53 protein-coding genes and 1 tRNA gene (1 of these 54 running past the window's edge) are annotated in these 56,528 nt (G+C 61.8%); 23 read left to right on the top strand and 31 right to left on the bottom strand.

Annotated elements, in window-relative coordinates; translation table 11 throughout:
* The 4 genes from OCV80_RS00735 to OCV80_RS00720 all read right to left on the bottom strand — a co-directional run.
* Positions 1–75, bottom strand: partial view of a hypothetical protein gene (locus OCV80_RS00735; protein ID WP_119311621.1) — the 5' portion only. It extends 267 nt beyond the left edge of the window; the window shows 75 of its 342 coding nt (coding positions 1–75); the start codon lies at positions 73–75; the stop codon falls past the left edge of the window.
* A gap of 3,173 nt (positions 76–3,248) precedes the next feature.
* A complete protein-coding gene (gene tnpB / locus OCV80_RS16495; protein WP_353866948.1) occupies positions 3,249–3,449 on the bottom strand; it encodes an IS66 family insertion sequence element accessory protein TnpB in 201 nt (66 codons plus the stop codon).
* 608 nt (positions 3,450–4,057) lie between these two features.
* On the bottom strand, positions 4,058–9,037 hold the full coding sequence (locus OCV80_RS00725) for an S-layer homology domain-containing protein (RefSeq protein ID WP_267288146.1): 4,980 nt from the start codon (positions 9,035–9,037) through the stop codon (positions 4,058–4,060).
* Positions 9,038–9,325: 288 nt separating this feature from the next.
* Complete coding sequence (locus OCV80_RS00720) at positions 9,326–10,171, bottom strand: tyrosine-type recombinase/integrase (RefSeq protein ID WP_025544085.1); 846 nt, start codon at positions 10,169–10,171, stop codon at positions 9,326–9,328.
* A 706-nt stretch (positions 10,172–10,877) separates the two neighbouring features.
* On the opposite strand from OCV80_RS00720, the gene OCV80_RS00715 reads away from it, so the two are divergent.
* The 7 genes from OCV80_RS00715 to OCV80_RS00685 all read left to right on the top strand — a co-directional run bounded on the left by OCV80_RS00715 (position 10,878) and on the right by OCV80_RS00685 (position 16,848).
* A complete protein-coding gene (locus OCV80_RS00715; RefSeq protein WP_136891063.1) occupies positions 10,878–11,255 on the top strand; it encodes a hypothetical protein in 378 nt (125 codons plus the stop codon).
* A gap of 208 nt (positions 11,256–11,463) precedes the next feature.
* Positions 11,464–12,510 (top strand): hypothetical protein, encoded by a 1,047-nt coding sequence (locus OCV80_RS00710; protein ID WP_267288145.1) that lies wholly within the window; start codon positions 11,464–11,466, stop codon positions 12,508–12,510.
* Positions 12,507–13,538: an FAD:protein FMN transferase gene (locus tag OCV80_RS00705; protein WP_136891064.1), complete on the top strand. Its 1,032-nt coding sequence runs from the start codon at positions 12,507–12,509 to the stop codon at positions 13,536–13,538. The genes OCV80_RS00710 and OCV80_RS00705 overlap by 4 nt, the downstream gene beginning before the upstream one ends.
* Before the next feature lie 27 nt (positions 13,539–13,565).
* A complete protein-coding gene (rsxC, locus tag OCV80_RS00700; protein ID WP_136891065.1) occupies positions 13,566–14,873 on the top strand; it encodes an electron transport complex subunit RsxC in 1,308 nt (435 codons plus the stop codon).
* 8 nt (positions 14,874–14,881) lie between these two features.
* A complete protein-coding gene (locus OCV80_RS00695) occupies positions 14,882–15,844 on the top strand; it encodes an RnfABCDGE type electron transport complex subunit D (protein WP_256264766.1) in 963 nt (320 codons plus the stop codon).
* Positions 15,841–16,380 (top strand): FMN-binding protein, encoded by a 540-nt coding sequence (locus tag OCV80_RS00690; protein WP_021751592.1) that lies wholly within the window; start codon positions 15,841–15,843, stop codon positions 16,378–16,380. Before OCV80_RS00695 ends, OCV80_RS00690 begins: the two co-directional genes overlap by 4 nt.
* A 6-nt stretch (positions 16,381–16,386) precedes the next feature.
* Positions 16,387–16,848, top strand: a complete 462-nt coding sequence (locus OCV80_RS00685) for a hypothetical protein (protein ID WP_025544081.1) — start codon at positions 16,387–16,389, stop codon at positions 16,846–16,848.
* Positions 16,849–17,314: 466 nt separating this feature from the next.
* Here OCV80_RS00685 and OCV80_RS00680 read toward each other — a convergent pair whose 3' ends face one another.
* Positions 17,315–18,196, bottom strand: a complete 882-nt coding sequence (locus OCV80_RS00680) for an SIR2 family NAD-dependent protein deacylase (protein WP_021747741.1) — start codon at positions 18,194–18,196, stop codon at positions 17,315–17,317.
* Positions 18,141–18,935 (bottom strand): protein-ADP-ribose hydrolase, encoded by a 795-nt coding sequence (locus OCV80_RS00675; protein WP_025544080.1) that lies wholly within the window; start codon positions 18,933–18,935, stop codon positions 18,141–18,143. The genes OCV80_RS00680 and OCV80_RS00675 overlap by 56 nt, the downstream gene beginning before the upstream one ends.
* 350 nt (positions 18,936–19,285) lie before the next feature.
* On the opposite strand from OCV80_RS00675, the gene OCV80_RS00670 reads away from it, so the two are divergent.
* Positions 19,286–19,618, top strand: a complete 333-nt coding sequence (locus tag OCV80_RS00670; protein ID WP_021747739.1) for a winged helix-turn-helix transcriptional regulator — start codon at positions 19,286–19,288, stop codon at positions 19,616–19,618.
* 151 nt (positions 19,619–19,769) lie between these two features.
* Here OCV80_RS00670 and OCV80_RS00665 read toward each other — a convergent pair whose 3' ends face one another.
* Positions 19,770–20,699 (bottom strand): AEC family transporter, encoded by a 930-nt coding sequence (locus tag OCV80_RS00665; RefSeq protein ID WP_021747738.1) that lies wholly within the window; start codon positions 20,697–20,699, stop codon positions 19,770–19,772.
* A 217-nt stretch (positions 20,700–20,916) separates the two neighbouring features.
* Between OCV80_RS00665 and OCV80_RS00660 the strand changes: the two genes are divergently transcribed.
* Complete coding sequence (locus OCV80_RS00660; RefSeq protein WP_394802903.1) at positions 20,917–21,240, top strand: rhodanese-like domain-containing protein; 324 nt, start codon at positions 20,917–20,919, stop codon at positions 21,238–21,240.
* A gap of 1 nt (position 21,241) precedes the next feature.
* Positions 21,242–22,933, top strand: a complete 1,692-nt coding sequence (locus OCV80_RS00655; RefSeq protein WP_025544077.1) for an FAD-dependent oxidoreductase — start codon at positions 21,242–21,244, stop codon at positions 22,931–22,933.
* Positions 22,934–23,119: 186 nt separating this feature from the next.
* Here the strand turns inward: OCV80_RS00655 and OCV80_RS00650 are convergent, their stop codons facing one another.
* The 7 genes from OCV80_RS00650 to OCV80_RS00620 form a co-directional block, all read right to left on the bottom strand.
* Positions 23,120–23,383: a hypothetical protein gene (locus OCV80_RS00650; RefSeq protein ID WP_119311631.1), complete on the bottom strand. Its 264-nt coding sequence runs from the start codon at positions 23,381–23,383 to the stop codon at positions 23,120–23,122.
* 395 nt (positions 23,384–23,778) lie between these two features.
* Positions 23,779–23,854, bottom strand: a tRNA-Gly gene (locus OCV80_RS00645).
* Positions 23,855–23,891: 37 nt separating this feature from the next.
* Positions 23,892–24,587: a hypothetical protein gene (locus tag OCV80_RS00640; RefSeq protein ID WP_021747733.1), complete on the bottom strand. Its 696-nt coding sequence runs from the start codon at positions 24,585–24,587 to the stop codon at positions 23,892–23,894.
* A 53-nt stretch (positions 24,588–24,640) separates the two neighbouring features.
* Complete coding sequence (locus OCV80_RS00635) at positions 24,641–25,237, bottom strand: LUD domain-containing protein (protein ID WP_025544076.1); 597 nt, start codon at positions 25,235–25,237, stop codon at positions 24,641–24,643.
* A 1-nt stretch (position 25,238) separates the two neighbouring features.
* Positions 25,239–26,093, bottom strand: a complete 855-nt coding sequence (locus OCV80_RS00630; RefSeq protein ID WP_021747731.1) for a YitT family protein — start codon at positions 26,091–26,093, stop codon at positions 25,239–25,241.
* Between the two features lie 24 nt (positions 26,094–26,117).
* Entirely contained in the window at positions 26,118–28,364 is a 2,247-nt protein-coding gene (locus OCV80_RS00625; RefSeq protein ID WP_267288144.1) for a DNA gyrase/topoisomerase IV subunit A, read from the bottom strand.
* A gap of 129 nt (positions 28,365–28,493) precedes the next feature.
* Positions 28,494–28,865 carry a transposase gene (locus OCV80_RS00620; RefSeq protein WP_249390836.1) on the bottom strand — a complete coding sequence of 124 codons (372 nt, stop codon included), beginning with the start codon at positions 28,863–28,865 and terminating at the stop codon, positions 28,494–28,496.
* A 185-nt stretch (positions 28,866–29,050) separates the two neighbouring features.
* On the opposite strand from OCV80_RS00620, the gene OCV80_RS00615 reads away from it, so the two are divergent.
* Positions 29,051–29,293, top strand: coding sequence for a hypothetical protein (locus OCV80_RS00615; protein WP_119311634.1), 243 nt, complete (start codon positions 29,051–29,053; stop codon positions 29,291–29,293).
* A 5-nt stretch (positions 29,294–29,298) separates the two neighbouring features.
* Here OCV80_RS00615 and OCV80_RS00610 read toward each other — a convergent pair whose 3' ends face one another.
* A complete protein-coding gene (locus OCV80_RS00610) occupies positions 29,299–31,293 on the bottom strand; it encodes a DNA gyrase/topoisomerase IV subunit B (protein ID WP_267288143.1) in 1,995 nt (664 codons plus the stop codon).
* A gap of 469 nt (positions 31,294–31,762) precedes the next feature.
* Between OCV80_RS00610 and OCV80_RS00605 the strand changes: the two genes are divergently transcribed.
* Entirely contained in the window at positions 31,763–32,137 is a 375-nt protein-coding gene (locus tag OCV80_RS00605; protein ID WP_119311636.1) for a desulfoferrodoxin family protein, read from the top strand.
* Between the two features lie 137 nt (positions 32,138–32,274).
* Here the strand turns inward: OCV80_RS00605 and spoVAC are convergent, their stop codons facing one another.
* Positions 32,275–32,712, bottom strand: coding sequence for a stage V sporulation protein AC (spoVAC, locus tag OCV80_RS00600; protein ID WP_021747567.1), 438 nt, complete (start codon positions 32,710–32,712; stop codon positions 32,275–32,277).
* 126 nt (positions 32,713–32,838) lie between these two features.
* On the opposite strand from spoVAC, the gene hemW reads away from it, so the two are divergent.
* Entirely contained in the window at positions 32,839–34,050 is a 1,212-nt protein-coding gene (gene hemW / locus OCV80_RS00595; RefSeq protein ID WP_119311637.1) for a radical SAM family heme chaperone HemW, read from the top strand.
* Between the two features lie 45 nt (positions 34,051–34,095).
* Here the strand turns inward: hemW and OCV80_RS00590 are convergent, their stop codons facing one another.
* On the bottom strand, positions 34,096–34,287 hold the full coding sequence (locus OCV80_RS00590) for a ferredoxin (RefSeq protein ID WP_021747569.1): 192 nt from the start codon (positions 34,285–34,287) through the stop codon (positions 34,096–34,098).
* A gap of 245 nt (positions 34,288–34,532) precedes the next feature.
* On the opposite strand from OCV80_RS00590, the gene OCV80_RS00585 reads away from it, so the two are divergent.
* From OCV80_RS00585 to OCV80_RS00565, 5 genes are all read left to right on the top strand, one after another.
* On the top strand, positions 34,533–37,619 hold the full coding sequence (locus OCV80_RS00585; protein ID WP_136891069.1) for a phosphodiester glycosidase family protein: 3,087 nt from the start codon (positions 34,533–34,535) through the stop codon (positions 37,617–37,619).
* A gap of 319 nt (positions 37,620–37,938) precedes the next feature.
* Positions 37,939–38,727, top strand: a complete 789-nt coding sequence (locus OCV80_RS00580) for a hydroxypyruvate isomerase family protein (protein ID WP_136891070.1) — start codon at positions 37,939–37,941, stop codon at positions 38,725–38,727.
* Positions 38,728–38,778: 51 nt separating this feature from the next.
* On the top strand, positions 38,779–39,438 hold the full coding sequence (locus OCV80_RS00575) for a YczE/YyaS/YitT family protein (RefSeq protein ID WP_249390837.1): 660 nt from the start codon (positions 38,779–38,781) through the stop codon (positions 39,436–39,438).
* A 228-nt stretch (positions 39,439–39,666) separates the two neighbouring features.
* A complete protein-coding gene (locus OCV80_RS00570) occupies positions 39,667–40,938 on the top strand; it encodes an HlyC/CorC family transporter (RefSeq protein ID WP_036629886.1) in 1,272 nt (423 codons plus the stop codon).
* A gap of 75 nt (positions 40,939–41,013) precedes the next feature.
* Complete coding sequence (locus OCV80_RS00565) at positions 41,014–42,066, top strand: putative ABC transporter permease (protein ID WP_119311639.1); 1,053 nt, start codon at positions 41,014–41,016, stop codon at positions 42,064–42,066.
* A gap of 165 nt (positions 42,067–42,231) precedes the next feature.
* On the opposite strand, the gene OCV80_RS00560 is transcribed toward OCV80_RS00565, so the two are convergent.
* The 9 genes from OCV80_RS00560 to mutY form a co-directional block, all read right to left on the bottom strand.
* A complete protein-coding gene (locus tag OCV80_RS00560; RefSeq protein ID WP_119311640.1) occupies positions 42,232–43,623 on the bottom strand; it encodes an MATE family efflux transporter in 1,392 nt (463 codons plus the stop codon).
* 75 nt (positions 43,624–43,698) lie between these two features.
* The gene (locus tag OCV80_RS00555; protein ID WP_119311641.1) at positions 43,699–44,184 is read right to left on the bottom strand and encodes a hypothetical protein; all 486 of its coding nucleotides are present in this window, start codon (positions 44,182–44,184) and stop codon (positions 43,699–43,701) included.
* Positions 44,185–44,409: 225 nt separating this feature from the next.
* Positions 44,410–45,282: a 4Fe-4S cluster-binding domain-containing protein gene (locus OCV80_RS00550; protein WP_119311642.1), complete on the bottom strand. Its 873-nt coding sequence runs from the start codon at positions 45,280–45,282 to the stop codon at positions 44,410–44,412.
* Entirely contained in the window at positions 45,279–45,869 is a 591-nt protein-coding gene (locus tag OCV80_RS00545; protein WP_021748266.1) for a thymidine kinase, read from the bottom strand. The genes OCV80_RS00550 and OCV80_RS00545 overlap by 4 nt, the downstream gene beginning before the upstream one ends.
* Positions 45,870–45,958: 89 nt before the next feature.
* Positions 45,959–46,450: a PF20097 family protein gene (locus OCV80_RS00540; protein ID WP_119311643.1), complete on the bottom strand. Its 492-nt coding sequence runs from the start codon at positions 46,448–46,450 to the stop codon at positions 45,959–45,961.
* 2 nt (positions 46,451–46,452) lie between these two features.
* Positions 46,453–46,920, bottom strand: a complete 468-nt coding sequence (locus OCV80_RS00535; protein WP_025545085.1) for a PF20097 family protein — start codon at positions 46,918–46,920, stop codon at positions 46,453–46,455.
* The gene (locus OCV80_RS00530) at positions 46,920–47,117 is read right to left on the bottom strand and encodes a hypothetical protein (RefSeq protein WP_021748263.1); all 198 of its coding nucleotides are present in this window, start codon (positions 47,115–47,117) and stop codon (positions 46,920–46,922) included. Before OCV80_RS00530 ends, OCV80_RS00535 begins: the two co-directional genes overlap by 1 nt.
* Complete coding sequence (locus OCV80_RS00525; RefSeq protein ID WP_021748262.1) at positions 47,118–47,375, bottom strand: hypothetical protein; 258 nt, start codon at positions 47,373–47,375, stop codon at positions 47,118–47,120.
* Between the two features lie 3 nt (positions 47,376–47,378).
* Positions 47,379–48,461 (bottom strand): A/G-specific adenine glycosylase, encoded by a 1,083-nt coding sequence (gene mutY, locus OCV80_RS00520; protein ID WP_051319938.1) that lies wholly within the window; start codon positions 48,459–48,461, stop codon positions 47,379–47,381.
* Between the two features lie 212 nt (positions 48,462–48,673).
* Here mutY and OCV80_RS00515 point away from each other — a divergent pair, with 212 nt between their 5' ends.
* From OCV80_RS00515 to OCV80_RS00495, 5 genes are read left to right on the top strand one after another with little or no spacing between them, the layout of a single operon-like run.
* Entirely contained in the window at positions 48,674–49,327 is a 654-nt protein-coding gene (locus tag OCV80_RS00515) for a MerR family transcriptional regulator (RefSeq protein ID WP_025545083.1), read from the top strand.
* Complete coding sequence (locus OCV80_RS00510) at positions 49,311–49,565, top strand: hypothetical protein (RefSeq protein ID WP_025545082.1); 255 nt, start codon at positions 49,311–49,313, stop codon at positions 49,563–49,565. Before OCV80_RS00515 ends, OCV80_RS00510 begins: the two co-directional genes overlap by 17 nt.
* Complete coding sequence (locus OCV80_RS00505; RefSeq protein WP_021748258.1) at positions 49,546–49,857, top strand: YbjQ family protein; 312 nt, start codon at positions 49,546–49,548, stop codon at positions 49,855–49,857. Before OCV80_RS00510 ends, OCV80_RS00505 begins: the two co-directional genes overlap by 20 nt.
* Positions 49,854–50,585, top strand: a complete 732-nt coding sequence (locus OCV80_RS00500; protein ID WP_051365655.1) for an MBL fold metallo-hydrolase — start codon at positions 49,854–49,856, stop codon at positions 50,583–50,585. The genes OCV80_RS00505 and OCV80_RS00500 overlap by 4 nt, the downstream gene beginning before the upstream one ends.
* Positions 50,582–50,881: a hypothetical protein gene (locus tag OCV80_RS00495; RefSeq protein WP_021748256.1), complete on the top strand. Its 300-nt coding sequence runs from the start codon at positions 50,582–50,584 to the stop codon at positions 50,879–50,881. Before OCV80_RS00500 ends, OCV80_RS00495 begins: the two co-directional genes overlap by 4 nt.
* Positions 50,882–50,940: 59 nt before the next feature.
* On the opposite strand, the gene OCV80_RS00490 is transcribed toward OCV80_RS00495, so the two are convergent.
* From OCV80_RS00490 to dnaK, 5 genes are all read right to left on the bottom strand, one after another.
* A complete protein-coding gene (locus OCV80_RS00490) occupies positions 50,941–51,984 on the bottom strand; it encodes a putative glycoside hydrolase (protein ID WP_136891073.1) in 1,044 nt (347 codons plus the stop codon).
* Between the two features lie 37 nt (positions 51,985–52,021).
* Positions 52,022–52,459 carry a ribose 5-phosphate isomerase B gene (rpiB, locus tag OCV80_RS00485; protein ID WP_021748254.1) on the bottom strand — a complete coding sequence of 146 codons (438 nt, stop codon included), beginning with the start codon at positions 52,457–52,459 and terminating at the stop codon, positions 52,022–52,024.
* A gap of 95 nt (positions 52,460–52,554) precedes the next feature.
* Complete coding sequence (locus OCV80_RS00480) at positions 52,555–53,364, bottom strand: histidinol-phosphatase HisJ family protein (protein WP_267288142.1); 810 nt, start codon at positions 53,362–53,364, stop codon at positions 52,555–52,557.
* 7 nt (positions 53,365–53,371) lie between these two features.
* A complete protein-coding gene (dnaJ, locus tag OCV80_RS00475) occupies positions 53,372–54,511 on the bottom strand; it encodes a molecular chaperone DnaJ (RefSeq protein ID WP_021748252.1) in 1,140 nt (379 codons plus the stop codon).
* Between the two features lie 197 nt (positions 54,512–54,708).
* Positions 54,709–56,528, bottom strand: a 1,820-nt coding sequence (gene dnaK / locus OCV80_RS00470) for a molecular chaperone DnaK (protein ID WP_267288141.1), incomplete at its 5' end; no start/stop codon positions are given.

Genomic DNA, 56,528 nt, shown 5'->3' with positions numbered 1-56,528 from the left:
CACAATAGACGTTCCTGTTACCGCAGGCTGGAGGGAAAAGCGGAGTGAAGTGGCCGAAGTGTTCTGCAAGGTCATGTTCAGCGCCTCCAGAGGAACCGTCAAGACACTTCCAGCAGAGGACAGATTTGCGTTGTAAACCTCCGGAACAGCTTTTAGATTGGGAGTCAGGAAATCTGTCTCCGCAGTTTTAAACCGAACCTTGTAGACAGTAGGTATATTTTGCTCCACTGTAATTTCAGGAGTCTGCCCAGGGATGCCCTGCGGTCCTTCGGGTCCAACTTCACCAGGTTCACCTTTCGGCCCCTCGGGGCCAACGGGAACCACAAAGTCCAGGGAGATCCCGGTGTCTGTCGGATTGGCGGTGACGGCTGCGGCAGTACCAGAGGAGACAGTTCCCACAGTGACGGTAGGTGTCGTGCCCGCGGGTCCCTGAGGGCCAAGTTCACCCTGAGGCCCGGTTTCGCCCCGCTCGCCCTGAGGCCCTTCCGGGCCCTGGGGACCTGTCGGGCCGGATTCTCCCTGAGGGCCTGCAGGACCGACGGGAACCACGAAGTCCAGGGAGATCCCGGTGTCCGTCGGATTGGCGGTGACGGCTGCGGTAGTACCGGAGGAGACAGTTCCTACAGTGACGGTAGGCGTTGTGCCCGCGGGTCCCTGAGGGCCAAGTTCACCCTGAGGCCCTTCCGGGCCCTGAGGACCTGTCGGGCCGGATTCTCCCTGAGGGCCTGCAGGACCGACGGGAACCACGAAGTCCAGGGAGATCCCGGTGTCCGTCGGATTGGCGGTGACGGCTGCGGTAGTACCGGAGGAGACAGTTCCTACAGTGACGGTAGGCGTTGTGCCCGCGGGTCCCTGAGGGCCAAGTTCACCCTGAGGGCCGGTTTCACCCCGCTCACCCTGGGGTCCTGCCGGACCTTGGGGACCTGTCAGGCCGGATTCTCCCTGAGGGCCTGCAGGGCCGACGGGAACCACGAAGTCCAGGGAGATCCCGGTGTCCGTCGGATTGGCGGTGACGGCTGCGGCAGTACCGGAGGAGACAGTTCCCACAGTGACGGTAGGTGTCGTGCCCGCAGGTCCCTGAGGGCCGGTTTCGCCCCGCTCGCCCTGAGGCCCTTCCGGGCCCTGGGGACCTGTCGGGCCGGATTCTCCCTGAGGGCCTGCAGGGCCGACGGGAACCACGAAGTCCAGGGAGATCCCGGTGTCCGTCGGATTGGCGGTGACGGTTGCGGCAGTACCGGAGGAGACAGTTCCCACAGTGACGGTAGGTGTCGTGCCCGCGGGTCCCTGAGGGCCAGGTTCACCCTGAGGGCCGGTTTCACCCCGCTCACCCTGGGGTCCTGCCGGACCTTGAGGGCCGCTTTCGCCACGCTCGCCTTGGGGCCCTGCCGGACCGATGGGGCCCTGTTCTCCCTGTGGTCCGGGACAGCCGCGATCTCCTTGGAGTCCTTGAGGGCCGGTCTCACCAGGAAGCCCTTGCTCACCCTGAGGTCCCTGTTCTCCTTGAGGGCCGCGGTCGCCCGGAATGCCTCTTTCCCCCCTGGGGCCGACTGGGCCAGCCGGTCCCGGATCACCCTTAGGCCCTACGGGGCCGCGGTCGCCTTTGGGGCCCATGGGGCCGGGATCCCCGCGGACACCCTGCGGTCCGATATCTCCTGTGTCTCCTTTTGGCCCCATATCGCCCCGAATACCCTGAGGCCCCGGGAGTCCCTGAGGGCCCACCATTCCTTTTGGGCCCATGGGACCGGGACAGCCCTGCTCACCCTTTGGCCCCTGGGGACCACGCTCTCCGCGGGGGCCGCGTTCACCCTGGGGCCCGCGTTCGCCCTGCGGCCCACGTTCACCTTGGGGGCCGCGTTCACCGGAGAGAATGGGGCAAAAACACTGACAGGAGGAGTCTCTGTCAGGTGCAGAGCCGCAATGACGTTCTTTATTTAAATTGTTGTTGGGAAAATAATTCATCTCATTGACCTCTCATCCAAAGTAAGGGAACTGTGGTTATAGCTAAAGTTGCTTCTTGTCTGTGTCCTTCTCGATCTTTTCATTCAGGCGCTGACTCTGTGTGCCGAAATAGAATGCGATGACAACTGAAAAAATTGTTAAAAAATCTTGGTTGGAAATTCGATCCAAAACAGCGAGATAGGCAAATACTACCGTCAAGACAAGCGTTACAATGCTTTTAACACACAGAAGGTTGCTGAATTTCTTCAAGAGAGCAGACATTACAATCGTTCCTTTCTCATAAGGCCTATGCTCATGGTATGCTATGCACATGGTGGGGCTGAAGTGTGTGGTTTTGCTTCAGGGAAATTCGTCTGCATATAGTCGTCCATCACTCTAAACGGCATTTCCATGGCAATCTAACTGCTGGAAAATTCGGCATTTCGGGGCAAAGAGAGACATCTGCCTGTCCAGGGCTGAAAAACGAGCCCGCTTTTCAGCAGGCTCGCTTAATGGAACCATTCTCCCTTCAATGTTCTGTGAGTATCCGGTGCACTCTCCGGCAGAAGTTTCTCCGCCTCTTCTTTGTCCTCCAGTTCGGCTGGTATTCATACAGCACGACAGGGTGTTCCACATCCCTGCGGTCCGGTACAGCCGCATATAGCATTTGCTCCGGATAGTCCGGCCCTCCAGCTTCAAAACTTGCGGAGCTGCCAGGGATTCGGGCAGTCTTCTTTTCAGCTTTCAAGATGGGCATTTCCGTTTCTGCCGTGTGCAATTTTGACAAGCGTATGTATGCCCGAATCCTCACCTGTGTGGGGATTATGACTCATGTCCGCCGGACTTTTCTGCCAATCCCCTCCATGGGCGATCCGGAGCATACACACCCAGATTCAAAAAGCCGGTGCTCCATCATCTCAATAGTGACATTTTCGGGCGGAAGCTCCTCCACTTGTAGGGACCGCTCCTGCCGGATATGGGGCTCTGCCGCGGTTCCCCTTATAGCAGCTCTGATAGACAACCATGCCTCCGTCTCATCAAGTATCGGGCTCAGTTGACCCGCCAATTCCTCTTTCATCTGTTCAGAGAATGCCCACAGGCTTTCTTTTGGCAAGACGCACCTGTTCCATCAGCCATTCCAGCTTCCGGTTTCGTTCCGTATACCCCGCGCTCTTTCGAAGCAGTTCATCCTATTCCGCACGGGAGAGCGTTACCATCTCCGTGCTGTTCATCTGTGTATTGGTCTTGTTTTTGCAAATTTGGTGGCTAAAAATTACCCGGAAAGTTGTCATTTTCAATGCTTTTGACAATTAAGGATACTGCTGGTAACTTAACCTCCGAGCCTCTGCGCTGTTCCGAGGCCACTGGAAGCTTCCAGCCTCCAACCGCTTCGTGACCAGCGCAAATCCATCCTCTTCCCAATAAAGCCTCTTGATCCAGTCCTGCCTATAACCACAGGGCAAAAACAGCGTACCGCTGAACGGAGCTAAACGGAACTTCTGCTGTACCAATGTCGCAAAGCCGCATACCCACAGGCAATATAAATCTGCCCTGCTCCCGCAAGGTCATTCAGCATCCCTCAGCCCCCAGCACAACGCTGCCTCGGCCGCGCTGTCTGCTCGGATGTAAATCCCCACTTCAACTGCTCCGGTTTTAATCCCGGCAATCACCCTGCCTCGGCTCCCACGCAATTCCGAGGCGGTAATTTCCGCGAATACCGGCGCTGCTTCCGGCATCCGCCCCTCTTTCTGCCTGTTTTGGTTTTCGCTGTTTATGCCGTACAGCTCCCGCTCTCACCGCTGGTATATCTTTGGGCCGACACCGTGTTCCAAGCACCATTCACTTACTCGTCTCCCCCTGTTTCGGCAACCTTCTATCTGCTTCTTCCACGTTTCAAGCCGCGCCTCATGTCAGGCTGCTCTCATTGCCATTTGATTCACCTACTTCTGTTTATCCGTCCTTCTTTATTATATTGCGCCTGGGCAATCCGCTTTTCTATTTGGCACTTGTTTTTATGGCGCTTAGAAGCCGTAGCGATATCCACTTTTCTATCGTAATACAGAAAGCCCGGGCGGAAAAAATCTGCCCGGGCTTTCTGTCAAATTGATTTTTGAGTTCCTTACTCGTACCGGCTCCAGTCGGGAGCACGGTTCAGGTCGGTCCAGCTCTCATAGACCCGGTCCTTGGTGACAAAGTCGTGGGAGTTGGTGGCCTCCTGGATGGCTAGGTAGAACCAGTCGCTCTCGTGGCAGTCGGTCCAGGTGTTCATGCCGGAGAGCAGATCGTCCGTGTCCTCCGGCAGGCGGCACAGCACCCGGTTGATCATGGTCACCGCCTGGGCGCGGGAGATGTACTGGTCGGGCCGGAAGGAGTCGTCGCTGTATCCCTGGATCCAGCCCAGCGCCGCGGCGCGGCTGATCTCGTCCTCCGCCCAGTGGTCGGCGGTGTCCGTAAAGGTGGTGACGCCGGCGACGCCGCTGTCGTCGAACCGGGCGCAGATGGCCGCGAATTCGGCGCGGGTGATGTTAGCGTCGGGGTCGAACAGGCCGGAGTTGCGGCCGTTGATGACGCCCAGCCGGGCCATGGTGGAGATGGCCGTGTTGGCCCAGTAGTCCTCGTTCACATCCGGGAAGGCGTTGGACGTGGTGAGATTGTCGTCCCGCACATTCTCGTCCAGCAGGCGGAAGAAGATGGTGGCCACCTGGGCCCGGGTGATATTGGCGTTGGGCCGCACAGAGCCGTCAGAATAGCCCTGGATGTAGGCGTAGTGGTCGTCGCCGTTCAGCATGCCGGGCACGGAGGTCTCCGTCCAGCCGGCGAACAGCGTCACGGAGGAGGTCACCCGCAGAGTCTCATCCTCGTCCACCCGTATGGTCAGGCGGCTGTCCTTGTACCAACCGGTAAAACGGTAGCCGGGCCGGGTGGGGATGTGGGCGCCGTACTCCTCATCATCGTACACATTGAGGGAGAAGCTCCTTCCGTCTTCATCGATGGGGTCGAAGCGGGTGCCGCCATTGGAGTCGAACCTCAGATAGGGATCGCTGTCATGGCCGCCACCGTCTCCGGAGCTATCGCGGGCAAAGGTTGCAGAAATGGTGTGGTTTGCATTAACATCCGTAAATGTATAGCTATCGACTGCTCCTACGCTCTTTTCATCCACTTTCACATTGGCGATGGTATAGCCGCCGTTCGGCGTGATGGTGAAAATCTTGTCCGCACCCTCGGCCACAGCAACGCTGCCGCGGGGGCTGATGGAGCCGCCGTCACCGGCGGAGGCGGTGATAGTGAAGGTCTGCGCGTTCTCCTGCCAGACAACAGCGAAAGGAGAGAATCCGGAACGGTCCACATCAAATTCGATACCATTGGCGTCAAATTCAGCGGTTATAACCTCCGGCTCACAGGCTTCAATGGCATCCGTCACCTCGGCCTGACCGGCAATGCCATATTCCCGGTGCAGGCCCGGAAAGTGGATGACCTGTACATCCAGGTCATTTGCGTTATCCATTGTCACACCGTCGGGATATGGCAAATAGATTGTGGTGCCATAGCTGGCAGAAACCCAGGCGTTGCCGTTGTAGGCGTCCACCAGATCCAGGTAGTGAAAGTCGTAGCGGTAGGTTTTGCCATCGGACAACTCATTCAGAAGATCAGAATCCTCTGCCTTTTGTTCCAGCAGAGCCTGGCGGTCCGTGCCGTCATCATCAATCAGCAGCGAGTCATCCAGGAGTTGGATACCGGCGATATCCTCGATCTCAAAGTCTTCGTTATCGTTGGTGTAGAAAGACGGCTGATACACGGTTCCCCATGAGCTGGTTTGTGTCTTTGCAATCGCCTCGGCGTGGATCACAGCCTTGGTGGGCTCTGCGGTCAACAACACATATGTATTGGCGCCGTCCTGCGCTTCCTCAATATCCTGCGTATGGCGGACGATTAGTGTACCCGCACCGTCAAGGTTTACATTGTTGCCATTCACCCGAACGTCCTCATTGGTAAGTCCGTTCTTCCATTTGAGGGTAACTGTGTACACGCCCGGCTTGGAATCATCTGTGGCGACAGTGCCGTCCTCATAGGTATAGACCGCCTCAATGTTTTCAAGGAGCTGATCGAGCATGGTCTTGTCGTCCGTTGCCGGGATAGTCACACCCTTGATTTCCAAACTTGTAATGTCGCCGGTGTATTTTACGTCAACACTGCCATTGATGGTGAGCTTGGGGAAACCGCCGTCGTCATAGTTCTCCTCGCCCTGACCGCCGCCGGTGTAGATGGTGATGTCATCGGGGGCCAGGGTATACTCCTTGTTGTTGAAGAGCATCACCGCATACGGAGCACCTGCCGTCAGATCCTTCAAAGCGATGGGCACCTTCTCCGCATTCTCCACCTCTTCGACCGCCACTTCAGCCCCATCAATGGGTGAACCGTCCGGATTGACCTGTACATAGGCCACATAGAGGTCGGTCTTCTTAGGGGAGGAAGTAGGATCGAGCTCGAAGCTGTACTCAGTCGCAGACGGCTGAACCCACAGGGCGCTGCTGCCCACGGGGGTCCAGTCGGCGTGCTCGTTAGCAACGCCAGCTTTCAGCGTGTTGACTGCCTCATTCGTGGCGCGGCCCAGGTTCACATCCGCATAGCCCTCAGGAAGTTCCACCTTCCCGGCGCTGACGTATATGGTACGGGGTTCCCCCATCACATCAGCGCTTACATGGGTGTACTCATATCCGGCGCCTTCCTCCGTTTCAGCAACAGCATAACCGCCGGAGGAGGAGATTTGTCTGCCACTCGATCCCTTATTGCCGGAAATGGTGCCGCCATTGATCTCGACGAGGGACTTCCCTGCAACGGTATGGTAGATACCATAGCTGCCGTTGTCGCAGATTTTGCCGCCGTTCATAATGAACCTGACACCCGTCCAGTCGGTCTTGCCGCTGATCTGGATACCGTAGCTCGAGTTGCGGGCAATCTCACCGCCGTTCATGGTGAGATTGGAGCTGTTGTTCACACGAACGGCAAGACCCTTGTTGTCCACAATATGGGCAGTCTCCTCAATCGTGGCGATGACACCGCCGCCACCCTGGTTGGCAAGATAAATCATGCCTTTAGAGGCGGTATTGTCGCGGATGGTGCCCGCAAATGTGTAGTGGGAGCCGTTATTGGAATAGATCAGGCCGCCCGCACTGCTGGAACTACAGTTTTCAATCACGCTGTTCGGGCCAAATGTGATCTGGCCGTACCAGGACCGCAAAAGACTCGCCGAACCCGAAGCACATTCTGAGATCGTACCGTTGAGGTACACCTCATGGCTGTAGTTGTTGTTGTCGAGGTCGTCAAAATAGAGCAGCTGGAAACCGTCCACATGAGAAATCTTAGATCCCGCTTTAGTGGTAAAGTTGCAAAATTGGGTCCAGATGGCGCAGTTATTGCCTGCGTTGGTGCCGGTCACATTGGTGATCTCTCCAGTGCTGGCAAGGGTAGCTTCACCGTGAGACCGCAGATGGACAGCAACACCGTTCTGCCCCTGCCAGGCCGCATCGGTACCATGAATATTTTGAATGGTGCCGCCGATGTTAGCGGTGCCGCCGTCTGCATAGAGTGCACGCCCATTCATCATGACACCTTTATCGCCGCCTATCGTGCCGCCGTTCATGGTCAAGATGCCGCCCTGGAGCCAGACCGCACCAGCGGGGCCAAAGCTGCCGGACGCACCTTTCTCACGTTCGTTTTCGGTTGTATCCAAAATGGCGCTGCCTTCTTCCATGATCAGCTCGCCACCGGACAGGCGCACGGCACTCATACCGCCGTAGTTGCGAAGTTCCGCACCATCCCCCAAAGTAATCGTACCCATACCGTTGTAAGTTGCGATTATGGCGTCTTGCACAATGCTTGTATTTGGGACCTCACTCCTGCTAACGGTGGTCTCTCCATCGCCTTCGGAATCGGCCTGCACAAAGTATTCACCTTCGTATTTGCCCATATCATCCAAAATGATGTGGGTCAAAATAAGAGACGAAACGGTCCCTTGTTCCGTTTCCCCGCCTACTTCGATCATCGCGGGGTTGTAGCGCTGTCTGGCGGGATCTGTGTTGGTATGAAAATTTTCTCCGCGGGAGAGCGTCACAGGATCAACACCATAGCTGGTGATGGTCAGCTCTTTCTCCCAGACCCATGCCATTTGGTTCATTTCCACATCTGACATGACATAAATCGTCGCACCATCCGGGGCTGCTTCCGCCGCCTTTGCCAAGGTGGCGTATGGAGCGTCTGCTGTGCCAGTGCCGTCCGCATCATCGCCTGCTGCCGACACATACACCGCGTTCTCAGCCACAGGCTCTTCTACCACTGTCCCCGGATCCTCAGCAGGCTCTATGGGATCCAGCTCTCCCGCAGGCTCCGTGGGGGCCGTGGGATCCGGCCCCTGAGGGGGATCTCCCGGAACCTCTGTCGGCTCATTTTCCTCTGGATCCCCTGAAGTCCCCGGCTCATTTGGCGCACTGGGGCCATCCGGTTCATCGGCGGTCCCACTTTCCACGGCCTCCTGTTTCCCGCCTTCCTCTGCGGGGTCTTTCCGCAAGTCCGATCCATCCTGATTGATCGCAGGATCCGACTCGCCAGTCCCCTCCTCTGCCGCCAGTGTCGAAACCGGCAGCAGTGTCAGCAGCAGGCACAGCACCATCAAAGCTGATAAGATCCGTTTCTTCATCTCTTCTCCTCCTTTACAACTCTCGGCGAGAAAATATCTATCGCAAACATCCTTTTGGATGGAATTGCTCTCATTCTCCGTCCATCCGGCAGCCAACTGCTCCGTATCCAGAATCTGCTCATAGGCTTGCTCCGCCGGGAGCCGCACGTTCCGCTCGATCTCCGACCGAGTGGCCAGATACAACTTCCGCAGGCACCAGGGGTTGCACTTGGCCTCCTCCCCCCGCTTGTCAGACGGCAGGTAGTGATAGAAGGCCCGCAGCTTGGCACCGTACATCTGCACCGTGTTCCGGCTCCTCCCCCGGCGGGAGAGTGTCTCCAGATAGGACCGGATCATCTCTGATGTGATGACAGCGCCAGTCTGCTCCCCAGTCTCTGGCAGCCTGGCTGCCTCCGCGCACCGCATATTCACACCCCCTGTCAACGGAATTCGCATTCCATCCCGCGCCCGACCAAGCTGGCGCAAGAAGCTCCGCAGAACAAGTGCGAAAAAAGCCCGTGCGGCTGGCACGGGCGTAAAAAATGGCGCAGGGACCAAGGCCGGACAAAATTTGACATTTTTCCGGCTTTTTTCTGCTGCCCAAAGCGGCAAAATCCCTTGCGGTTAGCTGTCCTTTGTGCTAAAATTTGTCTATTGATATGTAGGACGAACTATTTTTTCACGATCATTTGTGTCGGAATGCGAATTCCGTGATTAGGAGATCAGTCCCAGCCGGTCCAGCGTCCGCTGGTGTTCTGCGCCAGAGGTCACCAGGTAGATGCGGGTGGTCTCGATGCTGCTGTGGCCCAGCAGGTCCGCCAGCTTGACGATGTCCCGGCTGGTCCGGTAGAACACCATAGCAAACAGGTGCCGCAGATTGTGGGGGAACACCTTGCGCGGGTCCACCCCGGCGTGCCCGCACAACCGCTTCATCTCCGCCCAAATCTGCCGGCGGCCCAGCTCTTTTCCGCTTTTGGTGCGAAAGATTGCACCGGAGGCGGTTTTTTGTTTTTGGGCGTATTGGAGCAGCTTCCGGCAGAGCTTTCCCGGCAATAGGATGGTGCGGATCTTGCCCTTGAGGGAGATCTCGGCCTTGCCCTGCCGGGCGGCCTCCACCGTGAGATACCGCACCTCGCTGACCCGGATGCCCGTGGCCCCCATGGCTTCCACCAGCAGGCCCAGCCGCTCCTGTCCCAGCCGGTGCGCCGTGTCCAGCAGGCGCTGGTACTCCGCCTTCGTCAGTTCCCGGCCGGCGTCCCGGAACAGTCGCCGCTGGACCCTCAGGAATTTCACCCGGCAGCCGCCGAGGCCCAGGAACTCCAGCAGGCTGTTCAGTGCGGAGAGCTTGGCGTTGATGCTGGCGGGGGCGTAGCCCCGCTCCACCAGATGAGCCTTCCACGCCGCGCTCAACCCTTTGCTGATCTCCCGCCCGTCCAGCCAGCGTGCGAAGGCCCGGATGTCCCGGAGATACTTCTCCATAGTGGCTTCGCTCTTCTCCTCCAGCCGGAGGTGGCGGGCAAATGCCTGGATTTGCAGGGGAGTCAGTCTGTCTTCGGTCATAAGATGCCTCCTTTTGTGATTTCACAACGATATTTTACCGGATGCGCAAATATAACAAGGCCCACAGCGGCAGCTGCCGCTGTGGGCCTTGTTATTTTAGTGCCGTAATTGTAAGATTTCCTCCAGTTCCAAAAAGCTATACGCGGATCTGCCAGTTTTTCTATGAAGGGACGCGCCTCCTCCCGTTTTACGGCGAACATGATACCAGAGGCCGTACCGGAAGTCGGTATGTAGAAAAACGTATACGCAAGTTCTTGATTCCGCAAAGGTTCTATCTTTCAATACCATCTCAAACGGCTCAGATAGTGCATGTCTGTATTCCTTCCGGAACAGCGGCATGGAATTCCATACCGCTGTCGTTCTAAAAATACTTCTCTTTTTCTGTCAGGGTCTCATTTCCGATGATATTCTCTAAACTGTCCCATTTTTAGCTGATAGCTTCGATTCCCGCCCCTGGTCACGATGGCCCCCTGAAATCAGATCATTCAGATAATCTCTTGTACAGGACGGCTTCAGGCCAATAGACTCTGCAATTTCCGATGCTTTGCTTCGGAATGATCGGCCAGGTATGTCATGATGGTCTCTTCCACCCTTACACTTATCGCTGTTTTTCTTAAGGAAGAGCTCCAGCAGAGTCCCCTCCGGCTCAAACCGCTCTGTGATTACAGGCGCCATACGTGAAAGATATTGCGATGCCACTGCCGGCATGTTCGCCGACATCAATGAGGCTGCATATTTTCAGTATCGTCCCATTGCGGGAATCGAAGACGCCACCGCTCTTTGCCTCATTGATTTCCATGCGAACACTACTGGGGTTCGCCATGGTGATGGCGTCCCATTCTTTGATGACCACTCCGAGTCCCGGCAGCTCGCTTCGGGAGCCCTTGATTCCCCTGAGAAACATACTGTCAAGGCCCGGCGGATGTTGCGCCGCAAAGGCAATGGCAATATCATACCGCAGAAATTTGAATCGTTTTTCCCGGTTCTATTGCAGAAAATCGCCGCACCGGACAGCGACAAAGCCGGAAAAGCCCCCGAAAACGCGGAATGCTTTTTCCTTTTGAGTGGAGCGATTGTTTCTTGACGGTTTCTTTTGTGAAAGGCTTTCAATTTTCACAGCTTCTTTCCAAGAATTCGGATATCTTTTCCACTTTTTATAGAATTCGTTGAAAATACTTTACAGGATACACGCTTTTTTGATATGATAAAAAAGTAACAAATCAGAAGTACTATGCTCATTTCTGGGAGCTCATCTCTACGCCGCATCAATCCCAGGATCGGAGGAAAATCGGATGAAAAAATTTTTAACAGCGATTTTAGTCGCAGCAGCTCTTTTTACAACTGTCGGCTGCAGCGGCCGGCCCGCCACGACAGCGGATGTTCTCCAGAGTTCCGCGGATGCGGAGGAAGGTTCGTCCCATGACAGCCAGGGCAGCCTCCGCACCGGCCTCTATGCGGTGGGCTCCCTATCCTCCAGCGCCAGTGCGGGAGAGGAGGACGGTCTGATCCAAACGGATGTGACGATCGTCGCCGTCACCGTGGATGAGACGGGCGTCATCACTGACTGCGTGATCGACGCCGTACAGGCAAAGGCAAATTTTGACAGCCAGGGCCAGCTCCTCACGGATCTCACCGTCCCGGTGCCCAGCAAAAATGAACTGGGCGCTGATTACGGCATGGGCAGCATCAGCGGCATCGGAAAAGAGTGGAACGAGCAGGCCCAGGCTCTGGCGGACTATGTGGTGGGCAAGACGGCCGATGAGGTGCTGGGCATTGCCGTGGATGAGGCCACCAAGCCCGCAGAGGCGGACCTGGCCTCCAGCGTCACCATCTCCATCGGCGGCTTCCAGAACGCCATCGCGGAGGCGGTGGATCGCGCCCAGCCGCTGGGCGCTCAGGCCGGAGATGAGCTGCGGCTGGTGACCAGCAATTCCATGGCCGCCGGCAATGCACCAGAGGGCGCCGCCGGCATGGTGGAGACCAATGTGAACATCGCCGCCGTGACCATGAACGGAGATGCCATCACCTCCTGCGTGATCGACGCCGTGCAGGCCCAGGTCAGCTTTGACGGCCAAGGACAGCTCCTCACGGATCTCTCCGCCCCGGTGCCCAGCAAGAATGACCGGGGAGCGGACTACGGCATGGGCGCCGTCAGCAGCATCGGCAAGGAGTGGAATGAACAGGCGGCGGCCTTTGCCGCCTATGTCACCGGCAAGACCCTGGACGAGGTGGCGGGCATCGCGGTGGATGAGGCCACCAAGCCCGCAGAGGCGGACCTGGCCTCCAGGGTCACCATCTCCATCGGCGGCTTCCAGGCCCTGCTGGAAAAACTCCGGTGAGGCTCCGGCTGCTGTCCCTGCTGCTCCCCTGCCTCCTTCTGACCGCCTGCGCCGCTCCGGAGGAGGTGGAGACGAGGCCCAAGCAATATCAGGCGACCTTTCTGGACGTGTTCGATACAGTGACCACGGTCATGGGCTATGCGGAGAGCCAGGAGGTCTTTACAGAGACGGCGGAGATGGCTCACGATCTGCTGCTGGAATACCACCAGCTCTACGACATTTACAACGACTATGAGGGGATCCACAACCTCAAGACCGTCAATGACCAGGCGGGGATCGCCCCGGTGACGGTGGATGCGCGGATCCTGGACCTGCTGCTCCTGTGCCGGGACCTGTATGCGGACAGCGGCGGCAAGGTGAATGCCGCCATGGGGAGCGTCCTTCTGCTGTGGCACGAGGCCCGTGAGGCGTCCGTCAACGACCCGGAGCATGCCTATCTCCCAGAGGAGGATGCTATCCAGGCCGCGTTGGAGCATACCTCCTTTGACAATGTCGTGCTGGATGAAGCGGCCTCCACGGTGTATCTGACGGACCCGGCACAGCGCCTGGACGTGGGGGCTGTCGCCAAGGGGTACGCCGCCGGTGCCGTGGCCGCCGCACTGCCGACGGGCATGGTGCTGAGTTTGGGCGGCAACGTCTGCGTCACGGGCCCCAAACCCGACGGCAGCCCCTGGGTGATCGGCGTCCAGAACCCTGATGGGGACGACACGGAGTATGTCCAGCGCCTGGATATCACCAGCGGCGCGGTGGTCACCAGCGGGGACTATCAACGGTATTACACGGTGGACGGCGTCGCCTACCACCATATCATAGACCCGGATACCGGCTGGCCCGCCCGGCATTACCGGTCCGTGACGGTCATCTGCGCGGACTCGGGGCTGGCAGACGCCCTCTCCACGGCGGCATTCATCATGGATGAGGAGAGCGGCCGGATCCTGCTGGAGACGTATGGCGCAGAGGCGTTGTGGGTCTACGCAGACGGCTCCGCCTCCTGGACGGGGGGCTGTGACGCCTATTTTCATTCATAAACGGAACATGAGGAGAGGTGAGATCATATGCTGCGAAAGCAAACCTTCTGGGGTGGCGTCCACCCCGCGGGGCGCAAGGAGCTGTCCAGCGGAGCACCGCTGGAGGACTGCCCGCCGCCGCGGGAGGTGGTCATTCCGCTGCTCCAGCATATCGGAAAGCCCTGCACGCCCCTGGTAAAGGCCGGGGACCATGTGGACATGGGGCAGAAGATCGGTGACGGCGAGGGACTGTGCGTCCCTGTTCACGCCTCGGTGTCAGGCACCGTGAAGGCCGTGGAGCCCCGGAGCCACCCCAGCGGCCAGCCCCATCTGGCTGTGGTGATCGAGAACGACTTTCAGAACACCTACCACAGCGCGGTCCCGCCCTGCGCCGACACGGATGCCCTGGACGCCGACGCCTTGATCCGCCGCATTCGGGAGGCCGGGCTGGTGGGCATGGGCGGTGCCACGTTCCCCACCGATATCAAGGCGAACATCGGGAAGGTGGAGACCCTGATCGCCAACGCCTGTGAGTGTGAGCCCTATATCACGGCGGATGACGCCCTACTCTGCACGGATGCGGACCAGGCGATTCGCGGACTGCGGCTGCTGCGGCAGCTGCTGAAGCCCCGGCGGACAGTGATCGCCATTGAGGACAACAAGGAGCGGGCCGTTTCGATCCTGACGGACAAGCTGAAGCAGCAGGACGAGGTGGAACTGGTCGTGCTGCCCACCCGCTACCCCCAGGGGGCGGAGAAGCAGCTCATCCAGGCAGTCACCGGCCGCCAGGTCCCCTCCGGCGGATTTCCCAAGGATGTGGGGTGTGCGGTCTTCAACATCGCCACCTGCGCCAGCGTATGCCGGGCCGTGGCGGACGGGGAGCCCATCCTCCGCCGGATCGTCACGATCACCGGCCACGGGATCAAGGAGCCGAAAAACCTGATCGTCCCCATCGGGACGCCTTTCGCCCACGCCATCGAGGCGGCGGGCGGCCTGCAGGGGGATGTGTGGAAGGTCATCGCCGGAGGCCCCATGATGGGCCGTTCCCAGGCGGATCTCTCCACGCCGGTAATCAAGGGCACCAACGCCATTGTGGCGCTGACCAGCGCCGATGACCTGGAGTCTCCCCACCCCTCCTGCATCCGCTGCGGCAGGTGCGTGTCCGTCTGCCCGATGGGGCTCCAGCCGCTGTACCTCTATCGCTTCTCCCGCTGCCGGGATGTGGGAATGCTTCGGCAATACAGCATTCTGGACTGCGTGGAGTGCGGCTGCTGCGCCTACACTTGCCCGGGGAAGCTGCCCATCGTGGCGGCGATCCGGGAGGGAAAACAGCGGGTAAGGGAGGAACCATCATGAGGTTTGCCATGTCTTCATCCCCGCATATCCGCTGCAGCGACAACACCCGGCGGATCATGCTGGACGTTTTGATCGCGCTGCTGCCCACCCTCCTGGCGGGAACGATCTTCTTCGGGCTCCGCTGCCTGCTGCTTGCGGCGGTATCCATTGCGGCCGCAGGATTGGCCGAGGCGCTCTGGAACAAGCTTACCCGCCGGTACCAGACCGTGGAAGATCTCTCGGCCGCCGTCACGGGGCTGCTGCTGGTGCTGACGCTCCCGGCCACCGTGCCCTATTGGATGGCGGCGGTGGGCGCGGTGTTTGCCGTCATTGTAGTGAAGGCTGCCTTCGGTGGCCTGGGCCAGAACATTTTCAATCCCGCGCTGGCGGCCCGCGCCCTGCTGCTGTTGCTGTTTCCCGCGTCCATGACCCGCTTTGTGGCGCCAGGAACATCCATCCCTCTCGACCTGCGTTCCGCAGACGTGGTCACAGCCGCCACGCCCCTCCACAGCATGGTGATGCCCGCGCTGCCGGACGTCCCGCTTTCGGAGATGTTCCTGGGCAGCATCGGTGGGTGTATCGGTGAGGTCTCCGCGCTGGCGCTGCTGATCGGGGGCGGATATCTGGTGGTCCGCGGGGTCATCAAGCTGCGGATCCCCGTCAGCTATCTCGGAACGATGGCGGTCCTGAGCTTCGCCTTCGCACCGATGGAACCGCTTCGGTGGATGCTGTACAGTCTTCTGGGCGGCGGGGTCCTGCTGGGGGCCCTCTTCATGGCATCGGACTACGCCACCTCCCCCGCCACGCCCGGCGGGCAGGTGCTCTATGGGATCGGCTGCGGCGTGCTGACCGTGCTCTTCCGCTCCGTCGGTCTCTACCCGGAGGGCGTCACCTACGCGATTTTACTGATGAATGCCGCGTCCTGGCTGCTGGAGCGCTTCACGCCCACCCGCCTGTTCGGCGCGCCGCAACGGAAAGGAGGCCTTCGATGAAGGCAAAAGAGCTGCTTGTCAGTGCCGGTTCCCTGCTGCTTGCCGGCCTGATCCTGGTAGTGGCTGGGAATGCCGTGGCTCCCGCCGCGGCCGCAAACGCCGCAGCGGAGCAACAGGAGATGATGGAGACCCTGCTTCCCGGAAGCACGGTCTTCACCCCGGAAGAGGACACGGGGACCGATGCCAATATTACGGCCGTCTGGAAAGGGGAAGGCGGCTGGATCATAGAGACCACTGTGGACGGCTATGCCGGCCCCATCCGCCAGTGGACCGGTGTGGACAGCAATGGCCATGTAACAGGTCTGGTGGTCCGGGACATGGAGGAGACCTTCGGCCTGGGCCGGAACGCATTGACGGACATTGATTTTCTGGTGCAGTTCGTCGGCACCTCCGGAGAGGCGGAGGTGGGCGGTGGTGTGGACGCGATCACCGGCGCCACCGTCACCTCGCGGGCGGTTGCCCGTGGCGTCAGTTCCGCCTGCGCGTATGTCACCGGTGCAGATGTCAGCACGTCTGCGACAGAGTGGGGAGGTTGATGCTGCTTGAAAAAGATCATTGTATCGCCGCTGTGCACGGCGTCCATCTGCCTTTCCGTGACCTTGCTGGCAGCGGGTCTTGCCGCCCAGATTGCAGCGGCGCTGGTCCCCAACATCATCCTGCCCGCGCTGGACATTCCCACGCTGGCGGCCCTCTCTCTCCTCGCGCTGGTCCTGGAGGTGATCCTCTTTGGGGAGAACCACCGGTTTTGGGCAACCTCGCTGATCGTGGGCACTGTGGCGTTCGGCGTGCTCTCTCTGTGCGCCGGCAGTGTGCCGACGGTGCTGGACGCGCTGCGGGTCGGGATCCTGGGCGGCGCTGTGTTCCTGATCTGTGAGGTACTGCTCCACTCCATCCTGGACCGGATCTCCTCCGGTGCCGCGGGCAAGTACCCCAGGAGCATGGCTGTGGTGTCCGCGCTGCTGCTGTGGCTTGCTGCACAGATTCTGATGAGTATTGGGATTTAAAACTGCGGTCGGGGTTCCCATACGGCAGGGCAGCGAGCTGCGTGGATCGGTTCGCCGGTACAGTCCAGCTGTTCTGCAAGCCCGGACTATCCGTTCCGGTACCGGTTGTATGCGGAGCACCGGAAGGCCGAAGCCGCCTGAAAAACCCTCCATCGCTAAAAAACAAGGGCCTCCGGCAAGATGCCGGAGGCCTTTTTCATATCCCCGAGAACTGCCGTGAGCTGTGAAAACATCGGACCGCAGCGAAGGATTGGGCGGCAACGTGATCCCGCAAGCTGTGTGTTCTTGTCAATACCGTTGCAAACGCGGCTTTGACGCAAGCCGTTTCAGCTGCCGGCAGGCATTTGGGGATGGTAGTCCATTTTCCCGTGGAGACCCCACCGAGTCTTCCGCACCTCTGTCCCATTTACACAGGGATCACCGGCAAGCAGGGATTTCAATGCGCCTCCCCGGGTGGGGGAAGGTCTCAGTGCTCCAGCAGGGTGAGTCGTTTCAGAATATGTCCGATGTCCGCAGGGATGCAGACAGACCGCCCCCGAATCTCCGGGGGAATATAGGACTCCTTCTGATTGATACAGGCATAGGCAGCGCTCCGGTTCTCCAGGGTCATCTTCCAGAAGGGATACTTGATGATGCCCGGGGTGTTGCCGCCCACCCCCAGCTCCAGGAACAGCAGCCGCCGTCCCCTGTGCCGCCGTAGGAAGTCCTCGTACCGCCGGGCGGCGGCATACCAGCCCGCATCCTGGACGAAGGTATCGTCGCACCGCAGGTTCATGGCCATGGGACGGCCGCACCTGGGGCAGCGTGGCACCAGCTCCGTGGGGATCCGCATGTCCCTCTGTTCTGCAAACATTTTGCGGACGGTCTCCTCGTTGTCATAGGTCTCCTGATGGCAGGGCTTGGAGCACTGCCACAGGCCATAGTCCCCCTGGGTGTAGAACAGCCGCTGCTTGTCGAAGCCCGCCAGCTGGAACTGGTGGTCCACATTGGTGGTCAGGACAAAGTAGTCCTTGTCCTTTATCAGCTTCAGCAGATCGCCATATACAGGCTTCGGCGCCTTTTCATAGCGGTTTACCAGGATCTGCCGGCTCCACCAGGCCCAGTACTCCTCCAGGCTTTCAAAAGGATAGAATCCGCCGGAGTACATGTCCTGGATGTCGTACCTGGACTGAAAGTCGCTGAAATACCGCCGGAACCGTTCGCCGGAGTAGGTCATCCCCGCAGAGGCGGACAGACCCGCCCCCGCCCCGACCACCACTGCGTCCGCAGAGGCCAGGGCCCCCTTCAGCTGCTCAATCGGGTCCGAGGAGACGGCGGTAGATGGCTGCGTCCAGGTCTTTGAAAACATTGAAGATCACCCTTTCTACGGAAGTTGTCTGCTGCTCCAGAAATTCCCGGACCGTTCTCACGGCGATCTCGGCGGCCTCCTGGTTTGGAAAGTGGAACTCCCCGGTGGAGATGCAGCAGAAGGCCACACTGCGGAGACCATGCTCCGCGGCCAGCGCCAGGCAGGAGCGGTAGCAGGCGGCCAGCTCCCGCCGGTCCTTCCAGGTCACCCATCTGCCCACGATGGGCCCCACAGTGTGGAGCACATACCGGGCCGGCAGGTTATAGGCACGTGTCAGCTTGGCCCGGCCGGCGGGCTCAGGATGCCCCTGGGCCCGCATGATTTCTGCGCACGCGTCCCGGAGCTGGAGCCCCGCCGCCGAGTGGATGGCGTTGTCGATGCAGCCGTGGCAGGGGGCGAAGCAGCCCAGCAGAGCGGAATTATCTGCATCCACAATGGCGTCCGCCCGCAGCCGGGTGATGTCCCCCTGCCAGAGCACCAGGCGGGGATCTCCTGCAGTGGGAGGCAGGGCATCCCCGTTCACCACGCCCTTTTCCTCCCGCTCGGCGGAGAGCAGGGCATCCTGGACTTCCAGAAATTTGGGGGCCAGGGGCATGGGCGGCCGGACATTCATCAGGGAGCGGAGCAGCCGCCGCTGTGAGAATGCATCCACCGGAAATGCTTCCGCCTGCTCCCGGTACTGAGGCATTTCCGCCAGAAGGGTTTGATTCAAATATTGTACCTGTTCCCTGCGATCCATGGGTCTCCTCCAAAGGAAAGATTCATTGTACGGTCTGATACCGGAAATGCCAGAGCGGAGATCGGCACAGAGCCCGCTTCCCGGCACTTGCAGAGGGCGTCCCCTTCTGCGGGAAAGCGCAGGCTGCTTCACCCCTCGCTTTCTATTGTACGGCGGGATTCACCACTCGTAAAGTACGCACAATGCTGTGACATAGGCACCGGGAGGTAACCAAGGGGCTGCGGGGCTTTCCACGGGGCGAAATTTTTCATCGCCGCCCCATGGGAGCTTGACAATCGCTCTGCAGGTACCATAAAATATGGATGATATCAGAGGATTTGAAGTGATCGGTATACAGGAGGGACCTGCAGATGGCAGCCGCGGCAAAAGAACTTCCGGCCTGTCCGGTGGAAACCACGCTGACGCTGATCAGTGACAAGTGGAAGGTGCTCATTCTCCGGGATCTGATGCCGGGGACAAAGCGTTTTGGAGAATTGAAGAAGTCCATCGGCTCGGTCAGCCAGAAAGTGCTGACGGCCCAGCTCCGGGAGATGGAGCGGAGCGGCCTGCTGACCCGTACGGTCTATCCGGAGGTCCCGCCCCGCGTGGAATACACGCTGACCGACCTGGGGTACAGCCTGAAACCCATTCTGGACGCCATGAGGAACTGGGGCGAGGCGTATAAGGCCCAAAAACAGGGGTAGCCCTCCCTCAGCGTCAAGCCGCCTGCTTTGGCAGCCTTTGCGGGGCGGTCCCGAAAGAGCCCCGACCCAGCAAAAAACAGACTGCTCGTGCAGTCTGTTTTTTGGATCCCGCCGTCCCGCAGCGGCAGGGCCCGCAAGGGTGCAGGCTTCCTCAAAGGGGAAACGACTCCATTACCAGAGTCAGGAGCGGGATCGTCAGGATCGAACACAGGGTGGAGGCAAACGCGATCTGCGAGGCAAAGACGGCGTCGCAGTCATACTTGTCCGCCAGAATAGAGCCCGTGCTGCCGGCGGGCATCCCCGTCATCAGGATACAGACATTGGTCAGCGTCGTGTCCAGGTGGAGCGGTTTGAGCAGTACGCACAGCAGAAGCGGGTACAGGACCAGCCGCAGGCAGGTGTACCACAGAACAGGCTTTGAGAACATGGAGCGGATGGGGGCGTCCGCCAGGATTGTCCCGATGACGAACATGGAGACCGGGACGGTGCAGCTGCTGACCGAGGCGACGGCGCTGTCCAGGAAGCCCGGCAGGGACACCGGAGCGGCCATCAGGAGCAGCCCCGCGAAAACGGCGATGATGCAGGGGTGGCGGACCAGCTTGCGGAAGGCGTCCTTCCTGCTGACGCTGGTGAAGAGGGACAGCCCCGCCGTCCACATGGTGAAGCGGAGCGGGATCTGGAACATGGACGTGTAGATCACGCCCAGATCCCCAAACAGCAGGCGGGCCACCGGCAACCCCACAAAGCTGGAGTTGGAACAGATGATGCCGTAGGAGAGAACGCTCCTCTGCTCCCGAGGGTACTTTCGGAAGAGCAGCTTGCTGCCGTATATGGACATCAGCTGGATGACTGCGGAAAGTCCAACCGCCAGCAGGCAGTTCCGGGCGAAGCCGTCTGGGAACACCATCCCGCCTAAAAAGGACTCGACGATATTGCAGGGCAGGATCACATCGATCAGCAGGTCGGAGAGCATCTTCCGCCCCGCCGCGTCGATGATCTTCAGCTTTTTGATGAGTACGCCCGTCAGGATCAGAAGGAACATCGTCTCCTGCAGGGACAGCATCTCCCAGAAAAACTCCATCCGCACGCCTCCTGTCCGGTCCCCCGCAGGCCCCGGTCTGCATTGTTATTCATTATATACCACCCAGACGGGATTGCAAGCGCCGGACACTTCTGTGCTTTTGTCACAGAAATCCCGGTCGGCGTGTGGTATACTCTTTTTAAAAGAGCCGCCGGACGGCCCGGCTCCCGGTGCCGGGAGCCCCGCCGCAGCAGCGGCGCGGACAGAAAGGATGCGTATGATGGGATTCTTTGGATTTCTGCAGCGGCCGGACCTGGGACAGGGGCTGGAGCGGTTTGCCGCCACGCCGAACGCCCTGCTGCTGGACGTGCGCACACAGGAGGAATATGCGGACGGTCATATTCCGGAGAGCCGGAATCTGCCGCTGCAGACGTTGGGGCGGACAGAGCTTCTGCCCCCCGCCCGGGAGACGCCCCTCTTCGTCTACTGTCTCAGCGGCGTCAGGAGCCGTCAGGCGGCCGGCCTGCTGCGGCGCATGGGGTATACTGATGTGACGGATCTGGGCGGCATCTGCAACTATCGTGGAAAGGTGGTCAAGTGAGATGAAAGTCATCATTGTAGGCGGCGTGGCCGGAGGCGCCACCGCCGCGGCCCGGCTCCGCCGGCTGGACGAGACCGCGGAAATCGTGGTATTTGAGCGGTCCGGATATGTATCCTACGCCAACTGTGGTCTGCCCTATTACATCGGCGGCGTCATCACCGACAAAGAGGAGCTGACGCTTCAGACGCCGGAGAGCTTCTGGCAGCGTTTCCGGGTGGACATGCGGGTGCGCCACGAAGTCACAGCCATCCACCCGGCAGAGAAGACCGTGGACGTGCGGAATCTCGCTACCGGCGAGACCTTTACCGAATCCTATGACAAACTGGTCCTCTCCCCCGGTGCCCGGCCCACCCAGCCGGCGCTGCCCGGCGTAGGGATCGACCGCCTGTTCACCCTCCGCACGGTAGAGGACACCCTGAAGATCCGGGAATTCATCGAACAGCACCATCCCCGGTCCGCGGTGCTGGCCGGCGGCGGCTTCATCGGCGTGGAGCTGATGGAAAACCTGCGGGAGCTGGGCATCGACGTCACCGTGGTCCAGCGGCCCCGCCAGCTGCTGAATCCCCTGGACGCGGACATGGCCGCCTTCCTCCACGCCAAGCTGCGGCAAAAAGGGGTGCGGCTGCATCTGGGCTGCACTGTGGAGGGCTTTGCCGCCAACGGTGACCGGGTCAATGTGCTGCTGAAGGACGAGGCGCCCCTCACCGCCGACATGGTGGTGCTGGCCATCGGCGTCACGCCGGACACCGGCCTCGCCAAGGCGGCCGGGCTGGAGCTGGGGATCAAGGGCAGCATCCTGGTGAACGACCGGATGGAGACCTCCGCGCCGGACATCTACGCTGTGGGGGATGCGGTGCAGGTGAAGCACTTCGTCACCGGGCAGGACACCCTCCTCTCCCTGGCGGGCCCCGCCAACAAGCAGGGGCGCATCGCGGCGGACAACATCTGCGGCGGAGACAGCCGGTATCCCGGCTCCCAGGGCAGCTCCGTCATCAAGGTATTCGATATGACCATCGCCACCACCGGCGTCAATGAGAAGACGGCAAAACAGGCGGGCATCGACTGCGACAAGGTCTACCTCTCCCCCATGAGTCACGCCGGATACTATCCCGGCGGCAAAGTCATGACCTTGAAGGTGGTGTTCGAGAAGGGCACATACCGCCTGCTGGGTGCGCAGATCGTGGGTTACGAGGGTGTGGACAAGCGGATCGACGTGCTGGCCACGGCCATCCATGCGGGACTCTCCGCCCTCCAGCTGAAGGATCTGGATCTGGCCTACGCGCCGCCCTACTCCTCCGCCAAGGATCCGGTGAACATGGCAGGCTTTATGATCGAGAACCTGTCCCATGGGCTGGTGGAGCAGTTCTTCCCGGAGGATGTGGACGCCCTGCCCCGGGACGGCAGTGTGACGCTGCTGGACGTGCGGACCCCCGGCGAGTACGCCGACGGCCACGCGGAGGGCTTTGTTAACCTCCCGGTGGATGACCTGCGGGAGCGGCTGCGGGAAGTCCCGGTAGGCAAGCCGGTGTACGTTATCTGCCAGAGCGGCCTGCGGAGCTATATCGCGTGCCGTATTCTGGCCCAGCAGGGGTTCAAATGCTATAACCTCTCCGGCGGCTGGCGGCTGTATGAGACGGTGGTGCGGGACCGGACCGCCGCACAGGAGGCCTGGCCCTGCGGGATGGAGAAGTAAACAGGAAAACGCAAGCCACCCGCTGCCTTTGCAGCGGGTGGCTTCATCCGTTATTTGTCTCAGCAGTCGGACGCGTGTTGATCTGCGGCCTTCTGCGGGTCTGCGGGGTGCGCCGCCCTCTCCTGCCGCAGGGCCGCCAGAATGCCCAGGAACACCGTCCCGCACATATAGAGGTACTGAAACCCCTCATCGCCGCCGCTGGAGTTGAACAGGTGAATGGAAGAGGGGATCGTCATTCGGAAACACCAAGACGCCGCAGTACCGCAGCAGTCCATAGGCCATCCCCACAGCCAAAAGGGCCAGTCCGATCAAAAGGCATACTCTGACACCCCGCCGGAAACGCAGAGTCTTCCGCTGCAGGCCCCAGCGGGCTGCGGCAAAGCAGAGGATGCCGTAAGGTACAGACAGCGGCAGAAACATCAGGGCCATCACCAGAAACAGTTTCAGCATACGACCTCCCTCATCGGTTATGCTATCCTCTCCGGAGCGGGAAGTCAACGGCACGCCTTCAGCGGGGTATCGCGTTTGCCGTCTATCATCCCGGCCCAACAGACCGGCGGCGCCACTACGCCGTTCAAGTATTTTGCCGAAGACAAAACCTTGGCGGGACAAGTTCGCCTCCTACACAAAAAAACAGGACACCCAAAGCTGGGTGTCCTGTTTCACTCTGGAGCGGGCAACGAGGCTCGAGCTCGCTTCCCGGCATCCCGCGAATGGCTGACCGCCATTCGCAGGCCCCCTGCCTCACCTCTGATCCAATCGCGCCTTCGGCGCGGGGCGGAGGCAGCGAGTTCGCTTTCTGATGAAAAAACAGGACACCCAAAGCTGGGTGTCCTGTTTCACTCTGGAGCGGGCAACGAGGCTCGAACTCGCTACCTCCACCTTGGCAAGGTGGCGCTCTACCAGATGAGCTATGCCCGCGGAACAAGGGGTATTCTACCAGAGAAACACCCGCTTGTCAAGACTCTTCTGCAAGATTTTCCGAATTTTCTTCCGCAGCAGCCGCGGCGTCTCCGCCCATCACAAACTCGATCAGCCCCACCGGACCCTGTGCCGGATAATAGGAGATCGTCCAGGGCGGCGTCTCTGCCAGACCTCGCGCCTCCCGGAGCTGTGCCACCGTCTCCTCCACCCGGGCCTGGCCGTCCTCTCCCCAATAGCCGACCCGGACCGCCAGCTCCGTGCGGCCCTCGTCCAGCGCCGCCTCCAGCAGGGCGGACAGCGCCTCCGTACTGGTGGCGTTCACCACCGCCTGGATCTGCTCCGCCGTCCGGCGGTAGCTGACCTGGATGCTGATCTCATAGTACCCCCGCTGGGACCGGCTGGAGGCGGTGATATACTCCACGGCATAGGCGCCCATAGGCGTCTCCTGCTGGACCTCCGTAGTGGCCTGCTCCAGTGTGTCCGCCACCGTCAGATCGTCCTCGTAGTTGTAGAGGCGGACCGTGGCGCTCTCCGTGTGCTGGCCGATGAGGATCAGCAGGTCGTTCACGATGTCCTGGTAGTTCTCCGCCCGGAGAGTCCCGGCGGCCTCGCTCTCCCAGAACTTGCTGCTGTGGGGCTCCACGGTGGCATAGTTCCGCTCCAGCAGGGCGCTGCACCCCGTCAGGGACAGGCTGACGCACAGGAGCAGGGTGAGATGGCGCAGCTTCACGGCTCGGCGCCTCCTTTCCGGTCAGAATGGCCCAGGGACGGGCAGGGGCGCGCTTACAGCCCCAGGTCCTCGTCCACCAGCAGGACCTCCGTCTCCATGCCCAGCATAGGCCCCCAGAGAGTCACCAAGGCGCGGCAGACCCGCTCAGGACTCCGGCAGTCGTAGCAGCGGTCCGCCTTCACGGCGCAGGGCGTCTTCTTCCCCAGCTGCCGGGCGCGCTGGGGTGCAGCCACGTTCCGGGCCCGGTACACCGCCGCCTCGTAGGTGGGGGCCAGCTTGTTCCGGCCGATGACAAAGTACACCTTCTCATGGCCGAACAGCGTAGCGGACACCCGGTTGCCGGTGCCGTCGATGTTGACGATCTCCCCCGACTCCGCCAGGCCATTGGCAGAGGACAGGTACACCTGGGTCTGCATGGCCGCCTTCCGGGCGGCGTTCGCCTCCTGCTTCCAGTGCCAGATGACGGTGTTGTGGGCCGCCAGCTTGTCGTACACCCCCAGAGCGTCCAGGGTGGCGGAGCCGCCGAAGCCCACGGTCTTGCCGTCGATGGCGCCGTCCAGGTAGGCCGCGGCCTCCTCCGCCGCCGCAAAGGTGCGTACGGTGTAGCCCCGGCGCTCCAGGGCCTGCTGAACCTTCGTGAAATCTGTCATGTCAAATTTCCTCCTTCTGATAATCCCCAAATCCCTCGCCCAGGATCTCATGGGCGTCGCACACGATGAAAAAAGCCTTCGGGTCGATCTCCCGCAGCATCCGCTTGATGGGCACGATCTCCCGCTGCCTGAAGGCCACCAGCAGCACCTGCTTCTCCGCGCCGGTGTATGCGCCTTTTCCCTGAAGCAGCGTCACGCCCCGGTTCATATCCAGCAGTCCCTGGACCGTCTCCTCCCACCGGTCGGTGATGATGTAGGCCACACGAGAGGTATCCCACCCGTACAGGATCATATCCATGACCTTGGACAGCAGATACATCTGAATCAAGCCATAAAGTGCCGCGTTGACGGTGCCGAACACCACTGCAGCCAGGATCACCACCACCATGTCCGGGATCATCACCAGCTTACCGATGGGCAGCCAGGGGAATTTCAGCTTCAGCAGCTTGCCGATGATATCCGTGCCGCCCGTCGTGGCCCCCTGGGAGAATACCAATCCCAGCCCTACCCCCATCCCGGCGCCGCCGTACAGGGTCGCCAGGATCGGGTCCATCGGGGGGAAGGTATGCATCCATGCAATCACGTCAATGGCCAAGGAACTGACTGCCATGGCGTACAGGCTGCTCACCAGCAGGCGGCCTCCCAGCAGCCGCCAGCCCGCCAGAAACAGCGGCACATTGACAAGGATGGACAGCACTCCCACCGGCAGGACCGGCACCAGGGCGTTCACGATCTGGGCCAGACCCGTCACGCCGCCCATGGCGATCTGGTTGGGGGCTACGAACCAGTCAAATGCCAGGGCGTAGATCACCGCCCCCAGCGTGATGATACCGCAGCTCCTCACCTTCTGCGCCATAGATCTACTCCTTTTCTATCTGATTCAGTCCAGCAGATCCATCTGCCGCTCCTCGGAGTCCTCCTCCCGCAGCAGGGCGCCCGCCGCCGGGAGACTGCGCACCCGGTAGCGGCTCTGGTTGGTGATGGGCGTGTCCTCCAGCGCCTTCACCGTCTCCAGCTGGTACTTTGGCTTCAGGGTCATCACCGCCACCCCCTGGGTAGTGCGGGTGGTCTTGGGAGCCAGCAGAGCGGTGTGGAAAATCAGCGCCCGGGGCTCCGTGGAGTACACCGCCAGCTCGCAGTCTGCATCCAGCCTGCGGATACAGGCCAGGGACGCCTTGTCGGAGTAGGCCCCCGTCAGCTTGCGGCGGTTGGAGGTGGTCTTGTAGGCAGTCAGGTCCACCCGGGCCGCCTTGCCGTTTGCAAAGAAGAACAGCAGGGCCCCGGCGTAGTCCGGTCCCGGCAGGACGGCGCAGATCACATTCTCGCCGCTGTCCATGGAGAGTTTTGCGGGCAGATAGTCCCCCAGGGCGCTGGCCTTGGTGTCCTCAAACTCGCTGAGGCGGGTCTTGTACACCTGGCACCGGTCCGTGAAGAACATGATCTCCGCGCCGTTGGTGGTCTCAAAGGTCTGGGACAATCCGTCCCCGTCCTTGTACTTCTGGTCCGCCGCCATTCGCAAAGAGGCGGGGGTGATCTTCTTGAAGTACCCCTCCCTGGAGAGGAACACATGGACGGGATAGTCCTCCACCTGAGCCTCCTCCACATAGGTCTCGATCTCGTGGCTGTACACGATGGAGGTCCGGCGGGGCTCGCCGTATTTCCTGGCCGCCTCCGTCAGCTCGTCCACCAGGATCTGCTTCAGCCGCCGGGGGGAGTTCAGGGTGTCCTCCAGGTCGGCGATCTCGTCCTGGAGGGCGGCGGTCTCGTTGACACGCTTGAGGATATACTCCTTGTTGATGTTGCGGAGCTTGATCTCCGCCACATACTCCGCCTGGATCTGGTCGATGCCGAAGCCGATCATCAGGTTGGGGATGACCTCGGCCTCCTCCTCTGTCTCCCGGATGATTTGGATGGCCTTATCGATGTCCAGCAGGATCCGCTTGAGGCCCTTTAAGAGGTGCAGCTTGTCCTGTTTCTTCTTCATCACGAAGTAGACCCGCCGCCGGACGGACCCAGTCCGCCAGGCAGTCCACTCCTCCAGGATCTGCCGCACCCCCAGCACCTTGGGAGTACCGGCGATCAGCACGTTGAAGTTGCAGGCAAAGGCGTCCTCCAGGGGTGTCAGCTTGTAGAGCTTGGTCATCAGCTTGTCCGGGTCCACGCCCCGCTTCAGGTCGATGGCCAGTTTCAGGCCGGAGAGGTCCGTCTCGTCCCGCATGTCGGCGATCTCTTTCGCCCGGCCCGCCTTGATGAGCTCCGCCACCTTGTCCAGGATGGCCTCCACGGTGGTGGAGTAGGGGATCTCGTAGATCTCGATGAGATTCTCCTCTTTGACGTAGCGGTACTTGGCCCGGACCCGGACGCTGCCCCGGCCGGTCTCATAGATCTCCCGGATGGTGTTCCGGTCGAAGATCAGCTCTCCGCCGGTGGGGAAATCCGGCGCCAGCAGGGTCTCCATCAGGTCGCAGTCCGGGTTCTTCAGATAGGCGATGGTGGTGTCGCAGACCTCCTTCAGATTGAACCCACAGAACTGGGAGGCCATGCCCACGGCGATGCCGCTGTTGGCGGACACCAGAATGTTGGGGAAGGTGGTGGGCAGCAGGGCCGGCTCCTTCATGGTGTTGTCGTAGTTGTCCACAAAGTCCACGGTGTCGCTGTCGATATCCCGGAACAGCTCGGCGCAGATGGGCGTCAGCTTGGCCTCTGTGTACCGGGGGGCGGCCCAGGCCATGTCCCGGGAGTAGACCTTGCCGAAGTTGCCTTTGGAATCCACAAAAGGCGTCAGCAGGGCGCCGTAGCCCCGGGAGAGGCGCACCATGGTGTCGTAGATGGCGGCGTCGCCGTGGGGGTTGAGGCGCATGGTCTGGCCCACGATGTTGGCGGACTTGGTCCGGGCTCCCGTCAGCAGACCCATCTTGTACATGGTGTACAGCAGCTTGCGGTGGGAGGGCTTGAACCCGTCGATCTCCGGAATGGCCCGGGAGACAATGACGCTCATGGCGTAGGGCATGTAGTTGGTCTCCAGCGTGTCGGTGATGGGCTGTTCCACCACCGCCGCGTGAAGGCCGATGACGTTGGACGCGTCTACCTTATGCTTGTTGTCGTCGGTTTTTTTCTTTTTGGGCAAGTGTAATCAGTCCTTATCTTGTATCCATTTCAAGGGGTTGTTGCGGATGTACTGGCGAACATTGGCTAGGTCCTCGTCATTGCGGATCACATGGTCATAAAAGCCCTTCTGCCAAAGAGAAATGCCCGCTTACTTGCTGGTGATCCGCTTCATCTGCTGGATGACGTTCGACAGCGGCGTAGGGGCGGCAATCTGCCGCTCGTCCGGCCCGATGTGCCGGAGTGCCAAAATCAAATGCACATGGTCCGGCATGATGATATATTGATCTACCGATATGCCGGGGTAGTGATCCGGGATCGCTCGGATGGTTTCATCCACGATCCGCCCCAGAGGTGTCAGGGAGATTCGAGGCGGGCGATTGATAATCGCCCCTACGGCGGGTTCGATGGAACACAGGACCTCCTGATTCCGCTCCCTGGTGCAGATGGTGATGAAATAAGATCCCGGCTGGCTGTAATCATAGGACTCCAGCCGCAGGCGCTTCCGCTGGGGGCGTTCCATGGCATCCTCTCCGCTATCCGTTGATTGGGAGTGTATTTTCCGTTGTCGAAACAGAGGGTGCTTTCTGTCCCAACGGCTACGCATTTATTAACCCAAACAGCCAAAATACTTGAAATAATTCACGTATTGCGCATTTTCCGAAACTCTAGTATGCTGTATTCATAAAATTCAAAGGAGGCTGCTCCATGAATGAGACCTATAAATGGCTGTATGACTACTACGCCCTGCCGTTGATGAAAGTCGGCAAACAGGCGGATGCGCTCAAAGAGCGGATCGTCTCCCACGGCAGCCCTGCGGACGCGCTGTTCCTGTGGGACCGGCTGGAAGACCTGTGCCTGCTGTGGGGCACGGAGTCCTTTGCCATCGGGCTCCAACTGGGCCTGCGGCTCATGGCGGGCCAGCGGGCGGACGGGCTGCTGATCTCATAAAACTCTCACGAAATATCCGCCATCTCCAGGTACTTGTACCCGTTCTCCGCAATATGGTCCTTCCGGCCCTGGAGGTTGTCCCCCAGCAGCAGGTCGAACACCGCCGCCGTCTGCTCTACGTCCTCCGGCATCACCCGGATCAGCCGCCGGGTCTCCGGGTTCATGGTGGTCAGCCACATCATGTCCGGGTCGTTCTCGCCCAGGCCCTTGGACCGGTCGATCTTGTACTTCTTCCCCTCCAGGGATTTCACGATGTCGTTCTTCTCCTTGTCGGAGTAGGCGAACCACGTCTTGTCGCCGCTGTTGATCTCAAACAGGGGCGTCTCCGCGATATACACGTACCCCTCCCGGATCAGGGTGGGGGTCAGCCGGTACAGCATGGTGAGGATCAGCGTCCGGATCTGGAAGCCGTCCACGTCGCCGTCGGTGCAGATGACCACCTTGCTCCACCGCAGGTTGCTCAAGTCAAAGGGCGCCACGTTCTTCACGTGCTTGTTCTGGACCTCCACGCCGCAGCCCAGGACCTTGATGAGGTCCGTGATGATCTCGCTCTTGAAAATCCGGGCATAGTCCGCCTTCAGGCAGTTCAGGATCTTGCCCCGCACCGGCATGATGCCCTGATACTCGGAGTCCCGGGCCAGCTTCACGCTGCCCAGGGCGCTGTCGCCCTCCACGATGTAGATCTCCCGCTTGTCCACGTCCTTGGTGCGGCAGTCCACGAACTTCTGGACCCGGTTGGCGATGTCCACCGAGCCGGAGAGCTTCTTCTTCACGTTCAGGCGGGTCTCCTCCGCCTTCTCCCGGCTGCGCTTGTTCAGCAGCACCTGTTCGCCGATCTTCTCCGCGTCAAAGGGGTTTTCAATGAAGTAGATCTCCAGGTTGCTCCGCAAGAACTCCGTCATGGCCTCCTGGACGAATTTGTTGGTGATGGCCTTCTTGGTCTGGTTCTCGTAGCTGGTCTGGGTGGAGAAGTTGTTGCTGACCAGCACCAGGCAGTCCTCGATGTCCGCCCAGGTGATCTTGCTCTCGCTCTTCTGATACTTCCCCTGGTCCCGCAGGTACTTGTCGATGGCGGAGACAAAGGCGGACTTGGCCGCCTTCTCCGGGGAGCCGCCGTGCTCCAGCCAGGAGGAGTTGTGGTAGTGCTCGATGACGTTCACCTTGTTGGAGAAGCAGCAGGCCACACTGAGCTTCACCTTGTATTCCGGCTTGTCCGCCCGGTCCCGGCCCTTCTTCTCCGTCTGCCAGAACACCGGCGCCATCAGGCTCCCCTCTCCCGCAAGCTCCGTCACATAGTCCATGATGCCGTTTTCGTAGAGGAACTCCGCCTCTTCGAACCGACCCGGCTCTGTCTCGTTCCGGAACCGGAAGGTGACCCCGGCGTTCACCACCGCCTGGCGCTTCATCACGTCGGTGAAGTACTCCGCCGGGATGGCGATGTCCGTGAACACGTCCAAGTCGGGAAGCCAGCGGGTGCGGGTGCCGGTTTTTCTGGCCTGGCTCTTGAGCAGGGGCGCCTTCCCCAGCTCCCCCACGATCTCGCCCCGCTGAAAGTGCAGGGTGTATTCAAAGCCGTCCCGCCAGACGGTGACGTCCATGTACCGGGAGGCGTACTGGGTGGCGCAGGCACCCAATCCGTTGAGCCCTAAGGAATATTCGTAGTTGTCGCCGGAGACGTTGTCGTACTTGCCGCCGGCGTACAGCTCGCAGTACACCAGCTCCCAGTTGTACCGCTGCTCCTTCTCATTCCAGTCCACCGGGCAGCCCCGGCCCGCGTCCTCCACCTGGATGGACCGGTCTGCAAACCGGGTGACAGTGATGGTCCGGCCGTGGCCCTCCCGGGCCTCATCGATGGAGTTGGAGAGAATCTCGAACACCGCGTGCTCGCAGCCCTCCAGTCCGTCAGAGCCGAAAATGACGCCGGGCCGCTTCCGGACCCGGTCTGCGCCCTTTAATGCCGAAATGCTGTCGTTGCCATAGTCCTGCTTCTTGGTTGCCATTAAGTTCCTCCAAAGGCAGTGTCTGCCGTAAAATTCATAAATTTATTGTAGCACACCCGGCGCTGTCCTTCAAGTGCTCCCCCAAAAGACGCCGTGATCCCGCCCGCTTCCCGACGCTTCACACAAATTTTACAAAAATGTTATTGCGTAAAATTTCTCATAACCTGGCCGTCACCCAGCTCAATGCCCTTTTCATCGGGGTTTTGCACATTCTCCACAGAGTTTTCCACACCGTTATGTCAACTTTTGAAATACGAAAAAAATACCGCGCCGCGCACACCCCGGCCGGACGCTCCGTTTTTCGGATCAGATGCTTTTACAGAGCGCCTTTTCAGCCAGCCGGATACCCGGAATTTTTTTGTAGTTGCAAATGCAATATATGCGCACATTTGGATATGCTAATATATTGCCAGAAGAAATCCCTCTCCCCTTGAAAGTATTTCAAAAAACGGAAAAAGGAGAATTCTATATGAAGTTCTATATCTGCAAACATTGCGGCAATGTCATCACCAAGCTCACCTCCGCCCAGGTGCCCGTGAAGTGCTGCGGCGAGGAGATGCATGTGCTGGAGGCCGGTGTCACCGACGCCGCCCAGGAGAAGCACGTGCCTGCCGTCACGGTGGAGGGCAGTCTGGTGAAGGTGGACGTGGGCTCTGTCACCCATCCCATGACCGCCGAGCACTTTATCCAGTGGGTGGTGGTGGAGACTGAGCGGGACGCCCTGATCCACTGGTTCCACCCGGAGGAGACGCCGGAGGTCGTGTTCGCCCTGGCGGAGGGCCAGACTGCCAAGGCCGTTTATGCCTACTGCAACCTCCACGGTCTTTGGAAGAAGGACCTGTAAGCTGCGAGACACCAGACCGCCCCGGCGCTGCACAGCGCCGGGGCGGTCTTCTGACTTTTGAGATCGGATATATTTAGGATATAGGAAGCCTCTGTGGGTGCAGCATCCCCAAAGCGGGACGGCATGGCATTCCCGCTTCAGCCGAGCAGCACCAGGACCACGCCGTAAATCACCGAGGCCAGGGTGCCGAACACGATCACCGGCCCGGCGATCAGGAACATCTTGGCCGCCATGCCGGTGACGAATCCCTCGCTGCGGAAGTCGATGGCCGGTGAGACCACCGCGTTGGCAAAGCCGGTGATGGGCACCAGCGTCCCGGCGCCGCCAAAGCGGGCCAGCTTGTTGTACAGGTTCAGCCCCGTCAGCAGGGCGGAGAGAAACACCAGCGTGCAGGAGGTGGCGGTGCCCGCCGTCTTTTCCTCCAGGCCGGCGGCAGTCCAGCCGTTCAGGATCAGCTGGCCCACCACGCAGATGGCCCCGCCCACTACAAAGGCCAGGACCGTATCCTTCAGCAGCGGCGACTTGGGGGCCTTCTGCTTCACATACTGCTGGTATTCCTGCGGCGTCATATTCATTGAAAATCCCCTCCAGGCCATTTTCCCATAGGGTCTCCTGCTTGTTCGGAAACTATACGCACTTGCAAACCTGCGCGGAAGGGAGTACACTGTTGCCCGAAGATTTGTGTGTTTGGAGGAATCCCCATGAGACCCATGCCCGCCCCGCTGGGCCTGTATATCCACATTCCCTTCTGCAAGAGCAAGTGCGTCTACTGCGACTTCTACTCCCTGCCCCGGTCCGAGAGCCGGATGGACGACTACACGGATGCCCTGTGCGCCCATCTGGCGGAGACCGCCCCCTTCGCGGCGGGCCATCTGGTCGACACCGTGTACTTCGGCGGCGGCACCCCCAGCTATCTGGGGACCAAGCGGCTGGTGAAGATCCTGAAGACCATTCTGAAAAAATACAAGGTGGACAAGCAGGCGGAGATCACCCTGGAGGCCAATCCCGACTCCGCCGGGGACTGGAAAGAGCTGCGCACCCTGCGCCGGTGCGGGTTCAACCGCCTCTCCCTGGGAATGCAGTCCGCCGATGACGAAGAGCTCTCGGAGATCGGCCGGGTGCACACCATGGCTCAGACGGAAGCCGCCGTGGAGGCCGCCCGGAAGGCCAAGTTCCAGAATCTCTCCCTGGATTTGATTTACGGCCTGCCCCATCAGACGCTGGAGGGGTGGCAGAAAAACCTTTCCGCTGCCTTGGACCTGACGCCGGAGCATCTCTCCTGCTATGGGTTGAAGGTAGAGGAGGGTACGCCCCTTTTTGCCCGGCGGGGGACCGCGGGTCTGCCGGGGGACGACGCCCAGGCGGACATGTATCTCTACACGGTGGAGTTCCTGAAGGCCCAGGGCTATGAGCAGTATGAGATCTCCAACTTCGCAAAGCCGGGCTGCGCCTCCCGGCACAATCTGAAATACTGGACCCTGGGGGAGTACGCCGGCTTCGGCCCCGGCGCCCACTCGGACTTCGGCGGCGTGCGGTACGCCTACACAAAGGATCTGGAGGGCTATATCCGGGGCGTGCGGGACCACGCCCCCATGCTGTCGGAGAGCGACCGCATCCCACCCCTGGACCGGGACACCGAATGGGTAATGCTGGGCCTGCGGACCACGGCGGGTTTGGACCCCAAGGCATTTGAGCGCCGCTTCCGCCGCCGGTTCACCTGCTTTCTGCCCTTCCTGGACCAGTGCGCCAGGGCCGGCTATGCGGTGGAGGAGGACGGCCGCTGGCACCTGACGCCCCGGGGCTTTCTGGTGTCCAACCAGATCATCGGTGGGATGCTGGATGCCCTGGCCGCGGACAAACAGCGGCGGGCCGATGCCGCCGCCCGGGGAGATTTCCGGGTGAACCTGGATTGAATGAAAAAAGCCGCCCGCTGGAATGCTCCGGCGGGCGGTTCTTTCTCATGCCTTCCGGGCCCGGATGGCATTGACCGGGCAGCCGTTGGCCGCGTCGAAGGCCCCCGCCTCCTCCGCCGGGGTCCGGGGCTGGGCCTGCACCACGGACACCCGCCCCTGGATCTGAAACACGGCCGGCACCGCCGCCGCGCACATCCCGCAGCCGATACACCGGGAGGCGTCCACATTGACTGTCATGCGCTTCCTCCTTTTCCGCGGGCTGCGCCCGCTGTTCCCTTTTATTGTAATACACCGCGCCGGTTTCTCCAAGTCTTTTCTGCGGCGGGCGGAACTTTTTTCCCGCAGACGCCGTCTTGTATTTGGGAGACTCTGTGCAATCTGGTGGATTTTGTTGCCCCATTCCCATTTACTTTTCCGCCTGTTTATGCTATTCTGAAGAGGATTATGTAGACCATCTCAGCTGCAGCTTATGGAGGTATGACATGAAAAACACCCTGCGCAAAACCCTGTCCCTGTTTTTGGCGTTCACGCTTCTTTGCTCCCTGGGCCTCACCGCCGCCGCGTCCGAGGCCATGGGCGAGGACCTGACCTCCAAGGGCACTCTTTTGAACCAGAAGACCCAGCTCTCCACCAATGTGTTTTGGAGTACTGCGTACTCCGACCTGCGGACGGAGAACGTCGTCACATACGAGCCCAATGCAGATGTGACGCCCATCGTCACCTTCGGGGACTCCCTGACCACCCGCACCACGGTCACCTCTGCGGCCCGGGCACTGGAGAGCCAGGGCTACCGGGTGGCGGCGGGCATCAACGGCGACTTCTTCAACACCTCCAACGGCCTGCCCATCGGCATCCTGGTGTCGGAGGGAGAGGTCCTCAGCAGCGACGGCGGCTACTACGCCATGGGTTTCCGGGAGGATGGCTCTGCTGTCATCGGCAAGCCCGGACTCTCCATCTCCGCCAACCTGGGCTATCAGGGTTCGGACAGCAGCGGGTACTTCACGGACATCATCCGCACGGTGGCCGGCATCAACAAGGCCCGGGTCTCCACCGGCGGCATCTACCTCTATACATACGACTTCAACAACCGGCACACCACCGGCAATACCGAGGCCGGCGTGGACGTGCTGTGCACCATCGTGGACGGCTCCCTCTCCATCGGCGGCACCATGACGCTGGTGGTGGACCAGGTGATCGAGGCCACCTCCGCAACGGCCATCGGGCCGGACCAGATTGTCCTCTCCGCCAACGCCCTCTCCAACACCTACTACACCGACGCCCTGCGGAACATCCCTGTGGGCGCCACGGTGACCGTCACCGTCTCCGCCGCCAATGAGGCGTGGAACGATGTGCAGTACGCCGTGGGTGCCTTATACTCCCTGGTGCAGGACGGCGCCGTGGTCTCCGGTCTGCCCTCCGGGGTGAACCCCCGCACGGCGGTGGGTGTGACAGCTGACGGCACCGTGGTGTTCTATACCATCGACGGCCGCCGGTCCGGCCACTCCATCGGCGCCAGCCTGAGCCAGGTGGCCCAGCGGATGATCGAGCTGGGCTGCGTGGCCGCCATCGGCCTGGACGGCGGCGGCTCCACCACCATCACCGTGACGCAGCCCGACGACACCACCGCCGCTACCATCAACCGTCCCTCCGACGGCAGTGAGCGGGCGGTGGCCAACCACCTGTTCCTGGTGGCCACCAATGAGCCCACCGGCGAACTGGGCCACTTCTACGTCCAGGCGGACAACGCCTACGTTCTGGCGGGCAGCAAGGTAGAGATCTCCGCCGCCGCCGTAGACACCAACTACATCCCCATGGACGAGGACTATGACTACGACCTGGAGGCCTCCGACGGGGAGCTGGACGGCAATATCCTCACCACCCCGAAACGGGGCGGTGAGATCACCGTCACCGCCTCCAGCGGCCGCAGAGAAGGCTCTACCACCGTCTACGCCATCGAGGATCCCACGGACGTGGTGATCCGGGACAGCAGCGGCACCGCGCTCACCACGCTGAATGCCGCCACCGGCACCACCACCCAGCTGGCCGCCACCGCCGCCTACAACCACATCTCCCTGAAGGCGGATCCAGAAGCCTTCACCTGGGAGGTCACCGGCGACATCGGCACGGTGGATGAGCACGGCCTCTTTACTGCCGCCGCGCCCGGCACCGGCACCATCACGGTCTCCGCCGGCCGGGCCAGAGTCTCCATCCCCGTCACCGTCTCCAGCTCCGGCACGGTCTCCGCCGGCGGCGTCATGGAGGTGGAGTCCTTTGAGGGCAGCACCACCATCTTCCGGGGCAGCGGCAGCAACATGGACTTCAGTCTGAACCACAGCGCCGACACCGTGCGGATGGGCAGCGGCTCCGCCAAGGTGGATTACACTCTTACCGAAACCGGCGCATCCCAAGGCGCCTACACCGCCGAGTGGCGGGCCTCCAAGTCCACGGGCATCGACTGCAGCACCTATACTGCCCTGCACCTGTGGGTCTACGGCGACGGCTCCGGCAACATCCTGTCCCTGCTGTACAACGATGGCGCCGCAGGCTATCAGTCCCTCCAGGTAACCCCGCTGGACTTCACCGGCTGGAAACAGGTCACCGTCACCCTCCCCGGCGCACACTTCGAGATTCAGGGTCTGCAGGTCAGCGCCACCACCGCCGCAGACGGTACGGTTTCTGTCGGCGACAAGCTCTCCGGCACCATCTATATCGACCACATCACCGCCACCGCCTCCGGCACGCCGGACAACGCGGCGCCTGTGGTCTCCGCCTCCCTCGACAATTCCCTCTGGCAGGTGACCGCCTCGGTCGCCGACGCGGTGGATGGCATCCTGCCAGCGGGCAGCGTCACCGTCACCTACAACGGCGCCCCCTACGGCAGCTATGATCCCGCCACCGGTCTTGTGACCGTGGCCCTGCCCGGCCCCGGGGAGAGCCACGAGGCCATGCGGATCACCATCACCGCCCGGGACCTCTCCGGCAACATCGGCCGGGCCTCCGTGGATGTGGAGCCCTACGGCGTGGACCACAAGTTCACGGACATCAACGACTACTGGGCGGCCACCTATGTGGACTTCCTGTACAACGCCAATATCACCACCGGCTATGCCGACGGCACCTTCCGGCCCAACGACAACATCTCCCGCCAGCAGTTCGCGGTGATGCTGTATCGCTACCTGGGGCTGGACGGCACCCAGTATGAGAGCGTGACGCTGCCCTTCGCGGACAACGCCTCCATCGGGGATTACGCCCTGACGGCGGTGAAGGCCCTGTACACCGAGGGCATCATCAACGGCTCCACCGGCAGCGACGGACGGCTGTACTTCAATCCCGGCGGGTCCCTGACCCGGGCCCAGGCCGCCGCCATGATCGGCCGTACCCAGGAGAAGGGCTACGCCATTGTCGATCTGACCTTCTCCGACACCGCCTCCATCCCTGCCTACGCCACCTACTACATCCAGACCATGGCGGCCCAGGGCGTCATCAGCGGCTATGCGGACGGCACGTTCCAGCCCGGAGCCAACATCACCCGGGGTCAGATGGCCAAGATCCTCTACAACCTGATGTGAGTTTCGCCTTTCAGAGGCCGGCGCATCCGCGCCGGCCTCTCCTTATGGAGAGCGTCTTTTCGGAATCTGCCGGGTGCTGCAAAGCGCTATCGACTCCAATCCCCTGTGATTTCAGGAAAGGGTCTCCCCCGGGGCCCGTCCAGGCAAATGCCGCCGGGCACAGCCCTTCCCGGTCGGCCTCTATTCAGGCGGCCAGGGCTGTCCGGTGAAGCCGGAAGATGGAAACGGTGCCTGTTGACAGCTCCTGCCCCAGGGTGTAAAGTAATCATATTCCACATCCTGTCCGCGGACAGGATGTCTCTTTGCGAGGAGGCCCCCCATGAAGCTGAGACGTTCCGCCTGCATTGACACGCTGTACCTGGAGCTGCCCTTCCTGGACCGGTTCCAGGCGGCAAAGGAGGACGGCTTTGACGCCGTGGAGTTCTGGAGCTGGGCGGACCGGGACCTCTCTGCCGTCAAATCGGCATCAGATCGGGCCGGGATCCCTGTCTGCGGCTTCAACGGGGACGCGGACCTCTCTCTGATCGACCCTGCCCAGCGGGAGGCGTATCTGGCCTTTCTGCACCGCTCTCTGGAGGCGGCCCGGTTCCTGGGCGCCTCCGGCGTCACCGTCCACTCCAACGGTCTGGGGCTGGGGGGCGTGGTGCTGGCGCCCCGGGAGGACCTCTCCCACACGGTGAAGCTCTGCTCCCTGTACGCGGGCCTTGCCGCCAGCGCCCGCCTGGCGGAGGAGGCAGGCGTCACCCTCTATCTGGAACCGCTGAACATCTCCACAGACCACCCCGGTAATTTTCTGCGGGACACGCAGACGGCGGCGGAGCTGGTACGCCTGATCGGCTCTCCCCGCCTGAAGGTCCTGTATGACATCTACCACATGCAGCTGAACGAGGGCCGCCTCTGCGACACCATCCGGCAGTACGCCGATACCTTCGGCCATGTCCACGCGGCAGACGCCCCTGGCCGCCGTGAGCCCGGTACCGGGGAGATCGCCTTCCCCCGGGTCTACAAGGCGCTGGAGGCCGCCGGCTACACAGGGCTGGTGGGCTATGAGCTGTTTCCCGCCCGCTCCACCCGGGAGGCTGTAAAGGCCATTCTGGACGCCGGCTGACACGTTGACCGGTACCCCCTGTATTCTGCGAAAAAGGACGGATCCAACAAGATGCACTCCATAAAAATCGCTCTCTCCCGCTATGGCTGGTTCACTGCCGGGGTCCTGCTGAACGCCTTCGGCGTGGCCCTGATTACCAAGGCCGCGCTGGGGACCTCCCCCATCTCCAGCCTGCCCTATGTGCTGAGCCTCCGCTTTCCCGTCACGCTGGGACAGTTCACTTTTTTGATGAATATGCTGTTCATTCTGGCGCAGGTCCTGCTGCTGCGGAAGGACTTCCGTCCCGTTCAGCTCCTACAGGTTGCTGTGAATGTGGTGTTCAGCCTGTTCATTGATGTGAGCATGGGACTCCTCTCCTGGATGGAGGTCGGTGTGCTGCCCATGCGGCTGCTGGCGCTGGCCGTGGGCTGCGCCGTGCTGGGCTTCGGCATCAGCGTCGAGGTGGCGCCCCGGGTGCTGATGGTCCCCGGCGAGGGGATCGTCCAGGCCATCGCAGTCGTCACCGGCCGACAGTTCGGCAATGTAAAGACGGCTTTCGACGCCACGCTGGTGTCCACAGCCCTGCTCCTCTCCCTGCTCTTCTTCCATCAGCTCCAGGGCCTGGAGATCGGCACCATTTTTTCCGCACTGGCGGTTGGCCGGTTCGTGAACCTCTATAACCGGAGACTGCCGCTGATCTCCCGCATCTCCGCCCTGGGTGCAAGAACCTGAAAAATCAGTGTTGCATCCCTTCCGTTGTTATGGTATATTAGCAGATAAGTAAGTTGGCCTGCCGGCCAGGAAGGATCTGTGAACCCGCGTGGACGAACCTCCGTTGCCCACCCATACATACCGAGGTGTCTTTCAGAAGGACAGTCTGCCCCAAGGGGTGAGACTGCCCTTTTCGCGTTTTGGGCCTCAGGGATCCGCTGATTTTTTTGAGGAGTGATGATTTTTCCCATGGACAGTTCCACTATATCAATGACCGTGGCCATCGTCCTGCTGGTGATGATGTCGGCCTATTTCTCCGCCACGGAGACCGCCTTCTCCTGCCTGAACAAGATCCGGATGAAGAGCCGGGCGGAGTCCGGCGACCACCGGGCTGCTCTTGCCATGGACCTGGTGGAGGACTATGACCGGCTGATCTCCACCATCCTCATCGGCAACAACATCGTGAACATCACCGCCTCCACTGTGGGCACAGTGCTGTTCACCAAGCTGTATGCGGCTTACGGCCCCACCGTCTCTACGGTGGTGTTGACGCTGGTGGTGCTGATCTTCGGCGAGATTTCCCCCAAGAGCCTGGCCAAGGAGCACGCGGAGAGCTTCGCCATGTTCTCCGCGCCCATCCTGCGGGTGTTTCTGCTGGTCCTGCGGCCACTGAACTTCCTGTTCTCCCAGTGGAAGCGGCTGCTGAACATGATCTTCCACCCCTCTGAGGACCAGGGCATCACGGAAGAGGAACTAATCACCATGGTATCCGAGGCGGAGAACGAGGGAGGTCTGGACCAGCACGAGAGCCAGCTGATCCGCTCCGCCATCGAGTTCGGCGACCTGGAGGCCGGGGACATCCTGACGCCCCGGGTGGACATCGTGGCGGTGGAGGACTCTGCCTCCATGGAGGAGATCGCCGCCGTGTTCGCTGAGAGCGGCTACTCCCGCCTGCCGGTGTACCACAAGGACGTGGATGACATCGTGGGCGTGATCCATGAGAAGGACTTCAACGCCGCCCGCTACCGGGGCCAGGGCAACATCTCCGGCTGCATCACGCCGGTCCACTATACCACCGCCAATGCGGACCTGGGCCTGCTGCTGCGGACGCTGCAGAAAAAAAAGACCCACATGGCCATCGTGGTGGATGAGTACGGCGGCACCGAGGGCCTGCTGACCATGGAGGACATCCTGGAGGAGCTGGTGGGCGAGATCTGGGACGAGCACGATGAAGTGGTGGAGTCCTTCCGCAAGCAGAGCGACGGCAGCTTCCTGGTGGCCGCCGGCGCCGACCTCTCCGACTTGTACGATCTGTTCTCCATCAAGGGGGACTGCGACGCCAGCACCGTCTCCGGCTGGGTGATCGACCAGCTGGGCCGCCTGCCCCTGGTGGGGGACCACTTCCAGGCGGAGGGCCTGGACGTCACTGTGACCATGGTGGACCACCGCCGGGTGCTGGAGGTTCGGGTGGCCGTGGCGGCGGAGGCGCCGGAGACCGCGGAGGGCGCGGCACAGCACTGACCGGACGAACCCGCCGCCCGTCCCGCCAGAGCCCCGGCGGGACGGGCGGCTCCCTCATTTGAAACCGGAGGTCTTATGTACGTCTATTCCCTGGGACAGTGGCTGCTGTTCTTCTTTCTCTACTGCTTTCTCGGCTGGGTGTGGGAATCCTGCTACGTCTCCGCCAAGCGGCGCCAGTGGGTGAACCGTGGCTTTCTTCACGGCCCCATGCTGCCCATCTATGGCACCGGCGCCGTCATCATCCTGCTGGCCACCATCCCCGTGCGGGACAGCCTGTGGCTGGTTTTCCTGCTGGGCATGCTGGCCGCCACGGCGCTGGAGTATGTCACCGGTGCCGCCATGGAGGCCCTCTTCAAAGTCCGTTACTGGGATTACTCCAAGCAGCCCTTCAACCTCAACGGCTATATCTGCCTCACCAGCTCCCTGGCCTGGGGCGCCTTCTCCATCCTGCTGGTGCGGTTTCTGCACCCGCCTGTGGAGGATCTGGTGCTGCGGCTGCCCGCCTTCCTGGTGGATCCTCTGGCGTTCCTGCTGACCATCGCCGTCACCGTAGACGCAGTCCGGTCCTTCCAGGCCGCCATGGACCTGCGGGAGGTCCTCACCCGCCTCACGGAGGAGAACGAGGACCTGCGCCGCCTTGCCAAGCGGGTGGAGGTGATCTCCGCCTTTGCGGAGGAGGACCTGCGCCGCTTCCGGGAGCGCACGGAGGTGGAGCGGCTGCTCCGGCAGGAGCGCTGGGAGGACACCCGCCGCCAGATTCAGGAGGCCTATGCCAAGGGCGCCCGACGCCGCCAGGCCCAGCTGGAGGAGTCCCTGCGCCGCCGGACCGATGCCAAGCTGACGGCCCTTGCCAACATCCAGGAGGCTCTGGAGGCCTACCGGGACCGGCTGGCAGTTGCCAGGGACCTGACAGAGGAGTCTCTGGAGGCCCGCCGGGCGGAAGTCCAGCAGCTTTTGGACCGACTCCGGGACCGGGAAGCTTCCATCCGCGCCCGCACCGCCAGGCGTTATCGCCAGTCCCTGCGCATCCTGCGGGGCAACCCCTCCGCCAGCGCCAAAGCCTTTGCCGAGGCCCTGGAGTCCCTGCGGAAGCTGGGGGATCGCCGGGAGGGGGAGGACGGCGAATGAGGAAAGCCGGCGCAGCAGCCCCTGCTCTGCAGAGCGGTCGTTGGTTCCATACGGAGCGGACGTCCCTTCTTTTCGTGTCCCCTTATAGCAATTCTCCATCTCTGTCTGAACCGACGATCTTATACAAACAAAGCGGCACAGCCTTCGGCTGTGCCGCTTTGTCGATCAGGATGGCAGCGTGGACTTGTTCTCCGCAGCGGGCGGGTCCGCGGGGAAATCCAGAATCCGCCGGATGCACAGGGCATAGACTGCGATGCTCACCACCGGCCCCGCGATGTCGGAGATGGGTTCCGCATAGAATGCGGCCCGGGCGCCGAATACCGCCGGCAGGGCAAACAGGGCGATAAAGTACACCGCCTTCCGGAAGGCGGACAGGGGCAGGGCCAGCTGTACCTTTCCCATGCCGGTGAATCCGTCCACAATGGCGTACTGCAGCCCCAGGGGGATCAGGGCCAGGGTGCAGATGTGGATGGCGGAGAGGGCCTCCGCTGCCAGCTCCGGCTCCGTGGTGAAGAGGCGCACGAAGAGAGCTCCCCCCAGACGGGCCAGCAGAAACAGGGCCGTCACATAGGCCACGCACAGTCCGGCGATGAATGCCTGGGCCTTCAGGATCCGGTCCCGCCGCCGGGCGCCGTAGTTGTACGCCAGGATGGTGCCTGTGCCGGCGGAAATGCCTCCCAGGGGCATGGTCACCACCAGCATGAAGCTCTGGGCGATGGTGGCGCAGGTCACCAGACGGTCTCCCAGCTCCGCCCCGCCATAGGACTGGAGGATGGCGTTCATGGAGATAATCATGATGTTGTCCACGCCGATGATGAGGAAGGGCGTCATGCCCACCGCCAGGATGCGGAGCATCAGCCGCCCGTCGTAACCGCCGAAAGTGATGGCGATGGGCACAGACTTGCCGAAGAGGAACCGCAGTACATAGAGGCAGCTAACCAGCTGAGAGAGGACCGTGGCCACGGCAGCCCCAGCCACCCCCATGTCAAAGAGAAAGATGAACACCGGGTCCAGCACGATGTTCAGTGCCGCCCCCAGCATGACGGAGATCATGCCCTTCCGGGCGTAGCCCTGGCAGATGATGAACTGGTTCAGCCCCAGAGCCAGCAGGTTGAACACCGTCCCGCAGAGATAGACGGTGAAATAGGTATTGGCGTAGCCGTAGGTGGCATCGCTTGCGCCGAAGGCCATCAGCATGGGCTGGCGCAGGGGGAACACCCCCGCCATCAGCGCCACGGAGCAGACACACAGCATCAGAAAGCTGTTGGAGAGGATCCGCCGGGCCTCCTCCGTTTTACCCGCCCCCATGCGGATGCTCATGAGCGGCGCGCCGCCCACGCCGATAAGAGAGGCGAATGCGCCGATCAGCGTCACCACCGGCCCGCAGACCCCCACGCCCGCGAGAGCGGTCTCCCCCACCAAGGGGATGTTGCTGATGTAGATGCGGTCCACGATGCTGTACAGCACGCTGACGAACTGGGCCAGCATACTGGGTATGGCGATCCGCAGCACCAGGGGCCGGATGGCGTCCGTGCCCAGATTGTTCTCCAGCTTCATAGCAGGTCTCTCCCAAAACACACAAAAATCGGGCTGTCCGCACCGGACAGCCCTCTCATTATAAAGACACGGGATTCAGTTTGCAACCCCCGATTCGCCCCGGAGGATAGCGGAGAGCTGTTCGCACAGTGCGGCGGCCTGCCCACTGCCAAAATAGCCGATACGGACCACCCGGCCGTTGACCCTGGCTTTGCCGGTGCCGTTGGAGACGGAAAGCTTCCGCTCAAGGTCCCCGCTGGCATCCAGATCCACGATGATGTCGCCGATCTCCGAAATAACGTCTGCGACTGTCAGTGTATCCCAGCAGAAATGATAGGTGTACTGATCCAACAGCTCCAGGATTGCCTCTGCCTGTTCGCTGTCCGCAGAGACAGTATAGCTCTCAGAGTCTGTCTGGCTCTGCCCGTCTCGCACATCGAGGGTGACCAAAAAGCCGTAAAAATCCTCGCCCTCCAGATCCACCGCATCCCCGATGGAGCGGGGCCACAGCATCCAGGCTGCAAAGGCCAGGACGGCCGCCGCCAGTAGGACCAGTACCACTCGCTTCACGCTTCGGGCCATGAAATCCCTCCTCTGCAAATAGGGCCGCCGGGGCTCAGCCGCACTTGCGGACGCTGCCCAGCAGGGTCTCCAAAGCCATCAGCCCCACCAGCACAGCCAGCGCCGCCAGCAGGATCAACAGCCACTTCCACTTGCCGCGGATCATCTCTCCGCCCCCTCGGTCTTGTTTTTTCCAACATAACATAGGCCATGGAATTTGTCCATACCGCGTCTGAAGGCAGGCACTCAAATTCCCCGCAGGTCAAAGGCCGGGGTGTACTCCTCCCTGGCCGACGTCCGCTCCTGGGTGTAGCCGTCGGTGATCCCGCAGTTTTCCATGTACTCCACTGCCGCCCGGTACTCCGCCTTGGTCACGTGGCGGGCCAGTTTCCCTTCTGCCCCTGGCTGGGGCGTATACTGGCTCATGAGGGAAAACAGCACCTCCCCGGGGCGGAAGCTCTCCGCCACCCAGTCGATGACTCTTCGGGTGTTCTCCAGTTCTCCCGGCAACAGAAGATGTCGGATCAACACACCCTGCTTTAAAAGGCCGTTTTCCATCCGGTAAGGCCCGGTCTGGCGGAACATCTCCAGAATGGCCCGCTTGGCCCAGTCAAAGTAGTCCGCCGCGCCAGAGTATTTGCGGGCAGGTTCGGAGAGGCCATACTTCAAGTCCGGCAGATACACCTGTACCTTCCCCTCCAGACGGCGGAGGGTCTCCGGTTTCTCATAGCCGCCGCAGTTCCACACCACCGGCACGGGCCATTCCTCGTCCCCCAGGGCCTCCAGAACCGCGTCGGTGAAGTGGGTGGGGGTCACCAGGTCCAGGCAGGCGGCCTCCTGTCCGATCAGCTCGTGAAAGATCTCCCGCAGCCGCTCCGCCGTCAGGACCTTTCCCACCTCCCCCTGGGAGATGGGCTTGTTCTGGCAGAAGCAGCACCGGAGATTGCAGCCGGAGAAGAACACGCACCCGGCGCCGCGCTCCCCCACCAGGCACGGCTCCTCCCAGAGGTGGAGCATGGCCCGGGCCGCCACGGGCACGCTGGGCATCCCGCACACGCCGCCCCGCCTCGTCTCCGTCCGCTCCTCGCCGCAGTTTCTGGGGCACAGGCGGCAGATCACAGCAGGTCCTCGGGGCGGAAGTCCGGGCCCAGGTCCCCGGCCATCCAGTGCTTGCGGCACAGCCCGATGTACTGGTCGTTGGCCCCCAGCACCACCTGCTCACCCTCCTTCAGCACCTTGCCGGCAGCATCGAACCGGGCGTTGAAGGTAGCTTTCTTGCCGCACCAGCAGATGGTCTTGACCTCCTCGATCTTGTCGGCCATCACCAGCAGGGCCTCGCTGCCGGGGAACAGGTCCCCCTTGAAGTCCGCCCGCAGGCCGTAGCAGATGACGGGGATGCCCAGGTCATCCACCAGACCCACCAGGTACATGACCTCCTCCCGGGTCAAAAACTGGGCCTCGTCCACGATGACGCAGGCGTTCTGCTGCAGTTCCATGACAGAGAGCTGCTGCATCTCGTCAAAGTAGATGCAGGGATAGGTGAGGCCGATGCGGGAAACCACCATGTGGTCCCCGTCCCGGGTGTCCAGCCGGGGCTTGACCAGCAGGGTCTTCTGCCCCCGCTCCTCGTAGTTGAACCGGGTCATCAGGGCGTTTGCGGTCTTGCTGGAACCCATGGCCCCGTATTTGAAATAGAGCTGTGCCATTTGTCTGTTTTCTCCCTCTCTATGTATCTTCTTATGCGGCACTCCGCCGCCTTCTCTTTGGTGCCGGTCCCCTCCGCCGGGAGGGATCCTCAGCCCTGCAGCCCACGGTCGATCTTCCGCTGGGCCTCCCGCCGCCGCTGTTCCTCCAGCTGCTCCGCCGCTTTCTCCGACGTCAGGGGCTTGGGGATCTCCTCCTCCGGAATTTCCATCACCATCCTGCGGCAGCTGCGGCAGAGCCAGGCGGTCTTGTACCTGTTGAAAAGGCTCCCCTCATGGAGGATATCGATCTCCGGGCCGCTGGCACCAAAGAACCGGTTGGGCCAGCCGGGCCACCACTGGACACTGTCCCGTCCCCCAGTGATCGTCCCCACCTCCATCTCCTGCCCGCACCAAGGACAGATCATGGGCGGGGGCGGGGTCTCCCGCAGGGCCTTCTTCTCCTTCCGCTCCTCGTTCCAGTCCCGGAGCTCGTCCATCAGGCTGGGAGCGCAGTCCTTCTCCTCCTGCCCCGGCTCCGCCGGACGGGACGGCTTTTCCGGCTCATAGTCCCAGGGATCCTCGCTTTTCTTCCAGAAGGGCACGGTCACTCCTCCTCTCGGCTTTCGGATAAATGCTCTGCATCAGCCCCGTAGATGATGCGGCGGTTGATCTCCTCGGAGGTCAGATGCTCCGCCCGGGTGCAGTTGGCCGTGTCAAGGACCAGCTTGCGGCACGCCCCGCAGTGCCAGGCCAGCTTGTAATCGCTCCAGAAGGAACCGTCCCCCCGGAGGTAGAGGGTTCCGTCGGCATCCGCCAGGCGAAACGCGCCGGGACGCTCCCACACCAGGCGGACAGCGTCCCTTCCGCCCACCAGATACCCCATCCGCATCTCCTGCCCGCACCAGGGGCAGGTCATGGCAGACGGCGTCTGCTCCTCCGCTGTCTCCTTCTCCCCTGGGACCTTCCACGCCTCCCCGTCGGCGGCCGGGGGCTGGGGCTCCCCCGCTGTCCAGGTGCGCCGTTTCTCCGGCTCCATATCCCAGGGATCCTCGCTTTTCCTCCAGAAGGGCATCACGAATCCTCCTCGTTTTGCTCTCTCGCCTGCCGGATGCGTTCCTCAAAGGTCTCCCCCGTCCGCCGGGGCAGGAAGGAGACGGGCTCCGGCGTCTCCTTCCCATGGTAATAGCACCACAGCCACCGGAGGCACCAGACCAGCTTGCGGATCAGCAGGGCCAGCAGGGCGATGCCCGCCAGGTTGATGAGTTCCATTCAGTTGCCCTCGTCCTTCTTCTGGTCCTCGGAGTCCGGGACCTCCTCATAATCCACCGTATACACAGGGCCGTGAAATTTCGGCTCCTGCCTGTCCTCGTCCTCCGCCCGGTACCGGGCGGACCGCCTCCGCACATGCCGCACCACCAAGATCACCGCCACGAGAATGAGAATGGGCACCGCAAACCGCAGCGCCACCAGCAAAATACTCCCCAGCAGCCGAAACAGCCCCAGGGGCAGTCCCACCAGCCAGCCCATTCGTCACTCCTCCTTCAAGCGTGCTGCCGCTTCCGTGTAATACCGCCCAAAGGCGGAGGGCACCGCCCGGTCCGACAGGGCTCCGGCATCTGCCCAGACGAAGTCCGCCGGGCCGTCTCCCGCCACCTCCAGGGTGTAACCGGTCATGTGCCACTCCACATGGGTAAAGATGTGCTTCGCCGTCAGTCGGCTCTCCCACCGCCTGGGCTCCAGGCCCCAGACGGACACCGCCGCTCCGGCGGCAGCCTCGTCCAGGGCTCCCTCCACGTTGGGAAACTCCCACAGGCCCGCCAGCAACCCGGTCCCCGGCCGCTTCCGCAGGGCGATCTTTCCGTCCCGCACCAGCAGGAACACCGTCTTCTCCTCCACCCGGCGGGGCTTTTTGGCCCCCTTCACTGGCAGATCCTCTGCCGTGCCCCGAAGGCGGCCCTTGCAGAAGGCCATGGCCGGACACTCCAGACACCGGGGCGGGCCGTTGGGTGCGCAGACCGTGGCCCCCAGCTCCATGGTGGCCTGATTGAAGACGCGGATATCCGCCTCAGCCTCCGGCATGACGGCCTGGATCTGTGCCCGCACGGCCTTTTTTACCTTGGGATCGGCAATATCGTCCCGGCAGTCCGTCAGCCGCATGACCACCCGCAGCACGTTGCCGTCCACCGCCGCTTCCCGTCGGCCGAAGGCGGCGGAGGCAATGGCGCTGGCGGTGTAGTCCCCCACCCCCGGCAGGGCCAGCAGGTCCTGGTAGGTGTCCGGAAACCGGCCGCCCTGCTCCGCCACGATCCTGGCGGCCTTCTGCAGGTTCCTGGCCCGGCTGTAATAGCCCAGGCCCTCCCACAGCTTCATCAGCCGCTCCTCCGGGGCGGCTGCCAAAGCCTCCACCGTGGGGAATGTCTCCAGAAAGCGGGCATAATACCCCAGCACCGCCGCTACCCGGGTCTGCTGCAGCATGATCTCCGAGACCCAGATCTGATACGGGTCTGTGGTCCGCCGCCAGGGCAGGTCCCGGGCATTGGCCCGATACCACGCCAACAGCGGCCCCGGCAAATCTTGTAAAACAGTTTTGGTTGTCAAATTCTCACCGCACATGGTATGATTGTACCATATCCGCAGAATGGATATGGCACCCTTTCCGAACTTGCGCCGCTGTATCAGCCTGTCCAGCCGCACAATCGCCGCATTGCGGTTATTGTACCACATCCGGCGCCAACTTCCCACCCCCTGTACAAAAATTTTGAAAGTCCCTTGACTTTCCCCCGGGTGGAAGGTGTACCCTGTCCCCAGAGATGAGGTGTAATCCCTTGAAAATCAATGAAGTGGAAGCCCTGGTGGGCATCACGCGGAAGAACATCCGCTTTTATGAGGCGGAGGGACTGCTCTCCCCCCGGCGGAACAGCCAGAACGGTTACCGGGACTATGGGGAGACTGAGGTGGAGGTCCTGCGGCGGATCAAGCTGCTTCGGAAGCTGGGCCTTCCGCTGGAGGAGATCCGGCAGATGCAGCACGGCGCCTACACCGTGGGGGACGGTATGCGCCGCCATCTGGTGTCCCTGGAGCGGGAGCGGCAGAATCTGGAAGCGGCCATCCGCTTCTGCGGGACGCTCACAGACCGCAGGGAGCGGCTGGAGGAGCTGGACGCCCAGTCCCTGCTGGATCGGATGGCCCAGATGGAACAGGAGGGAACGACCTTTATGAACAAGCAGAAGCAGGACACCAGGCGCCGCCGCTTCGTGGCGCCCATCGTGGTCGCCATCGTCATGTCAGTCCTGATGGCGGGGCTGATCTGGCTCTTCCTCTGGGCCTTCGAGGTGGATCCGGCCGGTGCGCCGCCCCTGCCGGTGCTGGCGCTCTTTGTGGCCATCCCGGCGGCAGTGGTGGTCGGTGTGGTCATCGCCCTGGTCCAGCGTGTCCGGGAGATTGAGCGGGGAGAGGAAGACGATGCGCGGAACTACTGAGCGGCGGGATTGCCGACAAGCAGCGGTGTCCGCCGCAGGGACGGCCGTATGGCTGCTGGCTGCGGCCGCGGTATTGCTGTGGGTGCGGCAGGCCTTTTTCCCCAGCGGTGCGGCATCCGTTCTGCTGGCGGTTCTGGCCGCTGTCCAGGCAGCAGGGCTGATCCCGCTGGGGTTGGCCCTGCGGGACCGCTTGAAAGAGATCAAAGGAGGAGAATTATATGAAGCTCGTCAGTATTGAGACCATTCCCGGCCAGGAATTTGAGGCCCTGGACATCGTGCGGGGCACGGTGGTGTACAGCAAAAACTTCGGCCGCGATTTCATGGCCGGTATGAAGACCCTGGTGGGCGGAGAGATCACCGGCTACACCGAGATGCTGGTGGAGGCCCGGCAGATCGCCACCAAGCGCATGGTGGACGCGGCAGAGGCTCTGGGAGCCGACGCAGTGGTAGGCCTGCGGTACGCCTCTGCCTCCGTGATGCAGGGGGCGGCGGAGGTCATTGCCTACGGAACGGCTGTAAAGTTCAAATGATGCACGTCACCTTTCTGGACCACAGCGGCTTTCTGGTGGAGCTGCCCGGTCTCACGCTGCTCTTTGACTGGTGGAAGGGGGACCTGCCCCCCCTGCCATCAGGCCCCCTGCTGGTCTTTGCCAGCCATCGCCATCCAGACCACTTTGATCCCCGGATTTTTGCTCTGGATGACGGGCAGCGGGATGTCCGATTCCTTCTTGGCAAGGGCATCCATCTGACAGACCGGAACCGGAAGAAATGGGGACTCTCGGAAAAAGCCGCCGCGGACTGCCGGGTGCTTTCCGGCGGGGAGAGCGCCTCTCCCCTGCCCGGCGTCACCGTGGAGGCACTGCCCTCCACCGATGAGGGCGTGGCCTTTCTGGTGACGGCGGAAGGCCGGACGGTCTTTCATGCCGGGGATCTGAACTGGTGGCACTGGGAGGGCGAGGACCCCGTCTGGAACCGGAACATGGAAGCGGACTTCCGGCGGTATGCGGAACCTCTCCGGGGCCGGAAGATCGATCTGGCCATGCTGCCTCTGGATCCCCGTCTGGGGGAGGACGGCTTCCGTGGCCCCCGGTACTTCCTGGAGCTGGCGGATATCCGCCGCTTTCTGCCCATGCACCAGTGGGGAAATTTTAACTTTACAAATCAATTCCTGTCATGCTATACTTCTTTCACATCCCGAACTGTGTACGTTAACAGAGTCGGTCAAGTCTTTACATTTGAGGAGGAAGCGGACACATGAAGATCGATGGCAATGAACTTGCAATTGAGCAAAACGAGCTGGACCGGGAGGGCCGCCATGCGGAAGCCATGGCCATCAAGCGGGAATTTCTGAAGCAGGTGCGGGAGAGCGGTGACCACTGCCCCTGCAAGCAGGCCTGCCCTCACCACGGCAACTGCTTTGAGTGCGTGACGCTGCACCGTGGTCACCGGGATCACTTGCCCATGTGTATGTGGGATATGGTGAATGAACGGCTCCATAAGCTCTCCCGATTGACAGAAGGGACCCTGCGGTCCTATGAGGAGGCGCACCGCTGAGGAAGCTCCAGAAAAGCGCCCGTGCCAATCGGCACGGGCGCTCTCCTCTTCATCTGTCTTCAATCTGCAAGGATCAGGCAGCTGCCGGTCACATCAGGGCTGTGGCCCGTTAGCTCCGCCACGAAGTCCGTGTCCTCACCGGCGGCACTGACCGCCGCTTCCAGCGCGGGGATCTGGTCAACCGTGGTGACGGCGTAGACTCGGTCCACCAGCGGGGCGATATCCGAGAGTACCAGGCCGGCAGTGTCGTCGGCGCCGGAGGTGATGACCTCCGGCGGCAGCTCAATGGAGACAGCCACACCATACTCACCCAGAGCGCTGCGCAGCTCCTCCAGGAACAGCCGGATGCTGGCCGCCCGGTCGGCGCCGTTGTAGTCGATCTTGTCCAGCTTCCCTACTGTGGGATAGCCCACATCCGTTAGCAGGATTTCATCAAAACCCTGTTGTGCCAGCTCCGCCGCCAGGGTGCACAGGTACTGCCGGGCCGCCGGCTTGCTGGGATCCAGCCAGTTTCCGTTGTTCCCGTCGTAGAAGATATAGCCGCCGGTGTTCTTCAGTCCCATGCCCTCCACGTCCGCGCGGGCGGCAATGGGGTCCAGGAAGCAGCTCATCCGGGCGATGGAGTGGTAACTGCTTTCCGTCACCTCCGCCAGAGCCGCCGCCGTGTCCTCCGCCGTGCTCACGGTGCCGGCCGCGGCGCCAGTGGCAGCAAAGTAGATGTGTCCGGTGCTGTCTTTCAGCGTGACGGCAGCAGCGTTATAGGCGGGAGCAGACATCACAGAGGCTCCCAGCCAGGCATCTTTCCAGCCCGCCTGGGTCAGCGGCGCGGCGGAAGCAGAGAAGGCAGCCAGAGCCTTCGGCTTCTCCGGCTCCTGAATGGTAATCTCTACGTCCTCTGGGGGCACTTCCTCTTCCGCGGGGGGCGTCTCCGTCTTCCAGGGCAACTCCAGGTGGAAGCTGCCGTCCCTATCGTAGACGATATACTCCTGCAGCCATAGAAAGCCCACCGCCGCCAGGATGATGAGCACCAGCAGCACTGCCAGCGCGATCTTCCCCTTGGAGGTCCTGCCCCGGTAGCTCCGGTAGCCCTTGGTGCCTCCCATGTCCGTCACCTCTTCTCCAGGAGATTGCCCCTGCCCGTCAGGGCTGGATGGCGTTGAGCTTGTTCACGCGCCGCTCATGCCGGCCACCCTCAAAGTCCGTGGAGAGGAACACCTCCACCATCCGCTCCGCCAGGTTCTTGCCGGTGAACCCCGCGCCGATGGCCAGCATATTGGCGTCGTTGTGGCGGCGGGTCATCTCCGCCTCCAGGGAGTCGGCACAGTGGGCGCAGCGGATACCCTGCACCTTGTTGGCGGCAATGGAGATGCCGATGCCGGTGGTGCAGATGACGATGCCCCGATCATACTCGCCGGAGGCCACAGCCCGGGCCGCCGCCTCGCCGAAGTCGGGGTAGTCGCAGCTCTCCGTCGAGTAGCAGCCGAAGTCCTTGTATTCATGGCCCAGCTTCTCCAGAAGCTGGATGATGTCGCATTTCAGCGCGTAGCCGCCGTGATCAGAACCCAGAGCGATTTTCATGGTGATCGTTCTCCTTTTCAAATCAAGTCATCCCATTCGGAGAGGAATGGGGCTGGAATGGATTTATTATAGCCAGTTTTCCCCTGAAAAGCAAATCACAATTCATGCCACACCGGTTTCCCCTGCCGGAAGGCGGCAAAACGGCGGAATCCGCAGGCCCGCAGCAGCGCCTGCCCCTCCCGGACGGCACAGCCCACAAACCCCGGCGTGTGGGCATCCGTCCCCAGGGTGACGATCTCGCCGCCCAGGGAGCGGTACAGCCGCAGCCACTTTTCGTCCGGCAGCGGGGTGTTGCCCCGGTTGGTGTTGAGCTCGATCCCGATGCCCTTGGGGATGATGAGGCGGAAGATCTCCGCGATCTCCTCCTCGAACCCGTCGAAGCTGACATGCATCCCCCGGTTCTCGTTCAAATACCGCAGGGGCAGCGTCAGATGGCCCAGTACCTGGAATCGCCCCCACTCCGCGAGCTTCCGCACCTGGCCCAGGTAGTCGGCAAGGCAGTCCCGCGCTTCCTGTTCATCCCGCGGGGTAAGGAAATACAGGTCCCGGCCCTCCATCTTCTCCGACAGGGTGTGGATGGAGCCGATGAGAAAGTCCAGCGGCGGGGCCTCCGCCAGCATGGACTCCATCCGCCTGATGCCCCACACGGCGTCTCCCAGCTCCGCGCCCAGGCGCAACGTGATCCGGTCCCCCACCGCCGTCCGGGCGGCGCGGAACTCCGCAATCATGGGATCCCAGTCATAGGCCCCCCGGGGTTCGGTGGTGCCGAACCGGATGGGCTCCACATGGTCTGTGAAGCAGATCTCCTGGAACCCCAGCCGGATGGCCGCCTCCGCCATCTCCTGCATGGAGGCGGAGGCGTCCGGTGAGATGCGGGAGTGGACGTGGTAGTCGGCTAAATACATACGTGCCTCACTTTTTGAACTTCTTGAAGAACTTCTTCTGCTCCTCGTAATTGCTCTCGCCCATGGTCTCGGCGAACTTCTTCAGCGCTTCCTTCTGCTCCTTGTTCAGATTTTTGGGGGTTTCAATGTAGACGGTGACATACTGGTCGCCCCGCCCCCGGCCGTTGATGGAGGGGATGCCCTTGCCCTTCAGGCGGAAGGTGGTGCCGGACTGGGTGCCCTCCGGCAGGGTATACTTCACTTTGCCGTCGATGGTGGGGATCTCCAGCTCCGCACCCAGCACCGCCTGGGTGAAGGTGATGGGCGCCTCGCACAGGACGGAGGTGCCCTCCCGCCGGAACAGCTCGTGAGGCCGGACCGTAATGGTAATCAGCAGGTCGCCTGCCGGGCCGCCGTTCTTGCCGGCGTTGCCCTGTCCACGGATGGAGATGGTCTGCCCGTTGTCGATGCCGGCGGGAATGCTGGCCTGAATGGTCTTTTTCTTGCGCACCATACCACTGCCCCGGCAGTCCTTGCAGGGCTGGTGGATAATCCGCCCCTTGCCGCCGCACTTGGGGCAGGGGGAGGAGGTGGCGAACACGCCCATGGGCGTCTGCCGCCGGACCTGGACCGTCCCGGTGCCGTGGCAGTCCGGGCACACCTCCGGCGACGTGCCGGGGGCACAGCCGTTGCCGTGGCAGGTGTCGCAGGTCTCATACCGCTCCACGGTGACTGCCTTCTCACAGCCGAAGGCCGCCTCCTCGAAGCTGATGGCGATGGACATGCGGATGCTCTCGCCCCGCTGGGGGGCGTTGGGATTGGTGCGCCGCCCGCCGCCGAAGCCGCCGCCGAAAAAGCTGCCGAAGATGTCCCCCAGGTCGCCGAAGTCGAAGCTCCCGTCGAATCCGCCGCCGAAGCCCCCGGCGCCGAAGTTGGGGTCAACGCCCGCATGGCCGTACTGGTCGTACCGGGCCTTCTTGTCCGCGTCGGAGAGGACCTCATAGGCCTCGTTGACCTCCTTGAACTTCTCCTCCGCCGTCTTGTCCCCCGGATTCAGGTCCGGGTGATACTTCCGGGCCATTTTTTTATAGGCCTTTTTGATCTCATCCTCAGAGGCTCCCCGGGAAACCCCCAGGACCTCGTAATAATCGCGTTTCTGTTCTGCCATAGAATCACCAACTTTTCAATTAGGAATGGGGAGTTAGGAATTAGGAATTGTGGAATCCGCTCCCGGCGGATGAATTGAAATCCGTCCGGCTCCGCCGGACACCTCAATTCCTTATTCCTGATTTCTAATTCCTAATTCATGAGAGCGTGCCGCGCAGGCGGGGGTGTCCCCCGCCCGCGCGGCCGCATGGCATCTGATCACTTCTTGTTATTCTCGTCATCGTCGACCACCTTGTAGTCGGCGTCATAATACTGGCCCTGCTGGGCGCCGGCGTCGGGGCCGGCCTGCTGCTGGGCGCCGCCCTGGGCCCCCTGGGGATTGGCCTGCTGATACAGCTTCTCGCTGACGGCGTAGAAGGCCTGGGTCAACTCGTCGGTAGCGGTCTTGATGGCAGCGGTATCCGTGCCTTTCAGAACCTCCTTCAGTTTGTCGATTCCGGCCTGGACCTTGCTCTTGTCATCGGCAGGGATCTTGTCGCCCATCTCGGAGAGGGTCTTCTCGCTCTGGTAGACCATCTGGTCGGCCTGGTTGCGGACCTCGACCTCCTCCTTCAGCTTCTTGTCCTGGGCAGCATACTGCTCGGCCTCCTTGACGGCCTTCTCAATGTCCTCCTTGCTCATGTTGGAGGAGGAAGTGATGGTGATATGCTGCTCCTTGCCGGTGCCCAGGTCCTTGGCGGAGACGTTGACGATGCCGTTGGCGTCGATGTCGAAAGTCACCTCGATCTGGGGCACGCCGCGGCGGGCCGGAGCGATGCCGTCCAGGTGGAAGCGGCCCAGAGACTTGTTGGCCGCGGCCATCTCCCGCTCGCCCTGGAGGACGTTGACCTCCACGCTGGTCTGGTTGTCAGCGGCGGTGGAGAAGATCTGGCTCTTCTTCACGGGGATGGTGGTGTTCCGGTCGATCAGCTTGGTGAACACGCCGCCCATGGTCTCAATGCCCAGGGACAGGGGTGTGACATCCAGCAGCAGCAGCCCCTTCACGTCGCCGGTGAGGACGCCCGCCTGCAGGGCGGCGCCCATGGCCACGCACTCGTCGGGGTTGATGCCCTTGAAGGGCTCGTTGCCGGTGAAGTTCTTCACGGCCTCCTGCACGGCGGGGATCCGGCTGGAGCCGCCCACCAGCAGGACCTTGCTCAGGTCACTGGGCTTCAGGCCCGCGTCGGACATGGCCTGGCGCACGGGGCCCATGGTGGCGTCCACCAGATGGGCGGTCAGCTCGTTGAACTTGGCCCGGGACAGGGTCACGTCCAGGTGCTTGGGGCCGTTGGCGTCGGCGGTGATATAGGGCAGGTTGATGTTGCTGGTGGTGACGCCGGAGAGCTCGATCTTGGCCTTCTCGGCGGCCTCCTTCAGCCGCTGCATAGCCACTCGGTCGGTGGACAGGTCCACGCCGTCGGTGCGCTTGAACTCGCTGACCAGCCACTTCATGATGCACTCGTCGAAGTCATCGCCGCCCAGGCGGTTGTTACCGGCGGTGGCCAGGACCTCGATCACGCCGTCGTCGATGTCCAGGATGGACACATCGAACGTGCCGCCGCCCAGGTCGTACACCATGATCTTCTGGCTCTGTTCCTTATCCACGCCGTAGGCCAGGGCCGCGGCGGTAGGTTCGTTGATGATGCGTTTCACGTCCAGGCCGGCGATCCTGCCGGCGTCCTTGGTGGCCTGGCGCTGGGAGTCAGTGAAGTAGGCGGGAACCGTGATGACCGCCTCGGTGACTGTGCTACCCAGATAGGCCTCAGCGTCCGCCTTCAGCTTCTGGAGGATCATGGCGCTGATCTCCTGGGGGGTGTAGCTCTTGCTGTCAATGGTCACTTTATAATCGCTGCCCATCTCCCGCTTGATGGAAGAGATGGTGCGGTCCGGATTGGTAATGGCCTGGCGTTTAGCCACTTGACCCACCATGCGCTCGCCGGTCTTGGAGAAAGCCACCACGGACGGGGTGGTCCGGTTGCCCTCCGCATTGGGGATGACCACAGCCTCGCCGCCCTCCATGACGGCCACACAGCTATTTG

Origin of the sequence: Oscillibacter acetigenes (assembly GCF_025567605.1) — a bacterium.
GTDB lineage: Bacteria > Bacillota > Clostridia > Oscillospirales > Oscillospiraceae > Oscillibacter > Oscillibacter welbionis.
Note: the sequence above shows the minus strand (reverse complement) of the source record. Positions and strands in the feature narration are given on the sequence as shown.

What these genes read in the sequence shown, in the direction of transcription:
- OCV80_RS00725 (WP_267288146.1), bottom strand. Translation starts at nt 9,037, where the DNA reads ATGCGGTGCGCGGAGGCAGCCAGGCTGCCAGAGACTGGGGAGCAGACT.
- OCV80_RS00720 (WP_025544085.1), bottom strand. Translation starts at nt 10,171, where the DNA reads ATGACCGAAGACAGACTGACTCCCCTGCAAATCCAGGCATTTGCCCGC.
- OCV80_RS00715 (WP_136891063.1), top strand. Translation starts at nt 10,878, where the DNA reads ATGTTCGCCGACATCAATGAGGCTGCATATTTTCAGTATCGTCCCATT.
- OCV80_RS00710 (WP_267288145.1), top strand. Translation starts at nt 11,464, where the DNA reads ATGAAAAAATTTTTAACAGCGATTTTAGTCGCAGCAGCTCTTTTTACA.
- rsxC (WP_136891065.1), top strand. Translation starts at nt 13,566, where the DNA reads ATGCTGCGAAAGCAAACCTTCTGGGGTGGCGTCCACCCCGCGGGGCGC.
- OCV80_RS00695 (WP_256264766.1), top strand. Translation starts at nt 14,882, where the DNA reads ATGTCTTCATCCCCGCATATCCGCTGCAGCGACAACACCCGGCGGATC.
- OCV80_RS00690 (WP_021751592.1), top strand. Translation starts at nt 15,841, where the DNA reads ATGAAGGCAAAAGAGCTGCTTGTCAGTGCCGGTTCCCTGCTGCTTGCC.
- OCV80_RS00680 (WP_021747741.1), bottom strand. Translation starts at nt 18,196, where the DNA reads ATGTTTTCAAAGACCTGGACGCAGCCATCTACCGCCGTCTCCTCGGAC.
- OCV80_RS00675 (WP_025544080.1), bottom strand. Translation starts at nt 18,935, where the DNA reads ATGGATCGCAGGGAACAGGTACAATATTTGAATCAAACCCTTCTGGCG.
- OCV80_RS00670 (WP_021747739.1), top strand. Translation starts at nt 19,286, where the DNA reads ATGGCAGCCGCGGCAAAAGAACTTCCGGCCTGTCCGGTGGAAACCACG.
- OCV80_RS00665 (WP_021747738.1), bottom strand. Translation starts at nt 20,699, where the DNA reads ATGGAGTTTTTCTGGGAGATGCTGTCCCTGCAGGAGACGATGTTCCTT.
- OCV80_RS00660 (WP_394802903.1), top strand. Translation starts at nt 20,917, where the DNA reads ATGATGGGATTCTTTGGATTTCTGCAGCGGCCGGACCTGGGACAGGGG.
- OCV80_RS00655 (WP_025544077.1), top strand. Translation starts at nt 21,242, where the DNA reads ATGAAAGTCATCATTGTAGGCGGCGTGGCCGGAGGCGCCACCGCCGCG.
- OCV80_RS00650 (WP_119311631.1), bottom strand. Translation starts at nt 23,383, where the DNA reads ATGCTGAAACTGTTTCTGGTGATGGCCCTGATGTTTCTGCCGCTGTCT.
- OCV80_RS00635 (WP_025544076.1), bottom strand. Translation starts at nt 25,237, where the DNA reads ATGACAGATTTCACGAAGGTTCAGCAGGCCCTGGAGCGCCGGGGCTAC.
- OCV80_RS00630 (WP_021747731.1), bottom strand. Translation starts at nt 26,093, where the DNA reads ATGGCGCAGAAGGTGAGGAGCTGCGGTATCATCACGCTGGGGGCGGTG.
- OCV80_RS00620 (WP_249390836.1), bottom strand. Translation starts at nt 28,865, where the DNA reads ATGGAACGCCCCCAGCGGAAGCGCCTGCGGCTGGAGTCCTATGATTAC.
- OCV80_RS00615 (WP_119311634.1), top strand. Translation starts at nt 29,051, where the DNA reads ATGAATGAGACCTATAAATGGCTGTATGACTACTACGCCCTGCCGTTG.
- OCV80_RS00610 (WP_267288143.1), bottom strand. Translation starts at nt 31,293, where the DNA reads ATGGCAACCAAGAAGCAGGACTATGGCAACGACAGCATTTCGGCATTA.
- OCV80_RS00605 (WP_119311636.1), top strand. Translation starts at nt 31,763, where the DNA reads ATGAAGTTCTATATCTGCAAACATTGCGGCAATGTCATCACCAAGCTC.
- spoVAC (WP_021747567.1), bottom strand. Translation starts at nt 32,712, where the DNA reads ATGAATATGACGCCGCAGGAATACCAGCAGTATGTGAAGCAGAAGGCC.
- hemW (WP_119311637.1), top strand. Translation starts at nt 32,839, where the DNA reads ATGAGACCCATGCCCGCCCCGCTGGGCCTGTATATCCACATTCCCTTC.
- OCV80_RS00590 (WP_021747569.1), bottom strand. Translation starts at nt 34,287, where the DNA reads ATGACAGTCAATGTGGACGCCTCCCGGTGTATCGGCTGCGGGATGTGC.
- OCV80_RS00585 (WP_136891069.1), top strand. Translation starts at nt 34,533, where the DNA reads ATGAAAAACACCCTGCGCAAAACCCTGTCCCTGTTTTTGGCGTTCACG.
- OCV80_RS00580 (WP_136891070.1), top strand. Translation starts at nt 37,939, where the DNA reads ATGAAGCTGAGACGTTCCGCCTGCATTGACACGCTGTACCTGGAGCTG.
- OCV80_RS00575 (WP_249390837.1), top strand. Translation starts at nt 38,779, where the DNA reads ATGCACTCCATAAAAATCGCTCTCTCCCGCTATGGCTGGTTCACTGCC.
- OCV80_RS00570 (WP_036629886.1), top strand. Translation starts at nt 39,667, where the DNA reads ATGGACAGTTCCACTATATCAATGACCGTGGCCATCGTCCTGCTGGTG.
- OCV80_RS00565 (WP_119311639.1), top strand. Translation starts at nt 41,014, where the DNA reads ATGTACGTCTATTCCCTGGGACAGTGGCTGCTGTTCTTCTTTCTCTAC.
- OCV80_RS00560 (WP_119311640.1), bottom strand. Translation starts at nt 43,623, where the DNA reads ATGAAGCTGGAGAACAATCTGGGCACGGACGCCATCCGGCCCCTGGTG.
- OCV80_RS00555 (WP_119311641.1), bottom strand. Translation starts at nt 44,184, where the DNA reads ATGGCCCGAAGCGTGAAGCGAGTGGTACTGGTCCTACTGGCGGCGGCC.
- OCV80_RS00545 (WP_021748266.1), bottom strand. Translation starts at nt 45,869, where the DNA reads ATGGCACAGCTCTATTTCAAATACGGGGCCATGGGTTCCAGCAAGACC.
- OCV80_RS00535 (WP_025545085.1), bottom strand. Translation starts at nt 46,920, where the DNA reads ATGCCCTTCTGGAGGAAAAGCGAGGATCCCTGGGATATGGAGCCGGAG.
- OCV80_RS00530 (WP_021748263.1), bottom strand. Translation starts at nt 47,117, where the DNA reads ATGGAACTCATCAACCTGGCGGGCATCGCCCTGCTGGCCCTGCTGATC.
- OCV80_RS00525 (WP_021748262.1), bottom strand. Translation starts at nt 47,375, where the DNA reads ATGGGCTGGCTGGTGGGACTGCCCCTGGGGCTGTTTCGGCTGCTGGGG.
- mutY (WP_051319938.1), bottom strand. Translation starts at nt 48,461, where the DNA reads ATGTGCGGTGAGAATTTGACAACCAAAACTGTTTTACAAGATTTGCCG.
- OCV80_RS00510 (WP_025545082.1), top strand. Translation starts at nt 49,311, where the DNA reads ATGCGCGGAACTACTGAGCGGCGGGATTGCCGACAAGCAGCGGTGTCC.
- OCV80_RS00505 (WP_021748258.1), top strand. Translation starts at nt 49,546, where the DNA reads ATGAAGCTCGTCAGTATTGAGACCATTCCCGGCCAGGAATTTGAGGCC.
- OCV80_RS00500 (WP_051365655.1), top strand. Translation starts at nt 49,854, where the DNA reads ATGATGCACGTCACCTTTCTGGACCACAGCGGCTTTCTGGTGGAGCTG.
- OCV80_RS00495 (WP_021748256.1), top strand. Translation starts at nt 50,582, where the DNA reads ATGAAGATCGATGGCAATGAACTTGCAATTGAGCAAAACGAGCTGGAC.
- OCV80_RS00490 (WP_136891073.1), bottom strand. Translation starts at nt 51,984, where the DNA reads ATGGGAGGCACCAAGGGCTACCGGAGCTACCGGGGCAGGACCTCCAAG.
- rpiB (WP_021748254.1), bottom strand. Translation starts at nt 52,459, where the DNA reads ATGAAAATCGCTCTGGGTTCTGATCACGGCGGCTACGCGCTGAAATGC.
- OCV80_RS00480 (WP_267288142.1), bottom strand. Translation starts at nt 53,364, where the DNA reads ATGTATTTAGCCGACTACCACGTCCACTCCCGCATCTCACCGGACGCC.
- dnaJ (WP_021748252.1), bottom strand. Translation starts at nt 54,511, where the DNA reads ATGGCAGAACAGAAACGCGATTATTACGAGGTCCTGGGGGTTTCCCGG.